Genomic DNA, 50,422 nt, shown 5'->3' on the forward strand with positions numbered 1-50,422 from the left:
GCTTTATTGATCGCTTTTGAATATTTATTTAGTAGGACATCTAATTCTTGGCTACAATCTACCACACTTGGATGGGTGAAACCTAAATCCATAGCCTTTCTATACATAATTTTCCTTTTTATTTCAATCTTCATCTTCAAGAATTGTTTATGCGTTAAATAATTAACCAAAATCTTTTCCCCCTATTATTTTTTCTCCATATATTCTTGAAATACATTGACCTCGATTCAACTTTTTCATTGTATCTCACCTAAAATGAAAAATATGTCACATTGTGTATAGGTTGAGAAATTCGTAATTTAGTCATAGGAAAAAAATTTTATTCTTATATTGGGCAATATATATATATAAGTGACTATGAACAATTGGGACTATATAAATTACTTTTATTGTATTATTTATATACTTTATTACCCTTCACACTAAAATATTAGGGTTTTTTTTTGGCTAGATTTTAGAAAAGGGACAGGGTGATGATTAATAGATTTGCATCTTTTTTACTATAAAAATATCTGGTGTCATAGACTGAAAATTTCATAGGTTTCATATCTTGTCACAATTTATCAAATAAACTTCTTTGTTGTTTGTAATTGAAGGGATTTTACTTTGGATGAAAATATTGAGAATTTTCGAAATATATCGAACGGTGGAAATGTGAGTTTAAAATCTATTGAAAATAGGGGGGGATACAATGTTGAAGGCAAGGTCGCTATTTTTAAGTGTTATGATTGTTTCTTGTTTAATGGTAATCGCATGTTCAGAAGTGAAAACAAAAACAGATGAGTCTCCAAAATCAACGGTAGTTACTAACCATTCCGTTCAACATGAAGAAGAAGTTAAACCGACACCTCCTATTATTGATAGAGACTATGATTTTACATATTTAGAGGAAATGCCAGAGGAAAAAAGAGCTTTATATGAAGAATTTTTAAGCAATGGGAATATAAATAGTTTAAAGACTTTTACACCCGAGGAAATGGTGTTAATTATGATGAATTTAATATTTGAAAATAAATTCGATAAATTATATGCAATTACCTACAACAACAATGAACTTCCTGATAAAGAAACTTTTATAGCAGAGTATATAGATTATTTATTAGATGAGGATATACAGAATTATTTAATGTACAGATACTACGATAGTATTTCAGTGGATAAAGAAACAAGCACAGAAAGTATAGCAGTTGTACAATTGGATATAATTTTCGGAAGCTCCCACTACCGTAAGATATTTTCTTTACTAAAAGAGGATGATATATGGAAGGTAGATATATATAATTATGTGAAAGAAAAAAAGGCAAAATTTGAAGGGAAATAGAGGAAACAATTATGACCGTAATATACTTTGTAAGACACGCGCATTCTTACTATACAGTCGATGAGTACAATCGCCCGCTTTCTGATAAAGGATTGGAGGATCGGGATCGTGTTACTAGATTATTTACTAATAAAATAATCCATGCTATCTATTCAAGTCCATATAAAAGAGCCGTGCAGACGGTGGAAGGCATAGCGCAAGGGCATAAGTTAGAAATAAATACGATAGATTCTTTAAAAGAAAGAATGCTATCTAATGGAAATAGTATTGATTTTGACAATGCCATGCAACAAGTATGGAGTCAACCGAATTTCGCATTTGAAGGTGGAGAATCAAATGAAGCCGCCAAGGAACGAGCTATTACTACGTTGAAAAAAATTATCCTTGCACATCCAAATGACAATATAGTGATTGGTACACACGGCAATATAATGGTCTTAATGATGCAATATTTTGATGCACAATATGATTACTCATTTTGGAACAGACTTTCAATGCCTGATGTTTATCAACTTACATTTCAGCATTTCATGTTAAGTGATGTTCAAAGAGTTTGGGAAGAATAAGAGAAGGGGCTGTCTACTGGCAGCCCCTTGGTATAGTTTATCGAGAAGAAGTTTCTGCCTGACGAAACCTAGAAAATTATTGAGGCTATGAATGCAATGTCTGTGTTGACTTATAGTATAAACATTTAGTCATAGGGATACATATCACTCGGACAATATTGGTAGGTAGGTTTCCAACGACCATTTCTACAATAATACCTCATATCACCAATACAAGTTGTGGCCCCTTCTTGTTGACATGGTCCCATATCTTGAATAGAACGATATTTTGGCGATAACTGTGGACTATAACCATATTGTGGCCATATTGGTGTATGATCACTCGGGCAATATTCGGAGGTAGGTCTCCAACGACCACTTCTACAATAATACCTTATGTCACCAATACAAGTTGAGGAACCCTCTTGAAGACATGGTCCCATATCTTCAATGGAACGAAATTGTGGCGATAGCTGTGGACCATAACGATATTGTGGCCATGTTGGTGTATTATCACTCTGACAGTATTGATAGGTAGGTCTCCAATAACCATTTCTACATTCAAAATACATATCACCAACACAAGTTGTGGCCCCTTCTTGTTGACATGGGCCTATATCATTAGGAAAAGAACCATATTGCCAAGTCATGAAAGTCACTTCCTTTAATTTATTTAAACCATATATAACCATCAGATAACATTGAACACTTAACAAAAAAATAATGTTCAGTCTTATTCAGCATTTTCAGGTAAGAAAGTGTTCATTTTAACTAGGAGGTTACATCATATCCTAGGTTATGAAATGGAAATGATTACTATTGGGCCGTTTTTTTCGCATTGCCATAATTAAACTAGATGGCAACTAAGGAAGGTGGTGGGAGATAAAACGTCTCTTGTAGGGGAAATGAACGTATAAACAACACTTTTTTAAGAATGATATGGAAGAATACTTTGTCGTTGATGTAAAGGAGCTTTTCATGCAAGGAGTGACTAAAGCGTATTATCATCACTAAATTGCAGATGATAATACGTTTTTACACACGAGCTACAATCTATCGAGAATACTGAAATATTTCCACACGGAGTAAAAAGCTTATCCCATTTGATTCCATTCTTCTCGTAAAAGACCAAATAAAACTACATCATGAAATTGACCGAAACGGAAAAGTTCATTTCGTAAAATACCTTCTTTTGTAAAGCCACACTTTTCATAAGAACGAATAGCTCCTTTATTAAAGCTGAAAACCTGAAGCTTGATTTTATTAATGGAAATATAATTAAAAATAAAGTGAATAAGAGTTTTCATTGCATCCGTTCCAAGCCCTTTCCCATGCCATTGTTCTCCAATTGAAATGCCTACAGAGCAAGTACTGTTCTTCCAATTGATTCCATAGACGGCACAGGTACCGATAAGCTCATTTGACGACTTTTCGAATATACCGAAAAAAAACTCTTCTTTTTTTCCACTAATACTTTGAAAGAATGAAGAATGATCCTCAAAGGTATTTGGAAAGGGAATGTCGTCATTAGCCAGTAACAATGTCTTCAGTTCACTTTCAATTTTCACAAATGCTTCTAGGTTGGAGGAAGTCATTTGTTGTAATGTAATAGCTTGCCCTGTAAGAAATTCTTTAAAATAGTTTTCCATTTGTTTTCTCCCTTGTTCAAGAGCTGCAGTTAGAGTTTACAACCCTTGGATTATTTGTTGTTTAAACAAAACATCTACTGCACTTTTCACACTCATTCACTCAACTCCTTATGTATAGATAACTTTATAGTAGCATTTTTGGTTATTAGTGGAAATGATATTTTGATAAATAATCTCCAAAACTTGTGGTTGATTTCCGTTCCGACTGGGCGTTTTATTGTTGCTGTCGCTGCGCTTTCGCACAGATTAGAGATAAATCTATTTTATTTTTTCGAAGGGCGCCAATTTGTCTGAATGTTTACATCTTGTTGCTCCATCCAATCTAGAAAATCCGCTGTGCATTGAATATCGAAGTCTAGCACTGCTTCATATACATAAATTGAAGGAAGTACTAGGGACTTCTTAAGAAGTTCTTCTTTAATAGTTAAAATAAACTTTCGACTTTCATTTGTTAAGGAATCGTTCATTAACGGTACTAAATCTCGTGATAGAGGGCCATCTCGTGTTTCAGAAAACAGCCACATATCAATATTCCAAATTTCTGATGGCATTTGCTCATATTGTATTTTAAAATAGATACCATTAAATGGTGTTTTCAAATAATTACGATACTTTAATTCTAAAACTTTCGGATTGCTAGTTAAATCAGCTAGTATTGTCATAGCTTCTGCTGCATTAGGCTGTACACAAAATGTTTCGATATCGATATCGTAATCCACTAGTAAATCATATGCTGTAGCGCCGACAACATAAGCTTGTCCAATAGTATTCCATTTTTCTAGCAGCTTTAATTTTTCTAAAATTAGCATGGCAGTTTCTTTTCGTTTTTGAGCTCTCTCTAATAGTTTCAGTATGAACACCTTCTCTAAAATAATTTTCTAAATTATGTTAGAATACATTATATTTTCTGTTTTTTCAATATATTATCGTGAAAATAAACAATACGAAATGTGTACTTTGATTCGTCAGTGGCGATTGTTTTATGTAGCAAAAGTAATGGGACCGTTACAATTACGCCAAGGTAGAATGACGACTTAAGATGAAAGGGGAGCTTTGATGAAATTGAAATTTTATGAAAAAAAAGATGATGTCTTAATTGAACGTTATACGATTACAGAGGAGCAGCTTCGCTATACGATGTCTCCGAAAGAGAGTATTGAACTAGTAAAGCAGGACAAAAACCGCCATGCCGTTCTTGTTTTAGATGAAGATAAGCTCGTGACTTTCTTTGTGTTACATGAAAAAGAAGGCGTTACGCCATATAGCTCTAATGAACAGGCTATTTTAATCCGTGCCTTTTCAACAGACTTTTATGAACAGGGAAAAGGCTATGCGAAAGCGGCATTACAGCTTTTGCCAGACTTTGTTTTAGAGCATTTTCCAACTATTAATGAGCTTGTGTTAGGGGTTAATCTACCGAATACTGCCCCACAGTCACTTTATAAAAAATGCGGATTTATCGATGAAGGAAAGATGGCAAAAGGGTTTAGGGCCGAGATAAAAGTGATGAGTTATAACATAAGTAAAAGTAACAGCTAAATGCTTGATTAGAAAACCAACTTAATTTTGCACAAGAGTCTTCTCGCATCTAAAGAATGAGGTGAACAAAATGACGCAATTGCTGGAAGCACGTATGGAGCATCTCGATGAAATATGTGCGATTGATCAAGAAGTAATTGGCGATTTTTCAAGAAGCGAATATTTGCGTACAGCCATTAACGAAAAACGTTGTATCATTCAACAAACTGAAAAAGGGATTGGTGGTTTTCTTATTTTTACGAATGACTTTTTTGAAAACTGCTTCATCTCATTAGTTATTGTGAAGCCCTCTGAGAGAAGAATGGGCATTGCCACAGCGTTACTAGCTTTTTATGTAGAAATGGCTGCAACTCCAAAAATCTTTTCTTCTACTAACCAATCCAATACTAGTATGCATAAGGTATTTGAAACGGCAGGCTTTATAAAAAGTGGGTATATTGAAAACTTAGATGAAGGAGATCCGGAAATTATTTATGTGAAATATAAATAGGAGCAAGGGATGTCTTGCTGTAAGGTTTCTGCTTAGAGAGCTGCAACTATGAAAAGTTCCTTTCGTGCTCGTATGACCGAAAAGGAGAGCTTATTTAAAAGTGTTGTAAATAAAATCTTAAACTATAAATAGAATTCTTTATTCAACAAACGAGCAAAAATATCATTTAGGAATAACCTCATTCACTTTATAAGGGGGATGGAATTGAAGGAATTTAAAAAAACAGTAGATGACTATACTTTTCACGGATATGAATTTGGTGATGCAAGTTTTCCTACACTTGTTTGCTTTCATGGATTGACAGGAGATTCAAAAAGTTTTCTTGGGTTAATTAAATACTTGATAAATGACTTTCACCTTATTCTTTTAGATAATCCAGGTCATGGAGAATCTCCATTACTAGATGTAGAGCAGGATTATATGTTTTCCTCTTTAGCAAGGCGTATTTATAGAGTGATACAGAAGATTACTAATGATTCTATTTATTTGTTGGGACATTCTTGGGGAGCTGATCTTGCCTTACATTTCACGAAAATATATCCAAACATGATAAGAGGAGTTATTTTAATAGATGGAGGATATGTATTTCCTGAACAAGTTGATGGGATGACGGAAGTAAAAGCTTTAGTAGGTTGGCAGGAATATATTGATTCAAGTAAATATAGTTCATGGGATGAAGTAGTTAAAGAGTACCAAAATTACACAACGAGGCAATGGGACTCACAGCTTGATTTGACAATAACCTCTAACTTTGAAAAGGTTAACAATTACTATGTATTAAAGGCTGACAGGTTTAGCATTTTATCAACCATTAAAGCGTTTTATAAAGAACCTTGTTCAACTACCTATGATAGTCTTGAATGCCCTGTCGTACTGTTTCATGCAACAATTCCATCGGCTGATGCATCCCGAAATAAAGGAATAGAAAAAGTTAAAAAAGGTATTAAGAATATAAAGGTAATAGGTATTGATAATACCATGCATAACATTCATTGGGACTGTCCTGAAATAGTTGCTAATGAAATTTTGCTGTGGAAATCGGAAAGTAATCAACTTCAACAATAGGGCGCTTTTCTTTAATAAGAGGGCGTCTTTTGGAATGCCTCAACTTATGATCTGGCCCAAAAAATTAGGCATAATAAAGTAAAGCCACTTCTTAGACTAGAGACCAGGCTTAAGTCTTTTAATTGTCATTCAATATTTAGTATAGAAATAACTTTTAAAATAGACTTTTATTTCATATTTTAGTAGGATGTAGTTAGAGTCATGCCATCTATTTGCCTTTATAGATGGTTTATTTTTTTGATATGAGGGCATCTTTTAAAGATTTGTTCTCTACTTTACGCGACAGGATTGTAAATATTTTGAAAAAAATAAAACTATTTAAAGGGAAATGATGGCACTTACTTTGATGAATGACGTTATTTTTATTGGAAGCTACTATATAGTTTCCTCAAAAAATGGATCATCACAACAGGGAGGGAAGGGGAATACCATTGATATAAGTTGGAGTGGAGGCTGGACACTCCCGAAAAGCTTTGCTCTGTGCGAAAGCGAAGCGACAGCAAAAACAAAAACAAAGCGCCCAGTCAGAACGGAAATCAACCTCTCATGGAGATGAGAAAAAAATACTTTGGAGGATGTTATATTGAGTAACGAAACATCATTAAGTTTAAGTAGTAATTCATTTTTCGTGGCATTTATTTTACTTCTGATCGCCATTATACCGATTGGACTTGCTGTGAAATCAAAAGGAAAGATATTTGGAAAAATTGGGCTTCTACTTACATATATTGCATTTGCTTTACAGTTAGTTTATTTCATTTTAAGGTGGATTGCTGTTGATCATGCACCTGTAAGTAATATGTATGAGTTTATGACGTTCTTTGGCATTATGCTTACTGGTAGTTATTTGATCATTCATTTTTTATATAAGCAAATTGTTGTAGGTTTGTTTACTATCCCTGTGTCATTAATTATTCTCGGTTATGGAAGCGTTTTTACAAAAACAGTTTCACCACTTGTTCCATCACTGCAAAGTAATTGGTTAACGATTCATGTTATGACAGTTGCCTTTTCAAGTGCTGTTTTATCGGTTTCATTTGCAACAGGTATTATTTATTTGTTACGAACATTAGATGTTTCTAAATTTTCGAAGAGTACAGTTGCCTTGGAATTTGTTATGTATTGTTTAATTGTCGTGATTGGCTTTATTGGAGTGGCAACTTACTTTAACTTAGCAGGAGATAAAATCGAGCTTCAATTTGAAAATAAGCTAGAGAAGAAAGAAACAGCCGAGTATACGATGACGCCTCTAATTGTCAATAAAGGTGCAGTAACAGATAGTGGGGATCAGGTTGGCGTTTTACAGATCACGAATAAGCTAGATGCGAAGAAATTGAATACGATTGTCTGGTCATTTATCGTTGGAACGATTTTATATGGGTTGATTGTACTCATTACGAGAAGACGATTAATTGTGTTATTAAAGCCATTAACAAACCGTGTACAGCCAGTTTTAATAGATGAAATTACATATCGAGCAGTTGTCATAGGTTTCCCATTGTTTGCCCTAGGAGGTCTATTGTTTGCTATGATTTGGGCACAGATTGCTTGGAGTAGGTATTGGGGTTGGGACCCTAAGGAAGTGTGGGCACTGATCACATTTTTATTTTATGCCGCTTTCCTTCATTTCCGCCTTTCAAAAGGATGGGAAGGGGAAAAGACAGCTTGGTTAGCGATTATTGGATTTGGAATAATCGTATTCAATCAAGTATTTGTAAATTTAGTTATAGCAGGTTTACATTCTTACGCGTAAGGATATTATCGCGGGATATGCTAGGGCCAGCTCAAGGATTCATCCTTTTTGCGATGCTCTTATTTTATCCGATATATACAGGAACTTTGAATAATATATGCTATCATTCAAAATCTGAAGCTGTACAAATTAAATAGCCGTTAAAAAGAGACATCCATTAATTTGGATGTCTCTTGTATTTTGCACTCTACATGTTAAAGCTATAAATTAAAGCTTTACAACATTAGTAGCCTGAGGTCCGCGGTTACCTTCTTCAACGCCGAACTCTACTTTTTGGCCTTCTTCTAAAGTTTTAAAGCCATCTGATTGAATAGCAGAGAAATGTACAAATACATCATTTCCACCTTCTACCTCAATAAATCCAAAACCTTTTTCTGCGTTAAACCATTTTACTGTACCTTGTGTCATGTGAACAACCTCCCAAAAAAATTAAACAATCATATTGCTTCGATCACTTGCAAAAAAATCACATTTTCAATGATTTTAGCGGATAAGATGAAGTAATGTAATTATTGTTCTGATTATATAACAATTCCGAATATTTATCCAGTATATTCCGATTTTGTAATGTAAAATTTACATTTCCATTATTTTAACCATTCTTTCTCTTTAGCGACAATTACGGCCTCTGCACGAGATTCTACGTTTAGTTTGACAAAAAGCTTGGATAAATAATTTTCAACAGTGCGTTGCGTGACCCCGATGGCTGAAGCAATTGCTTTATTTGTACATCCTTGTGCGACAAGCTGTAAAATCTCTTGCTCCCTGTCACTTAGTAAAACATCTTGCTGCGTGTTTGGAAGATTGGTACGCTGCTGTACAAAGTCTAAAAAATCAGCTGGTAGTAAGATTTCGCCCCTTAGTGCGGCTTCAATTGTTTGAATCACTTGCTGTTTCGTAGCGAGCTTTGATAATAGTCCATCGACCTTCTTCTCAATCAGTAGTTCGTAATAATCGGAAAGTTCATATCCTGTATAGAGTAAAATAAGTGTTTCTGGTTGCTTTTTCTTAATCATTTCTGAAAGCTGGATGCCATTGATTGGCTTCATATTAATATCAATCAAAAATAATTGAAACGTTTGAGCATCCATTCTCGACAGAACAGCGGCGCTATCCTGTTCCGTATCTATATGGACATTTGCTAAATCCTGTAATAATGTTTTCGTACCATCTAAAACGACAGGATGGTCATCTATAATAAGAATATTAATCATCTGAATCCACGTCCTCTTGTATTTGAATAACTATATGCATTCCTTCATTTAAATTGGAGGTTATCGAGATGTCCCCATTAAAAGCACGGACTCGTTCTCGAATACCATTTATGCCCATAGAATTTGAAGAATGCATTAAACTTTCAATATTACAGCCAATACCATTATCATCGTATTGGAGGATGAAACCACGATTTATCGCTTGTAGTCTTAGTGAAACTTCGGTTGCTTCAGCATGCTTAATGGCATTATTTAAGAGCTCTTGCACAAGGCGATAGACGACTAAATGCAAAGTTGCATCTTGAAATTGTACACGTTCTATTTGTGCTTTAAACAAAAAGTCTGCTCGAATTTTCACCTTTTGAATTAGTTTTTTTAAGGCGATTTGTAGGCCAAGTGTGTCCAGTAAAGGAGGGCTTAAATTCTCACAATACTCACGTAAGTCCTTCGATGCATTTAGTAACTGCTCACGAATATCTAATACCTTTTCTTTATTAATAATAGGAGAGCTAGTAAGTACATCTAACTCTCTCGCTAAATGAAGTTGCTCTTGCAAAATAGTGTCATGTAACTCCTGTGCTAAAATACTTTTCTCCTTTTCAATCATATTCCATAATAATTTGTCGAGCCAAGGAAGCTGTGTATCATTGTGATCCTTCATAAGCTTTATTTCATACACTAAATCTTCAATGAGCTTTAAATTATCAATAAACATAGAGACATAGAGGGCTAGTAACTCTAGCCAAAGAAGCTCTTCTTTTTGTAATACATGTCTAATGTGTAACATGATTTTTTCTTCACCTGTATCATGTAAAAGTAGGTGATTCCCCATAATAACTTCATCTCGAGTGCTTTCTGTTATTGTTGTAATTGTAAAGGCAGTAGTACCTAGCTTTTCTGTTATTTCATACTTGAATTGATCCAGTAATTCTTGCTGGTTATTTGCTTTCCCCATACGATTAACCGCAGCATATAAATTATGTACATAATCGCCGGTGGATGAAAATATAATCTTTCGATATTTAAAATCAAGTTGCTCTTTTATATAAAAACTAGCAATGATGACAAGGAATACTAGTGTAAAGACACCTATAATTTTAACAATCGATAATTTGTCTATAAACAGGAGGGTAATACCCGTCGTTAATAGCAATGCACACAAAAAAGCAAGTGTTGAATAATAACGTAAACGAGATAATTGATATTCAATATCGAATAATCGTTCATTCACTTGGATGAAGATAAAAGAAAAAGGAATAAACAATAAAAATAATGCAGCTACCTCACTATGTAAAATAGGGTTCCGCCCGAATAATTCAGGTATGACGAAGAACAGTAAAAACGGCAAGAAAGGTGTAATAAATGCAAAAGTGATTAAACGGATTTTTTCCAGTTTTGTTCGTAAATAACTCGTTAGTAAAATATAAATCGCATAGAGAACTAGTACAGCAAACATTCCTAATTTAATTAAGGTTGTCATCGTCTTAAAGTCAGAATTAACTATTCTTATGAAATCCAAGCAAGGTATAAATAGTAGTGTTAAATAAAGCCATTTCGTATTGAAGTATGGCCATCCTATACATAGGTAGCGGAAATAAAATTGTAAGAAGTGAATAAAAAGTAATATGCATAAAATTATACCAATACATATTACTAATCCGCCGATTAGATTGCCTCTAACTGAGGCTCCTGTACTGATATAAGCTAAAGAACAGGTTAATAAAAATAAAGTTAGTAGACTAGTTAGTAGGTTATCAGTGTTTATTCGCCATAAATAGATAGCAACGCCAAATGATAGAACGAAATAAAAAAGTGGAAAAATAATTTGCAAATAAAATTCTTCCGGAATATCTTTATGCTTAATTGAAACAGCATGAACATCCCCATTAGGTTTCATAAATGTCAGTTCTTTTGCACACCGTACCGGAGAATCGAGTTGATTAGAACGAACAGGATTGCCATCAATTGTCAGTAGTAGGTCGCCTTTTTCAATATTATTTTGCTGTGCCCAATTTGGATAATAGAAATCGGTCATGACTGGTTGTTTGCTAGTTGTGTCTAGTAAAATACCAATATAAGGTGTTTGTGATGCAACTACAAGTACATAAATACCGAGGAGTAGGTAGGTTATGAAAATACTATATGTCCATTTACTCATTGTTTTCTCTCAATTAATTGCATGATAATAATGCCCCATTTCAATCTTAAGTACTACTATATTATCCATAATTTTTGGTAATTTTGGAATACCGAAAAAGTTGTTTCGGAAAACCACTATTACTTTTTCGGAATAACGAAGTAGTTTTTTCGGTGTAGGCTATGATAGTGTAAAACTATCATATGTGACGAAAAGGGGGAGCGTTGCATGACAAAGAAAGGATTGTTAATAGTCCTTTTTCTAGTCGTCATAATGTCGTACCCGATAACAGCAAACGCTAAAAACGTTGAAAATGATGCGGTGAAAGTAGATATTTGCATTATTGGGAGTGATAATCATTTTGTCTATAAGATTCCAAAGAGTTTACATAATGATACGCCGTTTGTTGAAATGAAGAATAACATAGAATCCTCCTTAGCAAGTCATTGGAAGGTCGAGGATCCTAGTTATGAAATCCTCCAGACGGATGTAGCGTATACTTTTTCGATTAAAGATTTAATTCATGAAAAACAAGATGGGAAAATAAAGATAGCGATTCCATATACTTTTTTAATAGGAATGTTTGGCGAAAACGATCCCATTCAATTAAAAATTTTGGCTAGCAAACTAATCGATTGGCAAGCTAACTCAATGAATTTGGCAAATCTCGGCTTTGAAGAACCGCCTACTTATTTTAGTGAACAGGAATATGTTTATGAGGGAGAGGTTAACGAGCTACTACATCAGCGGGTAGGACATTTTAATGGCTCTGTTATGAAAGGGCAAATGGTACTACATATTGTTATATATTTTAGCTTTATTTTGGCGCAACTTATTGCCTGTTTCATTTTATCGAGGCGCTTAAAAAAGAGAATTATTAAAGACCCTGAAAATATGCATCATTTCCGAAAGCTAAATTATTTGTATCAAATCATACCGATAATTATTATCGGTATGCAAATTGTTTTTCTAATCAGTTCAGGCTTATTGACCGCGTTTGGGATCTATTTTGACCCAGGAGTTGACCTTTTGTTTATAATAGTCCCAGTTTTATTTAATATTATTTTGATGCCAATGTTTTTTGTCACGATGGAGAGTAAAATCGCAAGGGAGCTAGAATACGATTCCTTTGGCTCAGACAGGTAAATATTGTTTTTATTTTTTGGCATTCACATGTAGTTATTAGATGATATAATTGTCAACAGCATACTTGAAGGAGCTGTTGATGAACATGGCGCATCCAGAAATCGCGTACTTAAATTTACTACAACATATATTAGAGAATGGTGCTAAAAAGGAAGATCGAACAGGGACCGGTACATATAGTGTATTTGGCTATCAAATGCGATTTGATTTAAGCAAAGGTTTTCCTCTATTAACGACGAAGCGTGTACCATTCAAACTTGTAGCAAGTGAGCTACTTTGGTTTATAAAAGGGGATACAAATATACGCTATCTACTGCAAAATAACAATCATATTTGGGATGAATGGGCTTTTAAAAAATGGGTTGAGTCTGATGAATATTCAGGTCCCGATATGACAGATTTTGGTCGTCGCTGCTTAGTGGACGAATCATTCAACGCTGACTATCAAAAAGAGTTAGCCTCATTTTGTGAGCGCATACTAACAGATGATGAATTTGCAAATAAATACGGAGAGCTTGGAAATGTTTACGGTAAGCAATGGCGTAATTGGACAACATCAACAGGGGAAAGCATCGATCAATTGCAAGATGTAATCCATCAAATTAAGCACAATCCAGATTCACGACGCATTATTGTCAATGCATGGAATCCAGAAGACGTTATCAATGCAGGAGCAAAGGGCAGTAAAGCTGCACTACCTCCATGTCACGTAATGTTCCAATTTTATGTCGCAAATGGAAAATTGAGCTGCCAGCTAATGCAAAGAAGCCTCGATACATTACTCGGCTGTCCATTTAACATTGCCTCATATGCATTACTGACACATTTAATTGCACACGAATGCGGTTTAAAAGTAGGCGAATTTATTCACAGCATTGGGGATGCCCATATTTATTCAAATCACGTGGAGCAAGTAAAAGAACAGCTTTCGCGCGAGCCTAAGGACTTACCAACCTTAAAAATCAATCCAAATAAAACGTCAATTTTCGACATTGAGCTCGAAGATCTTTCAATTGAGGGCTACGATCCACACCCAACAATTAAAGCACCAATTGCCGTTTAACCTGAAGCAGCAGCCGTTTTGGCTGCTGTTTTTTTATGCAAATGAAAATTGAAGTGGGATATATAGATCGGAGCGACGGAAGGGACAGTTAGAGCGACGGATGAAAGAGCCGAAGTGACGGAAAGAACTGTTAGAGCGACGGATGAAAGAGCCGAAGCGACGGAAAGAAGTCAGAGCGACGGATGAAAGAGTCGAAGCGACGGAAAGAACAGTTAGAGCGACGGATGAAAGAGCCGAAGTGACGGAAAGAAGTCAGAGCGACGGATGAAAGAGCCAAAGTGACGGAAAGAGGTCAGAGCGACGGATGAAAGAGTCGAAGCGACGGAAAGAACCGCCAAACCGCCAAATAAAACACCAAAAGAGAGAAACCCTTAAATACATATAAAAGAACCAAAACTTTCTAAAAGAATATTTAATTTTTTGAAGTTTTTTCCGATATAAGTTTTATTATGGAAGTTAAAATAAAAATTTAGAGGTGAGTGGTGTGAGGAGAACATTGATTTTTCAAATAGATGGAAGAGAGCGTGAGCAACGTTTAAGGACAAAATTGCTGACGAATACTCCTCAAGCAACAGTGGAATCTGAGCTACCACACATCACTACAAAATTATCATTGGAGCAAATTCAAATAATGATGGAAGTCATTGAGGAAATTCGCTTGAAACGTTATAAAGAAAGACTGTAATTGTAAGCGCCTTCTAAGCTATAATAGCTGAGGAGGTGTTTTATTATGAACGTAGTATTTGTAGATTCAGTTTTAGGTACAGAGCTTTTGCATATGGTGTCACATGATGTGGCAGGGACATTAGCTGCGGCACAGGGGGAAAGTGTGACGTTTCCAGTTGGCCATTTTAAGTATGAATTTCATAACTTAGATTTTTATGAGGAAGATGGAGAAATACGACAAGAATTAGTCATTTACGTTAAGAAGGTATAATACTCCGTAATATGGAAAAAATAAATGCAGGTATAAATAAAGCAATTTGTTTGCTTTTATTCAAACCTGTAACTATAATAGTTACAACAGGTGGTGATACATATGGTGAACAGTCGGTTTTCGGTAGCGATCCATATTCTTTCGCTTATTGCTATAACATCTGATAAAAGTCAGTTGACGTCTGAATACATCGCTGGAAGTGTGAATACAAATCCAGTTGTTGTGCGACGTATGATTGGTGTGCTAAAAAAAGCGGGTTTGCTTACGTCGCAATCAGGTATTGCAGGCTATGACCTTTTAGTAGAGCCAAAAGAATTAACGCTTATAGCTATTTACCATGCGATTGATGGGCCAAAGCAGCTATTTGCGATTCATGATGAGCCAAATCCAGCATGTTCAGTTGGTCAAAAAATCCAACGGACATTGGAAGGTGTTTATACATCTGTTTGGCAAGCAATGGAAGAACAACTACAAGCACAAACTTTACAGGATGTGTTAGATCAACTTCGTTAATAAACGAAGTCGATCTTTTGTATCTAACCTGTAACTAAAATAGTTACATTTAAAAATAGGAGGAATTATAATGATGAAAATCGCAGTAATTGGTGCAACAGGGAAAGCAGGACAAAAGATTGTGGAGGAGGCACTGCAACGTGGTCATGATGTAACTGCAATAGTCCGTTCAGCTTCCAAAGTAACAGGAAATATTTCAGTAATTGAAAAGGATGTTTTTGCATTATCTCAAGAAGATGTGAAAGGCTTTGACGTAGTCGTAAATGCGTTTGGTGCTCCTGCTGGTCAGGAAGAATTACATGTGAAAGCTGGACGTCATTTAATAGATATGTTCAAGGGTATTGATACAAAATTATTTGTTGTCGGTGGAGCGGGTAGTCTGTTTGTAGACCCAGAGAAAAATGTACGCGTAATGGATACACCTGATTTTCCAGAAATGTTTTACGCAACAGCTAAAAATCAAGGTGAAAATCTACACGACTTACAACAATCTACTATTACTTGGACATTTTTAAGTCCATCTGCTTTCTTTGATCCGGAAGGTCCACGTACAGGTAGCTATACTCGTGGAGAAGACCATTTATTAGTAAATGCTTCTGGCGAAAGTTATGTTAGCTATGCAGATTATGCGGTTGCAGTTTTAGATGAAATTGAAAATCCGAAGCATGTAAACAGTCGTTTTACAGTGACTTCTAATAAATAATGATAAACCGAGCGTAAAAATTGCGCTCGGTTTTTATCTTTGTGCGAAAGCGAAGCGGCTAAAGGTGGTGGAATGAATGAAAATAAACCCTCTGTATACAATAACGTAAAGGTGAATTCGATTATTTTTCATTTTGCAGACAATTGACTGTTTACAATACGACAGTTATTAGCTACTATCAAGTGTGAGGATTACATAAAAGGAGACGACAATTATGTCCACACAACGTATAGAAAAAGACTTTTTAGGTGAACGCGCCTTACCAAGCAATGCTTATTACGGAATCCAAACGCTTCGTGCAACTGAAAATTTCCCAATTACAGGGTATGCAATTCATTCTGCACTTATTAAAGCAATGGGTATTGTTAAAAAAGCAGCTGCTTTGAGTAATATGGAGGTACACCTACTTTCAAAAGAAATCGGAGATGCAATTGTCGAAGCTTCACAAGAAGTTATTGATGGTGAGTGGGATGCTGAATTTATCGTAGACCCAATCCAAGGTGGTGCTGGCACATCGATTAATATGAATGCCAACGAAGTTATTGCTAACCGTGCTTTAGAGATTTTAGGCAAAGAAAAAGGGGACTACCATACAATTAGCCCTAACAGCCATGTAAATATGTCTCAATCAACAAATGATGCTTTCCCAACAGCTATTCATATTGCTGTGTTGAATTTGATAGATGAACTACTTCTTACAATGGAAAACATGCAAGCAGTGTTCCACCAAAAAGCGGAGCAATTTGCGCATGTAATTAAAATGGGTCGTACGCATTTACAAGACGCTGTACCGATTCGATTAGGACAAGAATTTGAAGCATATTGCCGTGTGATCACTCGTGATATTGCGCGCATTCGCCAAACTCGTCCAAATTTATATGATGTAAATATGGGAGCAACAGCTGTTGGAACAGGCTTAAATGCATTCCCTGACTATATTCAAGCAGTTGATCTTCATCTTGCTGAAATTTCAGGTTTACCGCTTAAAGGCGCTACACATTTAGTAGATGCAACACAAAATACTGATGCTTATACAGAAGTATCAGGCGCATTAAAAATCTGTATGATTAATATGTCGAAAATTGCTAATGACCTTCGTTTAATGGCTTCTGGTCCACGTGCTGGATTAGGGGAAATCATTTTACCAGCGCGGCAACCTGGATCGTCTATTATGCCAGGTAAAGTAAATCCTGTTATGCCAGAGGTACTTAACCAAGTAGCATTCCAAGTAATTGGTAATGACCATACGATTTCTTTAGCATCTGAAGCAGGACAATTAGAATTAAACGTAATGGAGCCTGTACTTGTCTTTAACTTAATTCAATCTATTAGTATTATGAATAACGTGTTCCGAGCATTTACACAAAATTGCTTGAAGGATATTGAAGCAAACGAAGACCGCATGAAAGAATATGTGGAAAAAAGTGTTGGCGTACTAACAGCAGTGAACCCACATATTGGCTATGAAGTAGCTGCACGCATTGCACGCGAAGCAATTCTATCTGGTCGTTCAATTCGTGAGCTTTGCCTTGAAGAGGGTGTACTAACGAAAGAACAATTAGATTTAATTCTAGATCCATATGAGATGACTCATCCAGGTATTGCCGGATCAAGTATTATGAAATTAAAATAATTTATGTTGAAAGCACTTTGTCTAGAGCAAAGTGCTTTTTTGTTGTTCAAAACTCAAATAGTCAAGGGAAATCTTTATGAATGTTGTATTGGTTAATAGTGATGATTACCGTTTCATTTACATGCCTGTTGGCGCTTCGCTTTCGCGCAAAATACATTTGTTGGCCAGACGCTTCCTCTAGAGCACGCGGTCTATACGGAAATCACCCTTAACGAAGAGTCGAACTTTTATATCACAACTTCGACACAAAAGTTTTGAACAATACGAAAAAACTTCCTTTTTTATAATTCTATTTTCTCACAAAAGTTGGCGTTTTTTTCTATGAATTTTAGGAGTTTTAAACTATAATTGTTTGTGGGAATAATATTATAGATAGGGGAATTTTGTATGAGCTTACGACAAAAAAGTATTATTGGCTTTTCTTTTTTAAATGTTATCATGGGTCTTATTTTGATTATAGACCTAGCAAATTTAACATCATTAGAGTGGGTGTCTACTGTATTAACAGTAATAGGATTTACAACGACTATATCGTGTATTTTCTATGTGAAATACAAAATTATTAATCCAATTAAACAATTAGCAGTATCCGCTCAAGCTATAGCTGAAGGGCATTTGAACACCTCTCCTATCGAGATAAAATCCAATGATGAGGTTGCAGCTTTAGGTAAAGCGTTTATTGAGATGAAGGAACAATTACATATGATGACACAAAAAATTGCTAGTAGTTCTACCGATTTATCAGCGAGTATAGAGGAGCTGTCAGCAAGTACAAATGAAATTGCAGATGCAGTAAACGAAGTAGACTCACAAATGGAGAATACGACTGAGGGTCTTAAAAAAGCAGCACAGTCTGCAAATGAAAGCGCTATAGCTATGCAAGAAACTGCTGATGGCATTGAACGTATTACCGTGGCTACACAAGATGTATTTGATCATGCGAAAGAAGCAAATGACATTGCAGGCAATGGTGCGGAAATTTTACACGTAGCTAAAAATCAAATGGAATTCATTTCAGATTCTACTGAAAAAACAAGTAATTTAATGCAACAATTATCAGGAAAAATGACAGATATAAAATCTATGACAGACATGATTACGGCCATTACAGATCAAACGAATTTACTTGCATTAAATGCAGCGATAGAAGCGGCGCGTGCGGGAGAGCATGGTAAAGGCTTTGCAGTAGTAGCGGAAGAAGTTCGAAAATTAGCGGAGCAATCTAAGCATTCGGCTATTCAAATTGTCGATCTAGTAGTTGGCATTGAAAGCGATACAAAACAAGTAGCAACCTCTGTAGAAGAAGACTTGAAAAACGTTCAGCAGGGCGTTCATGTCATTGATGAGGCTACAAAGTCTTTTGGTACGATCTCTCAGCATGTTAGCAAAATGACGAATCAGCTAGAGGATATTTCTGCAACAGCAGAAGAGCTTTCAAGTAGTGCGAATGAAGTTACAAAATTAGTTTCGACAATCGCAATTGGAATGGATAGTTTAACTAATTCCACAGAAGTCATTTTACACTCCGTTGATGAACAAAGTGCCTCAATGCAAGCAATCAACACAGTAGTGTCACAAGACCTATGTGTACAAGCAGAAGATTTACAAAAGCTTACACAGAGATTTAGTAACTAAAGAAAAAAGGCTATTTTGCAGGGATAGATTATCTGCGAAATAGCCTTTTTATGTAACCAACGTTGTTTTCAATTTCTTCCGAATCAACTATTTAAATAAACCAAAAAAATCAGTCTTTATCGTCAAAAATACTATGCTAATCATAAACATCATTTCTGCAATAGTAGCAACAGCATCTTTTTTATTTTTCGCGTATTTCCATTCCATAAATGCTCGTAACATTTCAGAGGTTCCTAAAAAGACAATTATGATAAACCATATCTCGAAATACCAAGCAATTCCAACATTATCATTGTTAAATTGATAATTCGAATAAATTATTACTAGACTCAAATAAATGATTCGTATTGATAAATCTAGCTTTTTATGTCTTTCGTTAACGTAATAATAATAAAACCATTTCTTTCTCTCGACACCTAGCAACTTTCTAATGACAAATCCAAAAATACTAATAATTAAAAGTAGTACAAATAGAAAAAGTATTAATGTTCCTAGTTCGAAATTATTATTATACATTTCGTTCACCTCTTAAGCCTGCTTTTTAATTCTATAAGAATAAGATGATAGCTAATCTTGTTATACAGGCATGTGTGGAACGATAGCATTACAAATGTTGCTTATTAGATCCAGATTTTTTAAACGTTCTTCTTGCCTGGATAATTAATGAAATTCCTATAATACATAGACTGCCTGATAAAAAATGAAGGGTAATATTCCATCCTTCACTTAGTTTTTGAAAATATTTGATATATAAAGACACGCCATATATACACATTAAGACACCCCAAATACATCTAAGCATCTTCTATGATCCCCATCCCGTCCTTTTGCAAAATAACTGATATTGTATCTGTATACAGAGTGTAGCATAGTATATAATCATTTGGTAGTTAATTGGATAATAAGCAACAAATGGGCTTGCCGTTATTTGCTAAATGCGACAAAAGGCATTATGTCTATGAGTTATATGCATACACTTAAGCCCTTAAATATAGCTACTTATAGAGCTTTGAGTTAGCTTTCATGAGTATGCGGCCCAAACATGACTGAGGGGACTATAATATTAATGTTGAAAACAAGAAAAGATTGAAAAGTTTCTGGGGATAAATTGTTATTGTCGGTATAATTTAGAAGGAAGGTAGGGGAACATAAATGGGGATAAAGTTAAATAGTTTTCTTAAAGAAGAATTGTCAGTAATTGATATTCAGGTAGCTATGGAACATGGTGAGATCACATCAAAAGAATTAACGATGTATTATTTACACAGAATTGCTAAGTATGATCAAGATGGACAGAGGATTAATTCCATGCTTGCAATTAATCCTGAAGCGATATTTATTGCTGAGGCATTAGATGAAGAAAGACAAGCAAAAGGGGCGAGAGGGCCTCTACACGGCATTCCGGTTGTTTTAAAAGATAATATCGAAACGAAAGATTTTATGCATACTAGTGCAGGCGTAATAGCATTAGAAAACTATGTAGCTGAGCAGGACGCATTTCTAGTAAAAAAACTCCGTGAAGCAGGGGCTGTTATTTTAGGGAAAGCAAATATGACTGAATTAGCAAACGGTATGTCGAGTACGATGTGGGCAGGATATAGCTCTCGAGGTGGACAAACACTTAATCCTTATGGTGATCCAGAACTTTTTGTAGGAGGATCCAGTTCGGGGTCGGCAGTAGCGGTGGCATCGAATTTTGCTGTTTTATCAGTTGGAACTGAAACGGACGCCTCGATTTTAAGTCCTGCTATTCAAAATTCAGTAGTTGGTATAAAACCGACTGTTGGGCTAATTAGCCGACGAGGCATAATTCCGTTTACTTACTCTCAAGACACAGCAGGGCCAATGGCAAGAACGGTTACAGATGCAGCTATCTTATTGGGGGTATTAACAGGAGTAGATAAAGATGACGTAGCTACATATAAAAGTGAAAGAAGGATCCATCAAGACTACTCAATCTTTTTAGATGCTACAGGATTAAAGGGTGCTAGAATTGGAGTTTATACGAATGCCTCTAAAACTTTTTATGAGTCAGAGGAATATGACGAAACCCTTTTTAATAACGTAATTCAGGTTTTAAGAGAGCAAGGAGCCGTTATTATAGAAGACATCGAAATTCCTTCTTTTCATAGAGACTGGAAATGGGGAGTACCGCAATATGAATTAAAGCATAGTTTAAATAATTTCCTTGTAAATCTACCTTCTCACATGCCTGTACATTCTCTAACTGATTTAATCCATTTTAATAAATGTTCACAAGAAAAAACGTTGAAATATGGGCAGGACAAATTGGAAATGAGAGATAATTTACCGAACACGTTAAGAGATCCGGACTATCTAAATGCAAAACTAGAGGACTTGTATTTTTCTCAAGAACAAGGAATTGATTATACATTAAAAAAATATAACTTAGATGCGATAATGTTTCCATCATATATAGGCTCGACAATTAGCGCGAAAGCAGGATATCCGTCTATTGCCGTCCCAGCAGGCTATATGAAAAATGGTAGACCGTTTGGCGTAACTTTCGCAGGAACGGCATTTAGTGAGGATATTTTAATAAAACTTGCATTTTCATATGAACAAGCAAGTAAATTACGAAAATCGCCGGAGTTGTAATAAAATCTTCTGTGCAAATCCGACATTGTCCCGCAACTGTAAATGTGAGCGACTATTCGTATAACGACGGGATGGTTATTTACAAAATGATTTAGGGTATTGAGTTTTTTACAACCACTTTTCTGATTAACGCAGACACTTTCTTTAGATATTAAAATCTAAATGAAGGTGTCTTTTTTTATAGTAGAAGAAAAGGAACTGCAATATTTAAGTAAATATACATTGCGAAGTAATAAGGCTTTCTTTGGAACTTACATTTTAAATTTTGGGAAAAACAGCAAAGCGGGATAGTTAAATAAGAAATTTCGAAACAGTAGGAAAACACCAATTGAAATATGGTAAAATTTATTTAAAAAATTGTAAAAATTTATATTTCTGTAGAAGGGTGGATTTTTCTTGAGAAATTATCTGAAAATAGTTGCGGTATTTGTTCTAATAATTTCATGTCTTACGCTTACTTCCTGTACTCAAACAGAAAAATCGAAAAACAAACTCTCTGATTCTCATAAAAAACAAGATATTGAAAGTATAGTTACATCATTTGAACACCCTGAAACAAAGCAAAAGTATAAAATAGTAAATGCCTATAAACTTTACAATAACTATGTAGAAAAGGTTAAAAGTAATCCCAAACTTTCACAATTGGAGATTTATAATGAAGAGGTAATTAAACCAATATATAGTGATTGTTTTGAGAATGGTGAATTTCTTCATATGGCTGATCCTGTTCTAAATGTAGACCCTGATAGCTTAAGAGAAAATCAAAATTAACCGAAAAAATTGACAGGGAAAAAACTGAAAATATTCTTAAAGAAGCACTTTTAAAATCTTCTGACCTTATTGCATCCGAAAATGAAACAACAGTATGTATTTTGCCTGCAACAAATACAAATACAAATATGGTTACAGTGGGGGCAGGAAAAATAATAGTCCTATTCGATAATTATAAAACAGAAGATGAATTAAGATCTGGTATAGCACACGAATATCATCATAGTGTTTGGACTGAGAAGTACGCAAGTAAAGGTGTATCTTTAACTGTTTTGGATGACTTAATATTTGAAGGAAAGGCGGTAATGTTTGATAAGCTAGTTTATCCTGACATTTATTTTTATCCAATTTATACAACATACAACAAAGATGATTGGTCAAAAATTGCATTTGATCTTGAAAAGTCTGACTCGAATCGGGCATTAGAAATACTAATGGGAGGTAATGGCCTTCCTAGTCTATATGGTTACGGTGTGGGCTATAAATTGGTTAAATCCTATCTTGATTTAAACCCAACTTTAACACCAGAGGAATGGACTGCCCTAAGTTCAAAAGAAATTTTTGAAAAAGGGAATTACCTAGAAAAATATAAATAATAATTTTATGTAACGCATGATGGAAAAGAAGATAACTAGAAGAAAAAGAACGAGGAACTGGAATATATTGACTTTGTAAATACACTCATTTACAATTAATTTTAATAATCAACAAGGAATGTAGAATTTACTAGATTCCTTTTACAACTAAATAGCGTGGAGTAATAGGTGTAAATTGCGTGCAATTTACTTAAAAGGGAAGTCGGTGCAAATCCGACACTGTCCCGCAACTGTAAATGTGAGCGACTTTTCGTATACCACTGTTTCACGATGGGAAGGGGAAAAGTAGCGATGATCATGAGTCAGGATACCTGCCTATTATGAGTAACACCATAACCCTACGAGGAATAGGAGGTGGCATGTTGACAAAACAGAATGCTCTGTTCGTCACCGTACGTCAAACGCCCAAAATAAAAGAAGGTAATCGCTTTCAAGGAAATTCTTTTGTGCTTGGGTATAATTTGACAATATGTGATGAATGAAAAAGATAGAATGAAGGATTTCCTCTAGTTGTAGGAAATCCTTTTTTTATGTAAAAGAAGACTTCCGTTTTGAAAAATATGTACGAAAAGAGGATGCAATGATGACGAATATTCATGTAAGTACAGCACAGGAATCGCAATATGTAGAAATGAAAATTTGTAAGCAGCCACGCACTGAAGTTGCCAAAAAAGCTACAACAAGAATGGTTATAGAATCCCTTGTCGATCAATTAATAGCTAGCAATCTTATTAGTAATGAACGATTGTTTGATCAGATTTTATATAACAAAGATATTATTTGGATTCAAAGTGAAAGTTGTAATGGCCACCTTTTTGCAAAAGCAAATATTACAGATCAACTTAAAACAAAAACAAATGATTTTATGATGTATATGCCGACAAATCCAATTGTTTACGATGTGAATGGGGAACATTATCATTTAATTACACGTATCGATTCGACTCGTGCAAAACCAAATCTAGAGCGACTTTCTCAAGCCCCTAAGCCAATACTAAGTGCTGCCCGGGTCAATGATTTATTGTGCTCGATAGTGATGCGCTTTTATGAAATATATTTAGAGGATTTATCGCGAGTAGTTCATAAAAATAAACAATTGATCAATTTTGTAGAGCGAGAGTATCATCAATTTCTAAAAGCTGTGAAGGAACTTAATGATAATCATTTAAACTGGCACCCACGCGGGAAAGGTCATGAACTACTGCTTGAACTGATTGATAATTTACAACTTTTGAAAAGTCGACCTGGCAAGGTTTTAATGGATTTCTCACATTCCCATAGCTATGTTGTCGTGGAATCTTCATATCCAATTTATAAGCCGGCACAGAAAATGATACAAGCTTAGTAAATCGGAAATATGTGGGATGAATCTCGATGCCTTTAGGAGAATAAATTCCTGGCAGGGGAGTAGAATGGAGTTGTCAGTATAGGATAGATACCATCGCGAGGTAAGATTACCCGCGGAGAGAGGGCAAATACCCGCGGAAGCAGGGCAAATACCCGCGAAAGGAAGGCGAATACGCGCGGAAGCAGGGCGAATACCCGCGAAAGGAAAGAATACGCGCGGAAGGAAGGCAAATACGCGCGGAAGCAGGGCGAATACCCGCGAAAGGAAAGAATACCCGCGGAAGGAAGGCAAATACTCGCGGAAGCAAGATAAATACCCCAGCTAGGCAAGATTACCCGCAAAAGCAATGTAACTCCTCGCTAAACATAAGAAAACAGGACATTGATCTAACAGATCATGTCCTGTTTTTATGAATTTAGTCAATACAATGCATTGCTGCTTGTGCTTCGTGCCATGGAACGGAGTAGCCTTTGCCTTTCGCGCAAAAAATACTAGAGGATGTATAGTCGGGATCGGCGTTCTTATCGTAGTTTATTTGCTCGATAATTTCTTCTGTATTGTGACACGTATCGTAGCCATCAAATTGTAGGGAAAGTACGCCCTTCCCATTGGTGTAGGCGGCGAAGGTTGTGCTGTAGCTCATAAATGTTGAGACAGGGGCCCGGCCGGTTACGATTGCATCATGTTCAGTTATGATTGGTGTGTCAAATGTACCGGCAGCTTGCTGAATGTCGGTCATCATGCGGCCGATGAAATCACTAGGAGCTTTAAGTTTAAAGCGGTAGTACGGCTCTAGTAATATATTTTCTGCTTGTTCGAGTCCTTGTCGTAATGCGCGGAATGTTGCTTCACGGAAATCGCCACCTTCAGTATGTTTATTATGTGCGCGTCCTGTTAAGAGTGTGAAGCGAATATCTGTTACAGGAAAACCGGTTAACAGCCCATGATGATCGCGTTCGAATAAATGTTTTTCAATGAGTCGTTGATGTCCAACTGATAAATCATCTGCATGGCATGCATTGACAAATGTATTGCCGGTGCCGCGAGTATTTGGCTCCATCAATAAATGGACTTCTGCGTAATGCTTTAATGGCTCGAAATGGCCGTAGCCTGTCACCTTTGTGGCGATTGTTTCCATATACAAAATCTGTGGTTCGCTAAATGAAATGTCTAGCGAGAAGCGTTCATGAAGCACTTCGATTAGAACCTCGAGTTGGATGACACCCATAATATGTACATGAATTTCTTGAAATTTTTCATGCCATAGCACACGTAGTGAAGGTTCTTCTGCTTCCAGTATACGAAAAGTTTTTAACACGTCCTTTATATGTTGTGCGCCTTCATAATGTACTTTTGCCTGTAAAGTCGGTACTAACTCAAAGGGCTGAGAAGTACTCGAAGAACCAATAATATCGCCGATGTTTGCTTGACTAATCCCTTTTACTGCGAAAATCTCCCCAGCCTCTACCTCTTGAGAAGTTTCATACCGGTTGCCGTTGTATAGTCGAATCTCCGTCACTTTTTCAGTCACATCTCTAAATGAAAGTTCATCACGGACATGTAATGTTCCTTGCAAAGCTTTGATAAAAGTTAAACGTTGATGTCCATCATGACGAATTTTAAACACCTCGCCTTTAAACGGAGCATTGTTAGTAAATTGTGTCTCTGTAAGGAGGGGGAGCTGTGTTAGGAATTCCTTTATGCCACTATCTTTTAAGGCAGAGCCAGAAAAGCACAAAAAGGCCTTTTCTTGTTTAACCATCCCCTGTAAATGAGTAAGGCAACTAGAGCTATCTAATGTTTCATGGAGAAAAGCATCGAGAAGGTGTTCATCACGTTCAGCAAGCCACTCCATTATGTCGTTTGAAACATAGTCGGAACGGAGCGGTTCGTCTACGAATAGAACATCTGCAGAGCAATCTTTTTGAAGCGCAGCCATTACAGCTTCAACATCTGCTCCTTCACGATCTATTTTGTTAATAAAAAAGAAGGTTGGAACGTGATATTGGCGCAAAAGTTGCCACACTGTTTCAGTATGACCTTGTATTCCTTCGACAGCACTAACAATAATGATGGCATAATCCATAACCCGAATGGCACGCTCCATCTCTGGAGAGAAATCGACGTGCCCAGGTGTATCGATTAACGTATATGTATCATTCTCAAGCGTCATTCGGCCTTGCTCTGCAAAAATTGTAATGCCTCGCTGACGCTCCAGCTCATGATTATCTAGAAATGTGTCCTGGTGATCCACTCGTCCACGAGCTTGAATACTGTTTGTATGAAATAGTAACTGCTCAGAAAATGTTGTTTTACCGGCATCCACGTGAGCAAGTACTCCAATTGTTACATGCATAAAAAGATCCTCGTTTCTATTCATTCATATAACAACATTGTAACAGAATTGGTATAAAAAATATTTCATATAGTGTTTATGTCGCAATAGTGTTACTATATGTATGATTGCGAATCTACTAGTCAATCAATATATACAACAAAATAAACAAGACATATTGGTGTAAATGACCTTTGTTATTTGCTTAAAAGGGAAATCGGTGCAAATCCGATGCTGTCCCGCAACTGTAAATGGGGAGTCTATACAAGATGCCACTGTAGCCACGCTATGGGAAGGCGTATAGATGATGAACCTAAGCCAGGATACCTGCCAATATGTATTTATTACTGAATCCACGAGGATGGGGATAGTGAACAGGTTGAAAAACCTTTCTTTTGCTATGCTAACCTCTTGGAAACAAGGGGATTTTTTTATGCCCTTTTCTAGAAGCGCTAACTGGTAGCATAGGAGTCTAAACGATTTCTTTCTATATATTTAACATCAAAGGAGAAGAGGACATGAAGAAATGGAAAAGCTTATGGCTAGTCTTTGCGATCGCATTGTTGGCTATATTGGGTGCATGTAGTGAAAAGGACAAACTAGAATCTGCTACACAAAGTGAGAAGGTAGAGCCTTCACAAGTTGAAAAGTCAGACATAACGATTGAAAATAATGGAACAACGCAAGTATATAAGGAAGCCCCAAAAAAAGCGATTAGCTTAAATCAGCACGTGACAGAAATTATGTTAGCTTTAGAGCTAGAAGATTCAATGGTAGGGACGGCGTACTTAGATGACAAAATTTATGAGCCCCTACAAGTGGCCTATGATAAAGTGCCTGTGTTAGCAAAACAGTATCCTACAAAGGAGCAGGTTATTGATGCAGAAGCAGATTTTTTATTTGGTGGTTGGAAAAGCGCCTTTGGAGAGAAAGGTGTTGGTACGCAAGAAGAGCTTGAAACATTAGGTATTCACACTTATTTACATACAGCCTCAATCATGACGAAACCAACTTTAGAGGATATTTTCACAGATATTAGAAATATCGCAAAAATTTTCCGTGTTGAAGATCGTGGAGAAGCACTAATTGAAAAAATGACAAAGGATGTAGAGGATATCCGTGCAAAATTACCGCAAGATGGAGAAGAACTGCCTGTTTTAGTGTTTGATAGTGGTGATAAAGAGGTCTTCACTGCAGGACAAAACATTATGAATGAACTTGTTACGATGGCCGGCGGTAAAAATATTTTTGGTGATGTAGAATCAGGTTGGACTACGGTTTCCAAAGAAGATGCAGTAGAACGTAATCCAGCAGTCATAGTTGTCATAGATTACGGAGAAACATCAGCGAAAGCAAAAATAAATTTCTTAAAAAATGATCCAGCCTTGAAGGAGATGGAAGCGGTCAAAAACGAACGCTTTGTGATCCTACCACTTTCTGCTGCATCTGAAGGGGTACGTGCTGCAGAAGCCATTCAAATTTTGGCGAAAGGCTTCTATCCTGAAAGCTTTTAATCTATCCAATAAATGGGGGGCTAGCAATGGCTAGTTCCTTTTTCATAAGGAGAAGTTTTAATGAATGCATTCCGTTCGAATATACCGGACAAAACCTTCGAAAACTTAAACAATAATGGGGATTTTACTCGCCTTGCCGTTAGCCCAGGCATTATTAATAAACATTATACCCCTGCACAATTCCAAACAATAGCAAAGGTTGTAGGGGAAAAGGGTGCCATAAAATACTCTGCCTCTTACAGCATATTATTATCTATCCCAACAGTAGAAGTTGTAAAGACGATTGAGGAGCTAGAAGACGCTGGCCTTTATGTGGCAAAGCAAGGTCCGATTGTAGCGATGAAAGCGTGTGATTTTTGTGATGGTGACAAAATGGAGGCAGCACCAATTACAGAAAAGCTATATCATTCATTAAAAGGAATCACTGTCCCTACAAGATTACGTGTAAACGTCAATGGCTGTGCCTCTGCTTGTTATAATGCGGTGTATGATGATATTGGGCTTGTTTATCAAAAGGATAGCTTTGATGTCTATTTAGGAGCAGTGCCGATGGGAGCGAATGCAAAAGCCGGGACACTCTTTGCTAAAAAGGTAGGACAAGAGCTTATTGAAGGCTTACTAAAGCAAATCATTGAGCTCTATCAGAAACATGCTCGTCCGAATGAACCCTTTTATAAATTTTATCGCAGAACAAATTCTGCTGATTATTGGAAAGATTTAATCTGACTCATTATCATAATGTGGGCTCGTAGCGACTGAATGTGTCTTATAAGCCGGTTCATGTGATGATAGAAAGCTAGAAGCATTTTATCATCAACATATCAATTTGCCTTACTAAAAGAGGCTAGGACATAAGTAAACTAAAATTTTCACATCTTAAAAGCGAAAGAAATCATCATTTTAAAAATTGATTTCTTACGCTTTTTAAGTTTTGGCTAGTTTTGTTCCACCATCTTTAAGAGATAGTGTTACTCGTTCTACATAGTGTTAGATAACTTTATAATTTCAGGCCCTGATTTGCAGTAGGGACCGTTTAGGAAAAAATAAAAACATTGGCTTGCGTTTGTTGTTTTCTGATTATTCAGAAATAATAATGACAATCTGACTATGTCATGATATTGTAGTTGAGAAAACGTTTTCGTAAAACGTTTTCTTAAAATGTGATTTTATAGTAATAGTAGGTGAAGAATGTGAGACGATGGACCATTAAAGACATTGCGAAACAAGCGGGTGTTTCCATTACCACTGTTTCTCGAGTGTTGAATGAAAAAGAAGAGGGAATGTCTCCAAAGACACGTGAAAAGGTACTTAAAGTTATGGAGGAGGTAGATTTTCAGCCTAACCAATTTGCTCGTGGTCTTGTTACGAAGCGATCGAAAATATTTGGGTTAATTATTCCGAATATTTCTAATCCTTATTTTCCGGAATTATGTCGGGGGGTGGAAGATGAAGCGAATGAAAGAGAATATAGTTTAATCATTTGTAATTCTGATGATCAATCAGATAAAGAGAAACGATATTTGCGACTATTAGAAGAACAACAGGTAGATGGAATCATTTTTTCTGCAAAAGATTCTTTGGAGTCTTCGGATGAAGAGCAATTATCGCGTGCAAAAATTCCTTTCGTTCTCGTTGATAGGGGAAAAAATGAAAAAAATCATTCCAGTGTTTTTTTAGATAATGATAAAGGTGGATATTTAGCAGGAAAACATTTAACAGAACTGGGACATAGAAAGATAGCGTGCATTATTGGACCAAAGTCTATTTCTTTGACTATTGACCGTTTAGAGGGTTTCAAAAGAGCCTTGGCTGAATCAGGTGTTGAACTTTTGCCATCGCATATTATTGAAGGGGATTTTCAGATGGAGATGGCGTACCAAAAGTCCAAAGACCTCATTTTGAAAAAAGAAGTAACGGCTATATTCGCCTTTAATGATGTGATGGCATTCGGTGTATACCGTATGGCTCACGAGCTTGGTATTCATATACCAAGGGATTTATCCATCGTAGGCTTTGACGACATTCCGTTAGTATCTGCATTAATACCAATGCTTACTACCATTCGTCAAGATACTTATCTGATGGGACGGGAAGCTGTGAAGCTTTTAATACAAAAACTTGAGAATAATGAAACGCAATCTATAATGTTTAATCCGACTCTAGTAGTACGAGAAAGTAGTACATCACCTAATTTAATACTGTAATTTATCATCATAAAACAGTAAAAATTATAGATTAACTCTAGGAGTGAACTTGATGGAAAAAATACCAGTAATTATTGATTGTGACCCGGGAATTGACGATGTAATGGCGCTATTATTAGCTTTTTCTCGAGATGATCTGGACATAAAATTAATTACAACGGAACCAGGAAATCAAACTCAAGATAAAACGATCTACAATGCTAGAGCTTTTACAAGTTACATGAAACAAAATATTGAAATAGCAAGAGGGTTAAAGGATCCTTTATTCCGCGAACTTGAGGTTGCTGATGATGTTCACGGGGAAAGTGGGTTAGGAGAAGTTATTTTACCGGAGCCAGATTTAATAGAAAGTGATAGAACAGCCATAAATGCTTTAATGGCTGTCTTAACTGAAAGTGAGGACCCAATCGTATTAATCGCAACTGGACCACTTACAAATATCGGAGCTTTACTGCTTGCTCATCCGGAAGTAAAAGAAAAAATCAGCTATATTTCGTATATGGGTGGTGCAGCTGTATCTGGCAATATGAGCCCTTTTGCAGAATTCAATGTATATGTTGATCCGCATGCAGCCGATATCGTTTTTCGTTCTGGAATTCCTATTGTCATGAGTGGACTTGATGTTACACATAAAGCGTATATCAATATGGAAGAATTGAATCAAATTGAAAGTATGGGTACAGATTTATCTCAAAAGATAGGGGCAATGCTTCGCTTCTATATTCAAAATGCAAAAAATAATGATTTTCAAGAAACAGATTTTGAAAGTAGTTTTCGTTTGCATGATCTTTGTGCTGTGTCCTATGTTGTCACTCCGGAACTTTTTGAAGGGACAGATTGCTTTGTAGCGGTTGAAACAGAAGGGCGTCTTACTGCTGGTGCGACGGTTGTAGATTACATGCACCGTTCTAAGAAGCCTCGTAATGTAAAAGTATTGCATTCGGTAAATCGTGAAGCTTTTGTCAATCAATTTATAGAAGCGGTTGCAAAAATGGGCCGTCAAATCAATCAATAATAAAAAAGGTGGGAAACCATGATGAAACGTAGTTTTAAAGATGATTTTAATATGATGTCTATGCTTCTAATTCCAATTGGTGTAGCAGTTAATATTGTCGGTTTTCAAATTGCTAACGTTTTAAGGCTCCCTATTTTTCTTGATGCGATTGGAACCATTTTAATCGGAGTCGTTGCTGGTCCATGGGTTGCATTACTTGCTGGATTAATTACAAACCTTATAAATGGTATTTTCAATCCTACGTATTTTCCATATGCCATTACATCGGTGGCGATTGGGTTAGGAGTAGGTTACTTATCTAAAGGAGGAATGTTTAAAAATATTCCTAAAACGATTATTTCCGGAATCGTGATTACATTTATTGCTGTTATAGTATCTGCACCGATTACAGTGTTAGTTTTTGGGGGAGCAACAGGAAGTACAGGATCTCTTCTTACAGCTACATTCCTTGCTTCAGGACAAAAAATTTGGAGTGCCGTGTTCGCTTCATCCTTTATTTTTGAAATTGCTGACAAAGTAGTATCGGCTCTAATCGTTTACTTTATTGTAAGAAAAATGTCTGATCGCTATTTATCAAAAATGAATTACGGGACTCTATACATGAAACGTGAAGACCGATAGTAGTTTCATGAATTCTTTCCGTTCTGCCTGAGCGGAAAGATCTACTTTTTCTGAGGAGGGTTTACGTGCAGAAAAATTTCATTCAGCAACTGCATCCATTGACTAAATTTTTCTTTGCATTACTTGTATCAGCTGTCGTACTTATAATTCCAGGGTTTAAATTTTCATTTCTAGTTTTTCCAATTTTACTTCTTATCGCTGCCGCTGCAAGCGTTTTGAAAGAATTTTTCGGAACGGTTGTGAAAACTTTGTTATTTTTACTAATTATCATTTTCCTCATGCAACTCTTTTTCTATCCAGGTGATCATCTGATAGGACAATGGGGAATATTCAAATGGACTGAGGAAGGCTTGAATTATGGATTAACGCTTACTTCTCGTATTCTTGCGATAGGTTCTGCCTTCATATTATTTTTCCGTTTGACAGAGGTTCGTGATTTTGTAAAATCGCTAGAGGATGCTGGCCTACCTCCAATGGGAGCGTATGTTGTTTTATCCACATTGCAAATTATTCCTGAAATGCGACGCCATGCTAACACAATTATGGATGCGCAAAAGACACGTGGAGTAGAAACCGAAGGGTCAATGTTCACAAGAGCTAAAGCATTTATCCCAACCTTAACTCCTCTCATATTATCATCTATATCAAGTACTGAGGAACGAGCAATTACTTTAGAATCGAGAGCATTTTCTGCTCCAACAAAGAAGACTAGTTTGCATAAGTTAACAAAAAGTACAGCTGATCGAATTTTACCATTCGTCTATATTCTCATTTTAGTAGGATTGGTGTTATGGAGGATACTTACATGAATAAGATCATTGAAATGAAAAATGTCTCCTATCGATATCCAGTTAGTGATGATTGGAATATAAAAAATGTGTCTTTTACAATTGAAAAGGGGAAATTTACAGCCATTATTGGCAACAATGGATCGGGGAAAACGACTCTTTGTAATATCATACGTGGATTCATTCCCCACTTTTATAAAGGCAATCTTGAAGGGGACGTTATCGTCGATAATAAAAGAATAGTAGAATACCAATTAGGTCAATTAGGAGAAAAAATTGGATATGTCTTTCAAAATCCTTTTATCCAAGTATCAGGAGTCAAAGATACTGTCTTTGACGAAGTAGCGTATGGGCTTGAAAATTTAGGTGTAGAAGTAAATGACATAATAGAGAGAGTAAATGAAATATTTAAGCTTATTAAAATCGAGCATTTACGAGAAAAACACCCAATGGAGCTGTCAGGGGGACAACGCCAACGTGTTGCACTTGCTTCAATCATCGTAATGAATCCTGATATCCTTGTCATTGACGAACCAACATCTCAGCTAGACCCAATTGGAACGGAGCATGTATTTAATATCATTCGTCTTATGAAAGATAAGGGGAAAACAATTATCCTAGTAGAACATAAAATGGACTTAATTGCTGAATATGCCGACAATTTAATAGTCCTCCACGAGGGAGAAATTGTTTTACAAGGTCCGACTCGAGATGTTTTTGCCGATTCACGCTTTGGAAAATATAACATTCAATATCCTCATGTAACCGAGGTCGCTCTTAATTTACAGAAAAACGGTGTTACATTAAAATATGTCCCGATTCGTAACGAGGAATTACCTGAAAGCATAAGTTGGGCAAGCATAGGGGAGTGTGCTTATGACTGAACTTCAATTGAAAAATGTCAGTTTCGCTTATCCCGATGGAACAAAAGCATTAGAAAATTTGACACTTACTGTTCCTGCTGGCCAACGCTTAGCCATTATTGGACAAAATGGGGCCGGAAAGACAACGGCAGTAAAATTAATGAACGGTCTTTTAAAACCAACTGAAGGCGAGGTAACTGTTGGAGATTGGCATACAAAAGATTATACGACAGCACAAGTTTCTCGAAAGGTTGGCTATGTATTTCAAAACCCGGACGATCAAATTTTCCATAATAATGTGGCATTAGAAGTCCAGTTTGGTCCTAAAAATATGGGCTTTGATCCAGAACGTGTATCGCTTCTAACAGATTGGGCGATGAAATTATGTGGAATTTATCATGTTTCTCACGAAAATCCTTATAATCTTCCCTATTCGGCCCGTAAATTTGTTACCATTGCGTCCGTTTTGGCAATGGATTCCGATGTGATTATTTTAGATGAGCCGACAGCTGGGCAGGATCGGGTCGGTTTAGATTTATTAAGTAAGCTTTTAGATGAATTAGAGGGAAAGGGAAAAACTGTTATTACGATTACGCACGATATGGAATTTGTCACGAATTATTTCTCTCGTATTGTTGTAATGGCAAATCGAAAGATTATTGCAGATGATGAATCAGAACACATTTTCTATAATCCTACGATATTAGAAAAAAGTATGCTGAAACCGCCTGCAGTTGCTAAAATTGCCAACTTATTGGGCTTGGAGAAAGGTATTTTGACAAAAGACCAATTATTATCCGTATTAAAGGAAGAGTTTTAATGAGAGGGCGATAACGGGTATGGATATTTCATTAGTTGGGAGCATTAACATAGATCTTGTTTATCGTGTTCCTTATATCGTTAATAATGGTGAAACGCTTCAAAGTACGTCTCATAGTGTTCATTTCGGTGGAAAGGGTGCGAACCAAGCTGTAACGGCAAGCCAGCTAGGAGCAAACGTTCATTTCATTGGAAAAGTAGGCAAAGGTGATTTCGGGGAACAGGCTATAGACAATTTAAGAAATAAAGGCGTTTATGTTGATTCCGTTCAAAAGGAAGGAGCAACTGGGCAGGCGATTATTCAAGTGACAGATGCCGGTGATAATGCGATTGTTTTATTTTCCGGTGCAAACTTTTTAGTTACGCCTAAACAAATTGAACAAGAAACACATATCATTTCTTCAAGTAAGGTCCTCCTTCTTCAGCTTGAAATACCGCTTGATACAGTTGAAAGGGCCGTGGAAATCGCATCTCAACATAGAAAAATCGTTATCCTAAATCCAGCACCAACACATCAATTACCAGATTCATTATTGGAGAAAATTACAATTTTAACGCCGAATGAAACAGAACTTGCTCAATTAACAGGTAATGAAACGACAACGGAAGAAAATATTCGGTCCGCATGTCGTTTATTACTAGAAAAAGGGGTTGGAACAGTGGTCGTTACACTTGGATCAAAAGGCTCTTTTTATATGAATCAAGAAGACAGTGGCTGGGTTCCAGCGTTGAGCGTTGACACAATAGATACAACTGGTGCCGGAGATGCATTTAATGGCGCTTTGGCAGTAGGACTATGCCGGGGAGATTCACTTCGAAGTTCGATCGATTTTGCCACGAAAGTTGCCGCTTATGTCGTTACACAAATGGGGGCACAACCATCAATCCCGGATTCACTCTTGAAATAAATGATAGGCGTAGCTCTTCGTAATTATTACGAAGCAGCTACGTTTTTTATAAGCAAGTCATTAGTTGGTATTCGAAATCCTCTTTAGAATAAAAAACAATTTCTCCAAAAAAGAAGGAATAATACTTAGTGTATCGAAATATTGTACTAGGTAACCAAATTTTCACACAAAGGGGATAGGGAAGTTTATGACATTGAAACAAGGGATAAAACCAGAAGATTTATATGAATTAAAATCAGTGGCAGATCCACAAGTATCACCTGATGGAACAGAAGTGGTGTATGTTCAGACTCATATTGATGAGAAGAAAAAGGACTATGTGTCTAATTTATTTTACATAAACTTGGATGATAAAAAAATTCAACAATGGACATTCGGAGAAGATAAAACGCACTCACCTGTTTGGTCTCCGGATGGCAGTAAAATCGCGTTTGTGTCATCGAGAAATGGCAAACCACAAATTTTTGTTCTTTCAAAAATAGGCGGGGAAGCGAAACAAGTTACGAATTGTAAAAACGGTGCGACATCGCCCACTTGGTCTCCTTGTGGAGAGAAAATTGCCTTCTCTGTACAGCTTGGTAAAGATGAAAACATTAATGATAAAGTTGATAACAATCAAAAGGAAGACAAAGAGTTAAAACCACTTGTAATAGATAAGATGAAACATAAATCAGATGGAGCTGGATTTATGGATATGGAACAATTTTATCAAATTGCAATCGTTCATCTTGCATCAGGAGAATTAGAGCTACTGACGGAAGGGAAACATAATTTACAGCTTGGTACATGGTCTCCGAATGGGAAATATCTTTCGTACATTGCGGATTTAACAGAGGATCTAGACTTTTCATTCATAAGTGATATTTACTTATTAGATTTAGAAACGAAACATGGTCGCAAGCTAACAGATGGGTCAGGGGTGTTCTATCAAACTTCATGGTCTCGAAACAGCCGCTTCATAGCTTATGTTGGAAGTGAAAGAGAATTTAAAAATGCCACACAACCAAAGCTTTGGATTTATGATTTGGACAATGATACTCAGACATGTGTAACGAGTGAATTTGACGCGCCTGTCGGTGATTTTGCTATCGGTGATTTCCTTCAAGGTGTTGTTCCTCCGCGCGTCCAATGGTTAGAGGATAATAAAAGCTTTTACTTCCAATTGACAAATCGGGGTAATACATCGATTTATTTTGGCAATCTATCGGGAGAAATATATCCAGCTATTTATGATGATCAATATGTATATGGTTTTTCACTTGATTCTAAAAATGATAGAGCGGTAGTCGCAATCAGCACGACTACAAATCCTGGGGATCTATTTTACGTAAATTTAAATACTGGCGAAAAGGTACAGCTTACTACAGTTAATGAAGGATTTTTAAAGACGCGAGCATTATCTGTTCCAGAAGCAATTGAATATGAAGGGGCGGATGGCTGGAAAGTAAACGGCTGGATGATGAAGCCAATCGGATATGAAGAAGGGGAGAAATATCCACTAATTCTTGAAATCCATGGTGGCCCGCACGCAATGTATGCTAACAACTATTTTAACGAATTCCAAATCCTTGCTGCACAAGGCTTTGCGGTTCTATATACGAATCCTCGAGGAAGCCATGGGTATGGTCAAAAATTTGTGGATGCAGTTCGTGGAGATTACGGCGGCAATGATTATAATGATTTAATGGCTGCTGTTGATTATGCATTGGAGCAATATGATTTCATTGACCAAAACCGTCTCGGCGTTACAGGTGGAAGCTATGGGGGCTTCATGACAAACTGGATTGTCGGTCATACAAATCGCTTTAAAGCAGCTGTTACGCAACGTTGCATTTCTAACTGGATTAGCTTTTACGGCGTAAGTGATATCGGCTATTATTTCAATGACTGGCAAATCCAAGCGGGACTTGAAAATATAGAAAAGCTATGGAATCATTCGCCTCTTAAATATGTAGACGATGTGGAGACGCCACTGTTAATTTTACACAGCGAAAAAGACTATCGCTGTCCGATTGAACAAGCAGAGCAATTATTTATCGCTTTAAAACATCGTAAAAAAGAAACGAAATTTGTGCGCTTCCCTGAAGCCAATCATGAACTTTCAAGGAGCGGAAAACCGACGTTACGAATTAATCGACTAGAATATATTAGAGATTGGTTTGTAGACTATTTATAAGAGAAATATTGGTGGCTTAAGAAGTGGAAATACTTCTTAAGCCACCTTTTTATTAAAGGCTGTTTTTTTGTAGAATGCTACATAAAATCTTGAAGTCAGCAAAAATAGAGTTAATTTCTACGCACTGTATATTAAACGCTTCTTTTTTATTTTCCGCAAACCGAACCTTTAACTAAAGCCACCTCTAACTACGCTCACCCTTTTTTCCTAAAACAACTGATAATCCAATAAAAATATACGGATACGATAGGAGTGTCAATTCAAGAAAGCCTATCCCGAATAATGAAGAATGTTCATCTGAATAATTACCGGCATCAAACATATATTTACCAATTAACAAATAACTTGATATAGACAGAATAACTAGTAGTAGTCCAATCACATTAAATTTAAATTTGAAGATTGTATAAATAGTTACCGGAATATAAATCAAGCCAAGCAAAATTAAAAAGAAGAAAATATACAAAGGTTCATTAACACCCACTAAATCCCTCCTAAAATTAAATAATTACTTTCCTGCTCCTTCACTTTATAACGTTCTAAACGAACGTAAGTTCCAATTATAAACAAATCCACCATGCATTTCCGCTTATTGAATTACCAAACTCGATTGTTAAATTGCAACATTCTTAATAGAAAAATTGTTTAATTCTTGTTCAGCCAACACATTCGTTGACCTTTCAGGTAAATAACTCTACAATGAAATTGACCTATTAGGTTAATCGTGTTTCCTTTAAAGGAGTGGCAAATGTTGGCGAAATTTTTGGATTTAGACTCTCAAAGAAGGACCGCAATTCTAAATGCAGCATTAAAAGAATTTTCATTACAGGGGTATGACAACGCTTCAACAAATGTAATAGCAAAAGAAGCTGGAATTTCTAAAGCCCTTATGTTCCACTATGTAAGTAGCAAGCAGGAGCTTTTTCTTGTTGTGTATGATTACTTCTATGACCTCATTAAAAAGGAATATTTTGAGTTAATGGATTATGATGAAAAAGATATTTTTGACAGATTACATCAATCCTATCTTTTGCAAATAAAATTATCGGAAAAGCACCCTTGGATTTTAGAGTTTAATAAACTTTCACGAACTACTAATTCTAACGAGATTAATGAAGAACTCGAAAATAGAGAACACAAAGAGCATTCAAGCTGTTATCCTAAATTATTTGATGAAATAGATGAAGGTAAGTTTAGAGAGGGGCTGGATATAGAAAAGTGCAAGCAGTTTATTTTTTGGTCTAATAGTGGATTTACTAATGAAATATTAGATAATATTAGAAATTCAGAATCTCCGACTTTGAACTATGAACTTGTTGTTGAAAAACTTGATGGATATTTTGATGAACTTAGAAAAGTATTCTACACGTCAAGCAATGAATAAGAGGTTGGGAAATGCGACTTCATGTATCAGTATCATACTGGGGCTTCCCCTTGTAGCACTAGTCATTTTCAATAATGCAGGTAAAGAATCGACGGAGGAGGGATATGAGATGATTGATGGGCGGGAGCCAATAATTGTAGAGTTTCCTTTGAGAGGAGAATGGCACTCTCCAAACACTCCAGGTACAAAAATTCCGAGTCACGGCACAAGCAAATTAGGATCAAGATATGCTTATGACTTTATACAAGTGGATTGGGAAAGAAAGGGCTGGCCCGCCTATCGCGTTAGTTTGGCGCAATATTTACTTTTTGGAGTGCCTTTAGATGAATATTATTGTTGGGGGCAAGAAATATATGCTCCTTGCGATGGGGTCATTGTCCAAGCCGAAGATGGCTATGAAGAACGAACTCGAACAAAATTGCTTTCAGATATGTCTAACGCTTATAAAAATGCTCGTTATTTCGACCCGAAGAAAGATGACATACAATCAGTTGCGGGCAACTACATCATTATAGAATGTGGCGACAATGTATTTGCTGCATTAGTTCATCTTCAAACAGGGTCAATTCAGGTTTTAGTTGGTCAGCGTGTAAAAAAAGGTGAAGTTATTGGTAAAGTTGGTCATTCAGGAAACTCCTTTGCTCCGCATTTGCATTTTCAACTTATGGATAGTAGTGACATAGCTACTGCAAAAGGATTGCCTTTTGCCTTTGAACAATACGAAATATTTAAAAATGGCATATGGGAAAAAGTAAGTAATGGGATTCCGACAAATAAGGATAGAATAAGATTTCTAAAATCTGAAGAATGGGAGTAAATTAAAACTGCATAAAGGGTACCGTCATGAAAATGAGCTAATGTTGTAAACCGCATTTTCCTATCGGTACCACTATAATAAAGTTCTCCCACAATGAAAGTATTTTTCTAGCCCACTATTGAGCTATCCTACACTGTTTGTTCCATAAAAAAATTATCATCAATGACAGCCTGGATCAACGAAACTTTGCGTTATTCATCTTAATTGAACCGCCGTATACGGATCCGTACGTACGGTGGTGTGAGAGGTCGGGAGTTAATCACTCCCTCCTACTCGATTATTTTAGGCAAGATTATACTTAAAAAGTAATTCTGTAATCAAAGGCGCGGACTCTATAAAAAAATTAGGTTCAAAGAAAACACGTTTTTGATGCCGAATTAAATAGAATAGGAGATTGATACACTTTGGTAAAATTAAAAGACCTTAATATTGATTTTGACTGTACTCAAGTGACACCTTTTTTCGACGTACAATGAATTAAACCAATTACTAACAATCGCATAAAATCATCTGCAATCATACCAACTTTTTATCTGGTAAGAAACTTTGCAACAGAACCTTTTTTGTTTAAGGTGACGTCGGATTCGTTTGTCCAATTTAGGACCGTACTGATGAACCCAACGCATAATCGTTGTATGAGAAATGGATAAGTCCCGTTCCTCCATCATTTCACTTGAATATGTTTTGCTTTTCCATACTGATCACGTCCTTTTTTAGAGTACTAGTATCAGTATGTCCAAGTTTCAGAGATAGTTACATAAATCTTTTAGTTTTTGCACCGGAATCTTAAAACGTTTATATTTTAGAACAAATTGGATGTTCAACTAACTTTTTTTGGTAATTGAAAAGCTGCCATCAAACTAAATAAGATTAATACTATTTGGAGTCCAATGGATGTAGTTATACCTATATAGGATTCCCATCCAACAGCTTTACTTATAGCAATAAGTGCTCCGCCTATACCAATCCCCACGGCTGGAGTGAAAGTATCAGCAATCTGTAGATCGGCCGATATTTTTCCTTCAGCCCCACTACTTGCAAATTCAAATGCTATTGCACTACTAGTAGGATTAGCTAAACCAATACCAAACCCCATCACGATTTGACTTGTAACAGCAATAATAATGCTAGTAGTTGTACTAGACATCCATACTATAGGCATAACTGCACTAATGCCTAATACCATTAATCCAACACCAACTATTACACGTTTTCTTCGCCCTTGACCGTGGTCTTTTTTATCAAATTTAGCTTGAAGCCATGCAGCAAGTGACCAACTAACCGAAGCAGATGCTACCACAAGTCCAGCTATGTCAACTGCAAATCCTTTTACGGATGTAAGCATCAGAACTATATATGTTTGTGTTCCCCAGTAGCAAGCCATAAATAAACCACGAGATGCAATGATTGCAGGTAAACCAGATTGCGCTATAAAAGTACCAGGGGGTAAAAGTGAACGTAATGGGAAAAATAATATAACAGACCCTATAATTGAAAGGACAACACCACTCATTTTGGGTAACCACCCTAGGCCTGTAATTAACATGCCTGTACTTATAGTCAATACAATGGGTGATAAAAATTGACTTTTACGCTCAGTATTTCTTTTGGAGATAATTTTTTTAAACGTAGGTATTGTCAAAATAGCAGAGACTAATAAGATTGGTATAATGCCCCAAAATACAAACCGCCATGAAAGATGCTCTGCAATGACTCCGGCGATATAAGGACCGATAAGTGCAGGTAAAACATATGCACTTGAAAAGGCAGCTAAAATTTGTGCTCGAAGTGAATCTGGATAACGAATTGTTATACTTGTATAAATACAGTTAATAAGTGCACCTGCTCCTAATCCCTGCAATGCTCGAGCAACTATCATAATAAACATATTAGATGCAACCGCTGCCCCAAAAAGGCCTAAACCAAATAAAAGTAACGCAATAATAAATGGGAGGGTAGGGCCATGCTGATCAACATATTGACCAGCTAAAATAGTTCCGATCAGTTGTGCTAGTAAATAAGCACTAAACACCCAACCATATAATTCCATCCCGTTTAATTCACTTGCTAAAAGTGGTGCAACAGTGGTAACCGCTAATCCCTCAAAAGCAACAGCTGAAATAGTAAGAATAATTCCTATTGTTAGAGTGAAATATTGGGGGCCAAAAATCCCCTTTCCTTGATTCATGCTATAGTAACCTCCTAAAATAGTACTCATAAAAGTTGTTTAATACATAATTGTCTAAACAACTTTATATGAAAGAAATAATGCATGAAAATTACATGCACTATAAGCGTTTACATATCTTTAATATTGTCGCAAATTTTATCTAATGTTTTTCTAAACTGCCTTTCTTCTTCTTCACTTAATCCCCTAAAAGCATACTTGTAGGCCTCAACAGAAGGAGGGAATAACTCATCTTTCAATTTTTTCCCGGTTTCAGTCAAGTAAACACGTAAAGAACGTCTATCTGTTTCGTGAGGAATTCGATATATATACCCTTTTTTTTCTAAGGCGAACAGCATCCGTGCAATATTAGGTTGATCTTTACCACTACGTTGCGATATTTCCTTTTGGGTAACTCCATCTTTTTCCCACAAAATAACTAAAATATCCCAACTTTCTATTGAAAGATTAAAGGGAGTAACAAATTTTTGATAGTACTTATTTAATTTTAAATCTGTCCGATGAATCATAACACTAAGAAATTCTTCTAACTTCATGTGTACCCTCCAAATTAGTTGCTTAAATAATAATTGTCAAAACAATTTTATATTTGTATATCTAAGATGTCAAATTTTGTATTGCCTCTGTCAAAAAAATATATATTAAAAAATCCATTAACCCTATAAATCTATAGATTCTATGGATTATTTTTACAGAAAAATATATTTATACCAAGGTAAAATATTGAAATTAATATATTTTTAGTATAACATATGCAACTGTAACATGTTTTAAGAGACTTTAATAATAAAAAAATTGATGCCCTTATTGGTATTATCTGAGTCAAAATTGAGGTAGAGATGGTAATTCAATCTAGAAAATAATCGAAAAATTTATAACTATTATTATTTTCTATAGCAGGAAGTTTTTATTTACTTTGAGACAAATCTTCCTCTTTCTTTTGGCAAGCTTAATTATCTATGCAACCCCCTTTTTTATATTCAGAAGGAAATATATTGATATTCAGGTAGTGCAAATGTTGGGTCGGATTTATAAGATTACGGAGGGGAAAAATGAAAAAAATAGTATGTTTGGACTTGGATGACACATTGATTCAAACTCAAGAAAGTTACGAAAAAGTTAATGAAAGACTAGTTTATTTACTACAGTCCAAGGCTTCGATATCAAAGGAAAAAATTTTGGAGATTCTTTACGAAATAGACATTGAACAAATTAAGACAATGGGCTTATCTAAAGATAGGTTTCCTAATAGTTGGGTAGAAACCTTCAAGTACTTTTTAGGCAATCAGATCTTCTCTGAAGAGGCTATTTATAAAGAGGCAGCAAATATTTTTATAGAAAAAATCGATTTACATTCTGATGCTAAACATTTTCTGGAGAAGATTTCGCAAATAAATCAATTTAATGTTTGGATTGTTACTCATGGGGATTATGAAGTACAGACCAAACGTATTCATGATATTAATTTACAATGGGTAGATGATGTGGTAATTAGTGAGCACAAGGATTTAGCTTTGTATCAACACTTAAAATCAAAAACCCAAGGAGAAATAATCATGATTGGTAATTCTATTCGTCATGATATTCTACCTGCAATAGAAGCTGGGCTCACTGGAATTCACATTAAAAGAGAAAAAGAATGGAAATATGATAGCATTCATTCTCATTATGAATTTCCAAGTTTTGAAACACTAGATTACGTCTGGTCACACTTATTTAAGGGGGAAGAAACATGCCAGTTATAAAAAATGAAGAATTGTCAAAGAGCAAAGTTATTCAAAAAAGGAAGTTCCCAAATAGAGAAAATTATGAGCAGTACTTTGGAGACAGTAATATTTGGTCTCAAGAGCAAATGGTAAAATTAGTTCACAAACATTGGCATGGGCGCGGACAAAATGGTTGCCTTTTCGCACAACATTTAGCAAAAGAATCAAATGATAAAACGGGTTGGCATTCAAGTGTGATTCTTGAAGGAGTGAATACTGTATCAAAGTTAGATGATACAATTGAGCGTGCGATCATGAATCCTGACATTGAGGTTTTAAGTCTCCTTTTCCCAAATATTGTTACAATCGAACAATTATCAACAATATTAAAAGAGTGGATAAGAGAGTCAAAATTAATTTTCTTAGAAAGTGCTACCAAGTATGAGAATCGAATTTGTTTATCCTTAAGAATCGACTTGGAAGACTCAGGTGTAATTTCATGGTTAATGATGTTTGCACCTTTTACATTTTTCCCTAACACACGACAGGCACCTATCATGGAATTAGCCATCAGAGTTAAGCCGAAATCTGAGGATGTCTATTCAAAATCAAACCAAGATAAAGAGAAAGCACATTTGGCTGATACGCCTTTCTATATTCCAAATAAGGTGGTTGATAGTACATGGGAAGCTACGTTTCGAAATACACAGTATATACTAGAAGGTAAGCCAGACTTCGTCTCGGCTGCTAAAACTACTATTAGCTTCGAAAAAGAAGTATGGGAACAATATTTTAATGATTTAGAAATTAATATACAGGAATCTATGATTAAAGAGGAGCAATATTCATGATACGTCCCAAAGCTCAAGTCTGTTGTGTAGCGTTTCGAGAAGATAAAATGGTTTTAATTCGTCGTGTGGTAGCTAAGGCTAATACATATATGCAACTTATACCTCCCGGAGGGCATATAGAAAACTGTGAAACCCTTGAAGAAGCTGCTTCTAGAGAATTATATGAAGAAACTGGAATCATAGCAGATCAAATAAATCTTGTTGGGGTTATCTCGTTCATTACCCGTCCTAAAAATGATCACGCAATTTGTTTTGTATATTTTAGTGATCGTAATAATGGAGAAATAGAAGCTAAAGAGAAAGATAAAGTAATTCCTGAATGGGTAGATGTTGAGGGATTTGAAGATAATACTGACATTCCTCAATATTACCGTGAATTTCTTGAAAAAGCTCTTGAAAGTAAGGGATTTATTAATTGTGTAGTTGAGTGGAACGATACGGGAAATGGTTTAATTACATTTATCTAACCTGATTTCCCAAGTTTACTTTTTTGAAAAAAAACCTTTTCTTCAAAAATATGCTTAAGTGAGTTAATTTCATAATTCTAATCCCTTTAATATCAAGGGTTCTAAAACAATAAAAACGGGCACCTCCCCAATTCGGTATAATGGTAGCGACGAAACTAAACCATACTGAATGAGGAGGATGCCCTATGACTATTGTAAAACAAATGAGCCTATTTGACATCCAAGAATAATTTTAAAAAACGTAAGTTTTATTAATTGGAGCAGTCTAAGTTATTGGAAAATATGATTTATGAAATTGATTCAAATATAAGGAGTATATAGAATTAGTTAACAGTCCTTAAAACAACTTGAACTCATTACTAAAATGCAAAGTGAGGATTGGTTGAAATAGAAAAGTCGGCTAATGAATAAGTGTCTAAATGTAATAACGGTGAAACCATCAAGACATCAACACCTGAATAAAAATCTAGATCATTTCACATGAACTGAACCCTGAATAGGGTCACTTTTTAAAGTGTCCACTATTTGGGGCTTAGTTTAGGATTGATTAAAATAGATTCTTTTTTAGCAGATTTAGGGTAGGTTTTTATAAAAAAAGTTTGATTATTTTAAATGTTGTTCCACATTTGCGCCCGATTTTGAAGACTTTGAATTTATAAAAGGGTCTACAGGAACTTTGTAATTAAGTTTCTACATCAATTTTGAAATAAACATTGTTGCAATTCCAAAGTAAATAAGTAATGATAGGATATCGTTTAGTGTTGTAATTAATGGGCCAGACGCCACTGCAGGATCGATTTTAAATTTATATAAGATTAAAGGAATAATGGTCCCAGCTAAAGTCCCAATAATTAAAGTAATAACTAATGAACTTCCAACCACTAAACCTAGAACCGGACTTCCTTGCCAAATATAGGCTATAATCGAAATTAAGATTCCACAAGTAATGCCTATAATCAGTCCAACTTTAAGTTCTCTAATAATAAGTTTAAAAACTACTCTTTTATTAGTATCTGTAGTAATTAGACCTCTTACAACAACAGCTAATGATTGAGTGCCTGTATTTCCAGTCATCCCAGCAATCATAGGCATAAAGAAGGCAAGAGCGACAACTTTAGATAATGTTTCCTCGAAACTACTAATAATGGTTCCTGAAACTAGTCCGATAAATAAAAGTAAGATAAGCCAGGGAAGTCGGCGATACGCAGCCACGTGTGCCTTCGTGTCAAAATCAATGGCTTTACCAGATGCCGAAAGTTTTTCAATATCTTCGTTTGCCTCCTTTATAACCACGTCGATAATATCGTCAACTGTTACAATTCCTACTAATTCATTATTTTTTTCTACAACTGGGATTGATAAAAAATCATAACGTTCTATTGCACGAGCTACTTCTTCCTGATCCGTTTCAGCAGAAACGGAAATTACTCTGCTATACATAATATCCTGAATCTTTTCAAATTCATTACTTATGATTAAATCCCGATAGGATACAACACCTACTAATTTTTTATCATTATCAATTACATATAAATAGTTGATTGTTTCTGAGAATTCTGCAAAAATTTTGAGTTTATCAACTGATTCTCGAATAGTAAAGTGTTGAGGAATCCACACAAAACGGTTTGTCATTATTCGTCCTGCAGTTTCAGGGGGATAGTTCATGATATTTTGAACAATTTTTGATTCTTCTTGTTTCATACCTGAAAGAAGTTCTTCAATTTTATCAGGAGATAGATTTTCTAACAATGAAGCTAAATCATCATTATCCATTAAATTCATTACCTGGCCTGATTTTTCAATCCCTAATTTATTAAGAACTTTTAATTGGAGTACCTTTTCAAGCTCTTGAATGAGTTCAGCGATTTGTACAGAAGTAAGAAACAATAAGAAACGTGTATGATGTTTTTCTGGTAACCCCTCAAAAATTCGTGCAATATCATAAGGTTGGAGTTCCTTTAATATTGCTTGAAATTCTTTCTGTTTCCCTTCTTTTAATGACTTGAAAATTTGAAGAGTTATTTGGTTTTCTGTCATGTTTTTAATCATTTTAACCACTCCTTAATTGAGAAACAAAAACAATATTCCTCCCAACGATAAAGCAATAGTTAAGAAAGATAATTTAAAATTCCTCATAGATATTCTTTGTATTTAGTTCATTTTTATAACATTTCGAGTATGGTTCTGAAAAGTCATCCATGTTCCTCACCTCACAGAAAAATAAAACACCTTCATAAACGAATGAAGGTGTTTACACGGTACTATAAACGTACATTAAATACACTACAAAAAAATTGTAGCAAATGTGCTCCTCCATTCGTAGAGCTTTAGCACTGTGTGGCATAGGACAAAGCCAGCTACATTAAAAACCACCTTATGTCGATGGTTTCTGTTGACCCATTGGCGTCTTTCGACATTTTTGGGCAGTAGCATATCTCCTACACAGGAGCCTCACCTAACGAGGATATTTTGTTCGAAATTTCACTCTATAAGAATTTCTCTGAAAAGTCAATGTTTTTATAAGTGATTTAATATTTTGATACAATTGTATCTCTGTCTTAAGTAACTATTGAATTTGATTCTTTTTTTATGATTTTGTCTCCTATTTAAGAATATATACCGTCTGCTAAACAAGAAAAACAGATGTTAGAATTGCTAAATTCCGTAACTCAGATTAAATGAAAAATAAATCAATAAGTTCTTTTGTTGGTATATATTACACAAAAAGAACTCTTAAATCACTTACTTATTGAAACTCTTTAGAGAGTTTCAAATGAATTAAAGTTAAAATTTCTTTTTGTACTTTATTCAGATCATGTGACAAAGGAATTGTATTAACGCAAATTAAAGGAGAGGATATATCCTTTAACCCTGAAATATTCGTGATAATTAAGTCATAACTTTTGGAAACCTCTCTGAAAGAACTTAGATTTAATTCCTCAATTATAAATGGCTTAATTAAATGTCCAAATTGATATAACATTATATTTTGTATGAACTCAGTGTGTTCTATGTCTGCATCACAAAATATTCCTACATGAAGTATCGGAACTTTACTTTTTAATGCACTCAATAAGTGTCCCCAATTTATAATCAATATGTATAACGTTTCCGTAAAAAAATTCGAAGTCCATTTAAATTCCTTATGAAATAGAAATTTCATTAGCTCCTCTTTTAAAAACAAAACAAAGTATGAAAATTCATGAGAAAAATGTTCTGAAAACAAACGTCTTTTATCATTTAAAATAAAACTTCGACCATAATTCATGGTTTGCAAATTGTATAATTCCAAAATTATTTTTTCTTTTTCTTTATTTTGAATGGATATATTTAATTTATTTGCGAGACTATGTAAAAAAGAGTCGATTTTAGGGACAATAATCCATGCTTTATTTATTTTTTGCTGAATCATTTTTTCTAATATTTCGTAGCTGAAGGCATATTGATTATTAAATAAAACAGAAAAGAGCTGTTGAGCAGTTTCTTTGTTAAATTCAAGATTAAAAATGTCTTTAAACCATTCGCAAAATAATGTGTTATTAAAAATGCTCAGATCAAAATGATCAAAATGATTTGGAAAATGTTCCGGAACAATTTTCTTGTGATGATTCTTCAATCGAATCATATTTACCATTGTCCAATTTTTAATTCTAATTAAGTCTGGGAAATTAGGTTGAATATGATTTGCTTGCATTACATAGAGGAATAATTTATCCAATACTTTGATTTGTGTGTCTTCAAATGGGGTATAAGTTACGCCATACTTCTCATAAAAAAAATGAACCATTATAGATCTAATATTTTGTTCGTTCCCAATTATTTTACAAGGATTTGTTACGATTTGTATCTCATACTTATTTAAAAAAGTATTAAATTTAGCAATAATCCGTCTCATAGTGGAAGTGCTTAGAAATAACTCATTTGCTATGGTTTCAATGTCGTATTTCTCTTCAAAAAATATGCGTTCGAGGAACAAAAATTCTGGACTTAAAGATAATACCTTTTGATAAATAAAGTCTGCAGAATAATGATTTGGATAGGTAAGCATAACACCATTTTGAGATGTTTTAATTTGAAAGGGTTTAAATTCCGTATTTATTAACTTAATATCATCACGTAGAACTCTTTCAGAGCAATTGAGTGTTTGAGCTATCACACTCAAAGTAATCCATCCATCCCTTTCATATAATTTCTCTAAAAGTTGTAGTTGTCTGAGTAAGTTTTTATTCAAAAGTAAGCGCATTATTTTATTCCTTCCTTAGTTAACAAATTTCATTTGATACATTTCAAATTATTCCGATTGTGAGGTATTTTTTGAAATGAAATATTGGTTTTGGTTTGATAACATTTTTTTATATTTAAATAGTTAAAGGAGGTGAATATCTTGATAAAAGATCTTTTAAGGTTACAGGATACATATACAAATGAACATAGTGAAAGGGTGGCTGTATATGCCACAATTTTAGCTAAAGAAACAAAACGATTTGATCAAGATGCCCTTAACAAACTTTATAATTCATGTTTACTACATGATATAGGTAAAATAGGGATTCCAAATGAAATATTAAATAAAACAACCTCTCCTCTCACTCAAAAAGAATATGATGTGATAAAGACGCACCCTCAAATAGGCGTAGATTTATTAAAAATGTTTCCTTCCATCAACGCCGACTTTTCTATTATTCGTTCACACCATGAAAAGTGGAATGGTAGTGGGTTTCCTGATGGTTTAAAAAGAAGCGAGATACCTTTAAGTGCAAGAATTGTCTCTATTGCAGATGCATTTGATTCAATGACTTCTACGAGGTCGTATCGGAAAGCAATGGATCCAAAAGAAGCATATAATCGAATTATTGAAGGGAAGGGAAATCAATTCGACCCCGAATTAGTAAATATCTTTCAAAAAATATATTCTTCTTGGGTTAAAATCATGAATTTTTATATATATTTAAATGTTATGAAACAAGCTAATCTATAAAATAGTATTCGAATTAATATCTGTTGAATCCTTAACATGCCAAACTAATATTTAGTAACAAAATCTACTTAATATGGATGTATATAATAATCCAAAGGCAGAATATACGAA

The 50,422-nt window shown here is 35.4% G+C and carries 48 protein-coding genes, 1 pseudogene and 3 riboswitches (1 of these 52 cut by a window edge); of the genes and pseudogenes, 34 read left to right on the forward strand and 15 right to left on the reverse strand.

Translation table 11 applies throughout. The features are described 5' to 3' along the window. On the reverse strand, window positions 1–134 hold the 5' portion of the coding sequence (locus ABE34_RS17225; protein ID WP_197143731.1) for an aspartyl-phosphate phosphatase Spo0E family protein. Its footprint begins 7 nt before the window's first position; only the first 134 of its 141 coding nucleotides appear in the window; its start codon is at window positions 132–134; its stop codon lies beyond the left edge, outside the window. A 557-nt stretch (window positions 135–691) separates the two neighbouring features. Between ABE34_RS17225 and ABE34_RS17230 the strand changes: the two genes are divergently transcribed. Then, window positions 692–1,321 carry a hypothetical protein gene (locus tag ABE34_RS17230; protein ID WP_197143689.1) on the forward strand — a complete coding sequence of 210 codons (630 nt, stop codon included), beginning with the start codon at window positions 692–694 and terminating at the stop codon, window positions 1,319–1,321. A gap of 11 nt (window positions 1,322–1,332) precedes the next feature. After that, on the forward strand, window positions 1,333–1,887 hold the full coding sequence (locus tag ABE34_RS17235; RefSeq protein WP_197143690.1) for a histidine phosphatase family protein: 555 nt from the start codon (window positions 1,333–1,335) through the stop codon (window positions 1,885–1,887). A 125-nt stretch (window positions 1,888–2,012) separates the two neighbouring features. Here ABE34_RS17235 and ABE34_RS17240 read toward each other — a convergent pair whose 3' ends face one another. From ABE34_RS17240 to ABE34_RS17250, 3 genes are all read right to left on the reverse strand, one after another. Next, entirely contained in the window at window positions 2,013–2,516 is a 504-nt protein-coding gene (locus tag ABE34_RS17240) for a hypothetical protein (protein WP_197143691.1), read from the reverse strand. 444 nt (window positions 2,517–2,960) lie between these two features. Next, complete coding sequence (locus tag ABE34_RS17245; RefSeq protein ID WP_197143692.1) at window positions 2,961–3,515, reverse strand: GNAT family N-acetyltransferase; 555 nt, start codon at window positions 3,513–3,515, stop codon at window positions 2,961–2,963. 263 nt (window positions 3,516–3,778) lie between these two features. Continuing rightward, window positions 3,779–4,324, reverse strand: a complete 546-nt coding sequence (locus tag ABE34_RS17250) for a hypothetical protein (RefSeq protein WP_197143693.1) — start codon at window positions 4,322–4,324, stop codon at window positions 3,779–3,781. A 247-nt stretch (window positions 4,325–4,571) separates the two neighbouring features. Here ABE34_RS17250 and ABE34_RS17255 point away from each other — a divergent pair, with 247 nt between their 5' ends. The 4 genes from ABE34_RS17255 to ccsB all read left to right on the forward strand — a co-directional run bounded on the left by ABE34_RS17255 (window position 4,572) and on the right by ccsB (window position 8,362). Beyond that, a complete protein-coding gene (locus ABE34_RS17255) occupies window positions 4,572–5,054 on the forward strand; it encodes a GNAT family N-acetyltransferase (protein WP_197143694.1) in 483 nt (160 codons plus the stop codon). A gap of 70 nt (window positions 5,055–5,124) precedes the next feature. Continuing rightward, on the forward strand, window positions 5,125–5,544 hold the full coding sequence (locus tag ABE34_RS17260; protein ID WP_197143695.1) for a GNAT family N-acetyltransferase: 420 nt from the start codon (window positions 5,125–5,127) through the stop codon (window positions 5,542–5,544). A 204-nt stretch (window positions 5,545–5,748) separates the two neighbouring features. Next, on the forward strand, window positions 5,749–6,609 hold the full coding sequence (locus ABE34_RS17265; protein ID WP_197143696.1) for an alpha/beta fold hydrolase: 861 nt from the start codon (window positions 5,749–5,751) through the stop codon (window positions 6,607–6,609). A gap of 583 nt (window positions 6,610–7,192) precedes the next feature. Further along, the gene (gene ccsB, locus ABE34_RS17270; protein WP_197143697.1) at window positions 7,193–8,362 is read left to right on the forward strand and encodes a c-type cytochrome biogenesis protein CcsB; all 1,170 of its coding nucleotides are present in this window, start codon (window positions 7,193–7,195) and stop codon (window positions 8,360–8,362) included. 207 nt (window positions 8,363–8,569) lie between these two features. On the opposite strand, the gene ABE34_RS17275 is transcribed toward ccsB, so the two are convergent. The 3 genes from ABE34_RS17275 to ABE34_RS17285 form a co-directional block, all read right to left on the reverse strand. Then, the gene (locus tag ABE34_RS17275) at window positions 8,570–8,770 is read right to left on the reverse strand and encodes a cold-shock protein (protein ID WP_053592785.1); all 201 of its coding nucleotides are present in this window, start codon (window positions 8,768–8,770) and stop codon (window positions 8,570–8,572) included. 179 nt (window positions 8,771–8,949) lie between these two features. Further along, window positions 8,950–9,576 (reverse strand): response regulator transcription factor, encoded by a 627-nt coding sequence (locus ABE34_RS17280; protein ID WP_197143698.1) that lies wholly within the window; start codon window positions 9,574–9,576, stop codon window positions 8,950–8,952. After that, on the reverse strand, window positions 9,569–11,734 hold the full coding sequence (locus ABE34_RS17285) for a sensor histidine kinase (RefSeq protein ID WP_197143699.1): 2,166 nt from the start codon (window positions 11,732–11,734) through the stop codon (window positions 9,569–9,571). Before ABE34_RS17285 ends, ABE34_RS17280 begins: the two co-directional genes overlap by 8 nt. A 207-nt stretch (window positions 11,735–11,941) precedes the next feature. On the opposite strand from ABE34_RS17285, the gene ABE34_RS17290 reads away from it, so the two are divergent. From ABE34_RS17290 to ABE34_RS17325, 8 genes are all read left to right on the forward strand, one after another. After that, window positions 11,942–12,859 carry a hypothetical protein gene (locus ABE34_RS17290; protein ID WP_241747203.1) on the forward strand — a complete coding sequence of 306 codons (918 nt, stop codon included), beginning with the start codon at window positions 11,942–11,944 and terminating at the stop codon, window positions 12,857–12,859. Window positions 12,860–12,944: 85 nt separating this feature from the next. Next, complete coding sequence (locus tag ABE34_RS17295) at window positions 12,945–13,922, forward strand: thymidylate synthase (RefSeq protein WP_197143733.1); 978 nt, start codon at window positions 12,945–12,947, stop codon at window positions 13,920–13,922. Window positions 13,923–14,418: 496 nt separating this feature from the next. After that, window positions 14,419–14,607: a hypothetical protein gene (locus tag ABE34_RS17300; protein ID WP_197143700.1), complete on the forward strand. Its 189-nt coding sequence runs from the start codon at window positions 14,419–14,421 to the stop codon at window positions 14,605–14,607. A 45-nt stretch (window positions 14,608–14,652) separates the two neighbouring features. Then, window positions 14,653–14,859, forward strand: a complete 207-nt coding sequence (locus ABE34_RS17305) for a thymidylate synthase (RefSeq protein WP_197143701.1) — start codon at window positions 14,653–14,655, stop codon at window positions 14,857–14,859. A gap of 102 nt (window positions 14,860–14,961) precedes the next feature. After that, window positions 14,962–15,372: an Rrf2 family transcriptional regulator gene (locus ABE34_RS17310; protein WP_197143702.1), complete on the forward strand. Its 411-nt coding sequence runs from the start codon at window positions 14,962–14,964 to the stop codon at window positions 15,370–15,372. A 73-nt stretch (window positions 15,373–15,445) separates the two neighbouring features. Then, the gene (locus tag ABE34_RS17315; RefSeq protein ID WP_197143734.1) at window positions 15,446–16,075 is read left to right on the forward strand and encodes an NAD(P)-dependent oxidoreductase; all 630 of its coding nucleotides are present in this window, start codon (window positions 15,446–15,448) and stop codon (window positions 16,073–16,075) included. Between the two features lie 214 nt (window positions 16,076–16,289). After that, window positions 16,290–17,708: an aspartate ammonia-lyase gene (gene aspA / locus ABE34_RS17320; protein ID WP_197143703.1), complete on the forward strand. Its 1,419-nt coding sequence runs from the start codon at window positions 16,290–16,292 to the stop codon at window positions 17,706–17,708. Between the two features lie 387 nt (window positions 17,709–18,095). Beyond that, entirely contained in the window at window positions 18,096–19,343 is a 1,248-nt protein-coding gene (locus ABE34_RS17325) for a methyl-accepting chemotaxis protein (protein ID WP_197143704.1), read from the forward strand. 87 nt (window positions 19,344–19,430) lie between these two features. Here ABE34_RS17325 and ABE34_RS17330 read toward each other — a convergent pair whose 3' ends face one another. Further along, the gene (locus tag ABE34_RS17330; protein WP_197143705.1) at window positions 19,431–19,859 is read right to left on the reverse strand and encodes a DUF4181 domain-containing protein; all 429 of its coding nucleotides are present in this window, start codon (window positions 19,857–19,859) and stop codon (window positions 19,431–19,433) included. A gap of 636 nt (window positions 19,860–20,495) precedes the next feature. Between ABE34_RS17330 and ABE34_RS17335 the strand changes: the two genes are divergently transcribed. From ABE34_RS17335 to ABE34_RS17345, 4 genes are all read left to right on the forward strand, one after another. Then, on the forward strand, window positions 20,496–21,962 hold the full coding sequence (locus ABE34_RS17335; RefSeq protein WP_197143706.1) for an amidase family protein: 1,467 nt from the start codon (window positions 20,496–20,498) through the stop codon (window positions 21,960–21,962). 396 nt (window positions 21,963–22,358) lie between these two features. Further along, a complete protein-coding gene (locus ABE34_RS25690; RefSeq protein ID WP_346655579.1) occupies window positions 22,359–22,733 on the forward strand; it encodes a hypothetical protein in 375 nt (124 codons plus the stop codon). A 68-nt stretch (window positions 22,734–22,801) separates the two neighbouring features. Then, complete coding sequence (locus ABE34_RS25695; protein ID WP_346655580.1) at window positions 22,802–23,329, forward strand: DUF2268 domain-containing putative Zn-dependent protease; 528 nt, start codon at window positions 22,802–22,804, stop codon at window positions 23,327–23,329. A 149-nt stretch (window positions 23,330–23,478) separates the two neighbouring features. After that, window positions 23,479–23,662: riboswitch (cobalamin riboswitch) on the forward strand. Between the two features lie 247 nt (window positions 23,663–23,909). Beyond that, on the forward strand, window positions 23,910–24,674 hold the full coding sequence (locus ABE34_RS17345) for a hypothetical protein (protein WP_241747202.1): 765 nt from the start codon (window positions 23,910–23,912) through the stop codon (window positions 24,672–24,674). A 418-nt stretch (window positions 24,675–25,092) separates the two neighbouring features. Here ABE34_RS17345 and ABE34_RS17350 read toward each other — a convergent pair whose 3' ends face one another. Next, entirely contained in the window at window positions 25,093–27,033 is a 1,941-nt protein-coding gene (locus ABE34_RS17350) for an elongation factor G (RefSeq protein WP_197143707.1), read from the reverse strand. A 141-nt stretch (window positions 27,034–27,174) separates the two neighbouring features. After that, window positions 27,175–27,361, forward strand: a riboswitch (cobalamin riboswitch). Between the two features lie 169 nt (window positions 27,362–27,530). Between ABE34_RS17350 and ABE34_RS17355 the strand changes: the two genes are divergently transcribed. The 10 genes from ABE34_RS17355 (at window position 27,531) to ABE34_RS17400 (ending at window position 37,920) form a co-directional block, all read left to right on the forward strand. Then, complete coding sequence (locus ABE34_RS17355) at window positions 27,531–28,526, forward strand: ABC transporter substrate-binding protein (protein ID WP_197143708.1); 996 nt, start codon at window positions 27,531–27,533, stop codon at window positions 28,524–28,526. Between the two features lie 60 nt (window positions 28,527–28,586). After that, window positions 28,587–29,252, forward strand: coding sequence for a precorrin-3B methylase (locus tag ABE34_RS17360; protein WP_197143709.1), 666 nt, complete (start codon window positions 28,587–28,589; stop codon window positions 29,250–29,252). A 464-nt stretch (window positions 29,253–29,716) separates the two neighbouring features. After that, on the forward strand, window positions 29,717–30,730 hold the full coding sequence (locus tag ABE34_RS17365; protein ID WP_197143710.1) for a substrate-binding domain-containing protein: 1,014 nt from the start codon (window positions 29,717–29,719) through the stop codon (window positions 30,728–30,730). Between the two features lie 52 nt (window positions 30,731–30,782). Further along, window positions 30,783–31,745, forward strand: a complete 963-nt coding sequence (locus ABE34_RS17370) for a nucleoside hydrolase (RefSeq protein WP_197143711.1) — start codon at window positions 30,783–30,785, stop codon at window positions 31,743–31,745. An 18-nt stretch (window positions 31,746–31,763) separates the two neighbouring features. Continuing rightward, window positions 31,764–32,366, forward strand: a complete 603-nt coding sequence (locus ABE34_RS17375) for an ECF transporter S component (RefSeq protein ID WP_197143712.1) — start codon at window positions 31,764–31,766, stop codon at window positions 32,364–32,366. 65 nt (window positions 32,367–32,431) lie between these two features. Beyond that, window positions 32,432–33,175 (forward strand): CbiQ family ECF transporter T component, encoded by a 744-nt coding sequence (locus tag ABE34_RS17380; RefSeq protein ID WP_197143713.1) that lies wholly within the window; start codon window positions 32,432–32,434, stop codon window positions 33,173–33,175. Beyond that, the gene (locus ABE34_RS17385) at window positions 33,172–34,038 is read left to right on the forward strand and encodes an energy-coupling factor ABC transporter ATP-binding protein (protein WP_197143714.1); all 867 of its coding nucleotides are present in this window, start codon (window positions 33,172–33,174) and stop codon (window positions 34,036–34,038) included. The genes ABE34_RS17380 and ABE34_RS17385 overlap by 4 nt, the downstream gene beginning before the upstream one ends. After that, the gene (locus tag ABE34_RS17390) at window positions 34,031–34,837 is read left to right on the forward strand and encodes an energy-coupling factor ABC transporter ATP-binding protein (protein ID WP_197143715.1); all 807 of its coding nucleotides are present in this window, start codon (window positions 34,031–34,033) and stop codon (window positions 34,835–34,837) included. Before ABE34_RS17385 ends, ABE34_RS17390 begins: the two co-directional genes overlap by 8 nt. Before the next feature lie 19 nt (window positions 34,838–34,856). After that, window positions 34,857–35,744, forward strand: a complete 888-nt coding sequence (rbsK, locus tag ABE34_RS17395; protein ID WP_197143716.1) for a ribokinase — start codon at window positions 34,857–34,859, stop codon at window positions 35,742–35,744. Window positions 35,745–35,931: 187 nt separating this feature from the next. Then, window positions 35,932–37,920, forward strand: a complete 1,989-nt coding sequence (locus tag ABE34_RS17400; RefSeq protein WP_197143717.1) for a S9 family peptidase — start codon at window positions 35,932–35,934, stop codon at window positions 37,918–37,920. 184 nt (window positions 37,921–38,104) lie between these two features. Here the strand turns inward: ABE34_RS17400 and ABE34_RS17405 are convergent, their stop codons facing one another. Beyond that, entirely contained in the window at window positions 38,105–38,404 is a 300-nt protein-coding gene (locus ABE34_RS17405; protein ID WP_197143718.1) for a hypothetical protein, read from the reverse strand. A gap of 264 nt (window positions 38,405–38,668) precedes the next feature. Between ABE34_RS17405 and ABE34_RS17410 the strand changes: the two genes are divergently transcribed. Both ABE34_RS17410 and ABE34_RS17415 read left to right on the forward strand, forming a co-directional pair. Further along, window positions 38,669–39,304, forward strand: a complete 636-nt coding sequence (locus tag ABE34_RS17410; protein WP_197143719.1) for a TetR/AcrR family transcriptional regulator — start codon at window positions 38,669–38,671, stop codon at window positions 39,302–39,304. Beyond that, window positions 39,264–40,121 carry a M23 family metallopeptidase gene (locus ABE34_RS17415; protein ID WP_241747201.1) on the forward strand — a complete coding sequence of 286 codons (858 nt, stop codon included), beginning with the start codon at window positions 39,264–39,266 and terminating at the stop codon, window positions 40,119–40,121. The genes ABE34_RS17410 and ABE34_RS17415 overlap by 41 nt, the downstream gene beginning before the upstream one ends. A gap of 563 nt (window positions 40,122–40,684) precedes the next feature. Here ABE34_RS17415 and ABE34_RS17420 read toward each other — a convergent pair. The 3 genes and pseudogenes from ABE34_RS17420 to ABE34_RS17430 form a co-directional block, all read right to left on the reverse strand. Beyond that, a pseudogene (locus ABE34_RS17420) lies at window positions 40,685–40,792 on the reverse strand (IS6 family transposase); the annotation flags it as partial. Between the two features lie 149 nt (window positions 40,793–40,941). After that, window positions 40,942–42,309 carry an MFS transporter gene (locus tag ABE34_RS17425; RefSeq protein ID WP_197143720.1) on the reverse strand — a complete coding sequence of 456 codons (1,368 nt, stop codon included), beginning with the start codon at window positions 42,307–42,309 and terminating at the stop codon, window positions 40,942–40,944. 110 nt (window positions 42,310–42,419) lie between these two features. After that, window positions 42,420–42,845, reverse strand: coding sequence for a MarR family winged helix-turn-helix transcriptional regulator (locus tag ABE34_RS17430; protein WP_197143721.1), 426 nt, complete (start codon window positions 42,843–42,845; stop codon window positions 42,420–42,422). A gap of 516 nt (window positions 42,846–43,361) precedes the next feature. Here ABE34_RS17430 and ABE34_RS17435 point away from each other — a divergent pair. Genes ABE34_RS17435 through ABE34_RS17445 form a run of 3 tightly spaced genes read left to right on the forward strand, consistent with a single transcriptional unit; the run spans window position 43,362 to window position 45,333 of the window. After that, the gene (locus ABE34_RS17435; protein ID WP_197143722.1) at window positions 43,362–44,054 is read left to right on the forward strand and encodes an HAD family hydrolase; all 693 of its coding nucleotides are present in this window, start codon (window positions 43,362–43,364) and stop codon (window positions 44,052–44,054) included. Continuing rightward, window positions 44,042–44,866: a hypothetical protein gene (locus ABE34_RS17440; RefSeq protein WP_197143723.1), complete on the forward strand. Its 825-nt coding sequence runs from the start codon at window positions 44,042–44,044 to the stop codon at window positions 44,864–44,866. The genes ABE34_RS17435 and ABE34_RS17440 overlap by 13 nt, the downstream gene beginning before the upstream one ends. Beyond that, the gene (locus ABE34_RS17445) at window positions 44,863–45,333 is read left to right on the forward strand and encodes an NUDIX hydrolase (RefSeq protein ID WP_197143724.1); all 471 of its coding nucleotides are present in this window, start codon (window positions 44,863–44,865) and stop codon (window positions 45,331–45,333) included. Before ABE34_RS17440 ends, ABE34_RS17445 begins: the two co-directional genes overlap by 4 nt. Window positions 45,334–46,023: 690 nt before the next feature. Here the strand turns inward: ABE34_RS17445 and mgtE are convergent. Both mgtE and ABE34_RS17455 read right to left on the reverse strand, forming a co-directional pair. After that, a complete protein-coding gene (mgtE, locus tag ABE34_RS17450) occupies window positions 46,024–47,382 on the reverse strand; it encodes a magnesium transporter (RefSeq protein WP_197141267.1) in 1,359 nt (452 codons plus the stop codon). Between the two features lie 255 nt (window positions 47,383–47,637). Continuing rightward, a riboswitch (M-box (ykoK) riboswitch) is annotated at window positions 47,638–47,803 on the reverse strand. Between the two features lie 276 nt (window positions 47,804–48,079). Further along, entirely contained in the window at window positions 48,080–49,576 is a 1,497-nt protein-coding gene (locus ABE34_RS17455; RefSeq protein ID WP_197141266.1) for a helix-turn-helix domain-containing protein, read from the reverse strand. Window positions 49,577–49,717: 141 nt separating this feature from the next. Here ABE34_RS17455 and ABE34_RS17460 point away from each other — a divergent pair, with 141 nt between their 5' ends. Next, window positions 49,718–50,311, forward strand: a complete 594-nt coding sequence (locus ABE34_RS17460) for an HD-GYP domain-containing protein (protein WP_197141265.1) — start codon at window positions 49,718–49,720, stop codon at window positions 50,309–50,311. The last annotated feature ends 111 nt before the right edge of the window (window positions 50,312–50,422 follow it).

Origin of the sequence: Lysinibacillus sphaericus, assembly GCF_015844675.1 — a bacterium.
GTDB lineage: Bacteria > Bacillota > Bacilli > Bacillales_A > Planococcaceae > Lysinibacillus > Lysinibacillus sphaericus_E.

What these genes read in the sequence shown, in the direction of transcription:
- ABE34_RS17230 (WP_197143689.1), top strand. Translation starts at nt 692, where the DNA reads ATGTTGAAGGCAAGGTCGCTATTTTTAAGTGTTATGATTGTTTCTTGT.
- ABE34_RS17235 (WP_197143690.1), top strand. Translation starts at nt 1,333, where the DNA reads ATGACCGTAATATACTTTGTAAGACACGCGCATTCTTACTATACAGTC.
- ABE34_RS17240 (WP_197143691.1), bottom strand. Translation starts at nt 2,516, where the DNA reads ATGACTTGGCAATATGGTTCTTTTCCTAATGATATAGGCCCATGTCAA.
- ABE34_RS17245 (WP_197143692.1), bottom strand. Translation starts at nt 3,515, where the DNA reads ATGGAAAACTATTTTAAAGAATTTCTTACAGGGCAAGCTATTACATTA.
- ABE34_RS17250 (WP_197143693.1), bottom strand. Translation starts at nt 4,324, where the DNA reads ATGCTAATTTTAGAAAAATTAAAGCTGCTAGAAAAATGGAATACTATT.
- ABE34_RS17255 (WP_197143694.1), top strand. Translation starts at nt 4,572, where the DNA reads ATGAAATTGAAATTTTATGAAAAAAAAGATGATGTCTTAATTGAACGT.
- ABE34_RS17260 (WP_197143695.1), top strand. Translation starts at nt 5,125, where the DNA reads ATGACGCAATTGCTGGAAGCACGTATGGAGCATCTCGATGAAATATGT.
- ABE34_RS17275 (WP_053592785.1), bottom strand. Translation starts at nt 8,770, where the DNA reads ATGACACAAGGTACAGTAAAATGGTTTAACGCAGAAAAAGGTTTTGGA.
- ABE34_RS17280 (WP_197143698.1), bottom strand. Translation starts at nt 9,576, where the DNA reads ATGATTAATATTCTTATTATAGATGACCATCCTGTCGTTTTAGATGGT.
- ABE34_RS17285 (WP_197143699.1), bottom strand. Translation starts at nt 11,734, where the DNA reads ATGAGTAAATGGACATATAGTATTTTCATAACCTACCTACTCCTCGGT.
- ABE34_RS17290 (WP_241747203.1), top strand. Translation starts at nt 11,942, where the DNA reads ATGACAAAGAAAGGATTGTTAATAGTCCTTTTTCTAGTCGTCATAATG.
- ABE34_RS17295 (WP_197143733.1), top strand. Translation starts at nt 12,945, where the DNA reads ATGGCGCATCCAGAAATCGCGTACTTAAATTTACTACAACATATATTA.
- ABE34_RS17305 (WP_197143701.1), top strand. Translation starts at nt 14,653, where the DNA reads ATGAACGTAGTATTTGTAGATTCAGTTTTAGGTACAGAGCTTTTGCAT.
- ABE34_RS17310 (WP_197143702.1), top strand. Translation starts at nt 14,962, where the DNA reads ATGGTGAACAGTCGGTTTTCGGTAGCGATCCATATTCTTTCGCTTATT.
- ABE34_RS17315 (WP_197143734.1), top strand. Translation starts at nt 15,446, where the DNA reads ATGAAAATCGCAGTAATTGGTGCAACAGGGAAAGCAGGACAAAAGATT.
- aspA (WP_197143703.1), top strand. Translation starts at nt 16,290, where the DNA reads ATGTCCACACAACGTATAGAAAAAGACTTTTTAGGTGAACGCGCCTTA.
- ABE34_RS17325 (WP_197143704.1), top strand. Translation starts at nt 18,096, where the DNA reads ATGAGCTTACGACAAAAAAGTATTATTGGCTTTTCTTTTTTAAATGTT.
- ABE34_RS17330 (WP_197143705.1), bottom strand. Translation starts at nt 19,859, where the DNA reads ATGTATAATAATAATTTCGAACTAGGAACATTAATACTTTTTCTATTT.
- ABE34_RS17335 (WP_197143706.1), top strand. Translation starts at nt 20,496, where the DNA reads ATGGGGATAAAGTTAAATAGTTTTCTTAAAGAAGAATTGTCAGTAATT.
- ABE34_RS17345 (WP_241747202.1), top strand. Translation starts at nt 23,910, where the DNA reads ATGATGACGAATATTCATGTAAGTACAGCACAGGAATCGCAATATGTA.
- ABE34_RS17350 (WP_197143707.1), bottom strand. Translation starts at nt 27,033, where the DNA reads ATGCATGTAACAATTGGAGTACTTGCTCACGTGGATGCCGGTAAAACA.
- ABE34_RS17355 (WP_197143708.1), top strand. Translation starts at nt 27,531, where the DNA reads ATGAAGAAATGGAAAAGCTTATGGCTAGTCTTTGCGATCGCATTGTTG.
- ABE34_RS17360 (WP_197143709.1), top strand. Translation starts at nt 28,587, where the DNA reads ATGAATGCATTCCGTTCGAATATACCGGACAAAACCTTCGAAAACTTA.
- ABE34_RS17370 (WP_197143711.1), top strand. Translation starts at nt 30,783, where the DNA reads ATGGAAAAAATACCAGTAATTATTGATTGTGACCCGGGAATTGACGAT.
- ABE34_RS17375 (WP_197143712.1), top strand. Translation starts at nt 31,764, where the DNA reads ATGATGAAACGTAGTTTTAAAGATGATTTTAATATGATGTCTATGCTT.
- ABE34_RS17385 (WP_197143714.1), top strand. Translation starts at nt 33,172, where the DNA reads ATGAATAAGATCATTGAAATGAAAAATGTCTCCTATCGATATCCAGTT.
- ABE34_RS17390 (WP_197143715.1), top strand. Translation starts at nt 34,031, where the DNA reads ATGACTGAACTTCAATTGAAAAATGTCAGTTTCGCTTATCCCGATGGA.
- rbsK (WP_197143716.1), top strand. Translation starts at nt 34,857, where the DNA reads ATGGATATTTCATTAGTTGGGAGCATTAACATAGATCTTGTTTATCGT.
- ABE34_RS17400 (WP_197143717.1), top strand. Translation starts at nt 35,932, where the DNA reads ATGACATTGAAACAAGGGATAAAACCAGAAGATTTATATGAATTAAAA.
- ABE34_RS17410 (WP_197143719.1), top strand. Translation starts at nt 38,669, where the DNA reads ATGTTGGCGAAATTTTTGGATTTAGACTCTCAAAGAAGGACCGCAATT.
- ABE34_RS17415 (WP_241747201.1), top strand. Translation starts at nt 39,264, where the DNA reads ATGAACTTAGAAAAGTATTCTACACGTCAAGCAATGAATAAGAGGTTG.
- ABE34_RS17425 (WP_197143720.1), bottom strand. Translation starts at nt 42,309, where the DNA reads ATGAATCAAGGAAAGGGGATTTTTGGCCCCCAATATTTCACTCTAACA.
- ABE34_RS17430 (WP_197143721.1), bottom strand. Translation starts at nt 42,845, where the DNA reads ATGAAGTTAGAAGAATTTCTTAGTGTTATGATTCATCGGACAGATTTA.
- ABE34_RS17435 (WP_197143722.1), top strand. Translation starts at nt 43,362, where the DNA reads ATGAAAAAAATAGTATGTTTGGACTTGGATGACACATTGATTCAAACT.
- ABE34_RS17440 (WP_197143723.1), top strand. Translation starts at nt 44,042, where the DNA reads ATGCCAGTTATAAAAAATGAAGAATTGTCAAAGAGCAAAGTTATTCAA.
- ABE34_RS17445 (WP_197143724.1), top strand. Translation starts at nt 44,863, where the DNA reads ATGATACGTCCCAAAGCTCAAGTCTGTTGTGTAGCGTTTCGAGAAGAT.
- mgtE (WP_197141267.1), bottom strand. Translation starts at nt 47,382, where the DNA reads ATGATTAAAAACATGACAGAAAACCAAATAACTCTTCAAATTTTCAAG.
- ABE34_RS17455 (WP_197141266.1), bottom strand. Translation starts at nt 49,576, where the DNA reads ATGCGCTTACTTTTGAATAAAAACTTACTCAGACAACTACAACTTTTA.